Source organism: Gammaproteobacteria bacterium (assembly GCA_029882975.1).
Lineage (GTDB): Bacteria > Pseudomonadota > Gammaproteobacteria > SZUA-152 > SZUA-152 > JAJDNG01.
Window position 1 is genome coordinate 115,343 of record JAOUJW010000005.1, and the last position, 57,671, is coordinate 173,013.

Genomic DNA, 57,671 nt, shown 5'->3' on the forward strand with positions numbered 1-57,671 from the left:
CTCTCGGCTGTTTCCAGCATCTGTCGACTGACATCAGAGGCCAGAATTTCCCAACGCGTATCGTTGAATACGCTATCCAATAACATAGCCAATGAATATGCTTCTTCACCGCTGGAACAGGCGGCGCTCCATACTCTAACCCTTGGATGCCGTTTAAGTCCAGGTAGAACACTGGTTTCCAGAACTTCAAAATGCTTTGGTTCCCGAAAAAAACAGGTTTCATTGGTGGTTAACAAATCTATAACAACCTGCTCTTCACTGGCATGTCCCTGTTTTAGGTATTTGATATAATCTGAATAGCTGTTCATTTGAAGTTGATTTAGACGCTTGTTTAGCCTTCCGGACACCATAGCTTGTTTGTTTTCCGCCAGTGCAATACCTACCTGTTTCCCAATGAATTCCTTGAAGAAACAATACTCCTTTTCGTTCATTGGATGTGCGGTATAGCTATTGGAATCGCTGGTAGTCATAAGTTATTCAATCGAATGCCAACATGGATAGTTCGTCGACATTCAGCGCTTCATAGATGTTAATCAAAGTAGCGAAACCCTGGTCAACTCTACCCATTCCTTGAATATATTTTACTGAAATGCTTGCCCCAAATGCCGGGGCCGGTTTTATATCCTGGGGGTTCACTGACAAAACTTCATTCACGGAATCTACAATAAATCCAACATCCAATTTGTCATCTTCTTGCTTGATTTCGACAACAACAATACAGGTTCTGGGTCCAATGGTCTCAGGTGACTTATGGAATCGAGATGCCAAATCAATGACGGGTACCACATTCCCGCGAAGATTAATCACACCCCTGATGTAATCGGGAACCATCGGTACACGTGCAACGTTTATGTATTCGATTATTTCCTTGATATGCAGTATTTCAACTCCAAACTGTTCCTTTCCAAGTAAAAATAACAAATACTGAGTATTCCGTTCCAATACTTCTGATTCTCCGGAATGTTTTACATCAGTGTATAGCCTATGATTGTCCATGCTGTTTACCATAAAACTTTCGTGCCCCTCATGACACCTTGCGTTCTAAGTTCTCAGAGAAACTGTAGTCCGAAACATTTTCGTTTAAGCCGGTGTAAAATTCACGAATATCTTCCATCGATATAATAGTGTCAACATTTAGCAGCATTACCAGTTCGTTTTTTACCCTGCCAATCCCTTCGATGAATTCATTAATAAATTTTCCTCCAAAATCGGGAACCGGATCGGTACAGTCACTATTTATATCGGTTACTTCAGACACGGAATCTGCAATCAGCCCGGTGCAGATAGTCTTGTTCCCCGCAGGAACTTCAACTATCAAAAAACAGGTGCGTTTTCCTAATGTAGAATGTTTTAACCCGATTCGGGCTGACAAGTCCAATATTGGGATAACTGAGCCTCTTAGGTTGAGGGCCCCCCAGACAAATTGCGGCATCATGGGGATAGGGGTGATTTCTGAATATTCTGCTATTTCCCGAATGTATTCTATAGGTACTGCAAACTTTCTATCGTCCAGATAGAAACACAGAAACTTTTTCTGGAAAATAGTAGTGGTGTTGGCTTGATTTCTCTGGTTCATTAATATCACTTAGTTGCCGGTTTTGACATCACTGAATGGCTCAAAGTCACTCAGATCAATCGCCGAAGTTGCCGCATCGGTTCCGTGATTACCAAATATTTTCACCACATCCGGTATGTATAATTCTTCGGTGCTTTCCCCTAATTTAAAATATCCGATAGATGTTTTTAAATTCGAGGCGTGATTATGCAAGGAATTGGCTGTTTCCGCGAGTTGGTCTGACGCCATAGCCGTACTTTGTGCAATATCGTCAAGTTGTTCTATGGCAGTGCTGACTTGTTGTACCCCAGTGGCCTGTTCTTCTGACGCAGCACTGATTTCCATGACAAGATCCGCTGTTTTTTGAATATTGGGTACCATTTGATGTAACAGCAGTCCGGCGCGATCCGCTATTTTTAAGCTGTTTGACGCTTCGCTACTTATTTCCTTTGCGGACTGTTGACTTCGTTCAGCCAATTTTCTAACCTCGTCTGCAACCACCGCAAACCCCTTTCCATGATCTCCGGCTCTAGCCGCTTCTATTGCTGCGTTCAGGGCTAAGAGGTTGGTTTTATAAGCGATATCTTCTATTAGCGATATTTTTTCAGCGATAAGCCGCATGGCGACAACGGTGTCGTTAACCACCTCACCACTTTCAGATGCCTCCACGGATGCATTAATGGCTATAGATTCCGTTTGTTTGGCGTTTTCTGCATTTTGGTTGATCGATGCGTTCATCTCTTCCATGGATGCGCTGGTCTCCTGAACGCTAACCGCTTGTTTTGTTGATCCTGCATTGAGAAACTGGGCAGCCGATTGAACCTGATTGGCGATACCGCTAATCAACTCCACATAGTTATTGACGTCTAACAATACCATTTGGATTTTTTCAACAAATCCGTTTACAGCGCGCGCCGTATCACCTATTTCGTCATTACTTTGTATGGGAATACGAAAAGTTAGATCGCCTTCTCCACGCCTTAAATTATTGACCGCGTTAACCATATCATTTAGCGGTCTCGTTATGCTAAACCGGCTGAAGAAAGTGGCAAATGCGATGGTCCCGGCCAGAACAACCAGTGTACCAACGATAAGGATGTACCTGAGAAAATATACGTCAGCGAAGGCTTCGTCCACGTCCATTTCACTCAATACCGCCCATTTGAATTCATCAATAGTTATCGGGCTATAGGACGACAAAACCTGATTACCTAAGTATCCTCGAATTATTTCCGTTTTGTTGTTACCCCGAAGCGCCGCTTCGGTAGCATCGGTACGTACTTTTTGTATACCAATTGCACTGCCTACGCGGTCTATTTCATTAGCGTCAATTGTCGGGTCATAATTCGTTAGTCTATTTATGTAGTTGGATTTGTTTACATGTAAGGGCCTGGGATCGCTCCTAAGGGTGAAATCATTTGCGACTATATAGGATTGTCCACTATGGCCAAGCCCGATGGTTTCCCCTTTGTCACGATAGTGCATTATGTCGTTAATTTTGTTGGTTGGTATCTGAAACACCAATGTACCAATGTTTTTTCCGTTTCTGACTATGGGAGTTCCAACAAAAGCAGCAGGTGCATCATAGGAAGGATGATATGGAGAAAACTCTGATAATTTCGACAAATCAGAGTTGAAAGAAGATTGCACGGCAGAAAATACAGAAGCCAGACTGGAGTTTCTACTTATATTTGAACCTACAGAGGAAGCAAAATCGATTTCTTTGTATACGGAATACAAAATGTCTCCGGTTGATGAATCGATGATAAACAAGTCATAGTATCCGAATTTCGCCAGGTATTTTACAAAGATTGGGTGATATTTCGCATGTACACTGCTGTAAACACTGCCATCTCCGGCGTCCACCAATAACTGCTTTTTGCCTACCGGATATGGGTTGCCGGCCAGGTACAAGTCTTGAAGATATCTGGCCCTGTGGGTGCCGGGTAGATATTGATCCAAGAGAATATTTTGTTGACTGTTTTGCCCAAGTCGGGGAACAAATTCATTCCTATAATAGTTCATTAGTCGCTGGTCTGTTTCGCTGGAATAGGATAAAGATTGCGAATTATCCAAGGCACGGAACGCTGCCGAAAATTCCTCGGCAGCCTCAATGATCGTCAGACTTTTTGATTCAGAAACAATGTGATTTTTTATTGTTTCCACATAATCTACCAGGGCTGACGCGGTGTTGTCCCTAATCGCAGTTAATTTTTCAAATTGTGTACGCTGCAATGCGTTTGCGGATACAATATAACTGACTAAAGATACGGTGAGTATGGAGATAACACACACCGCTATAAAAGACAGGGTAACTTTTGTTCCAAGATTGAGTCTGGATCCACTTTTTTCAATTGTTTCCATTATTAATACCAGTTAATGTAATGTTCCGTTAGTTGGCGCTAACGGATAATCATTGCTACCTGCCACATTATCCGTAACTTTGGACAATAGAGCCGGTATGTCCAATATTACAGCAACTTCGCCTGTACCCAGTATGGTTGCCCCACTCACGCCCTTTAGGTGGTTAAAGATTTTCCCCAATGGCTTGATGACGGTCTGAAATTCTCCCAATAACTTTTCCACAATTATTCCGGCTTTCACGCTACCAAACTGTATTACAACAATATTGCTTCTACTGTTGGTGTCTGTGGGTATTTTCATTTGTTTTCCAAGATCAAACAAAGGCAATACATCACCTCGAAGATTGATATAAGAAGGCAATTCTTTATGGATTGCATCCGATTCAATGCATTCGTTAATTAGATCCAGCGGAATGACGAAGGATGAGTCACCAACGCTAACAAGAAACCCATCGATAATAGCCAGGGTAAGGGGCAATCGTATGCGTGTGATGCTACCGGTACCGGGGTAGCTATCGATATCAACACTCCCGCGCAGGGATTCAATATTCTTTCTTACTACATCCATGCCCACACCCCTGCCGGAAAAGTGGGTGACTTCGTCAACAGTGGAGAAGCCAGGTTCAAACACTAAGTTATAAATCTCAGAATCGCTTAATATATGTGTATGAGACACCAATCCTTGATTCATAGCCTTTTCCAATATTTTTGTCTTATCCAGACCGCGACCGTCATCGCTAACCTCAATAACGATGCTACCCGCTTCATGATAGGCTGTTAAACGGATTATTCCGGTCTCTGATTTTCCCAATCTTATGCGTTCTTCCTTGCTTTCCAATCCATGGTCTATGGAGTTCCTTATGAGGTGAATCAGGGGATCGGATATCCTTTCTATAACGGTTTTATCTAACTCCGTATCCCCTCCGTATATTTCAAGCTTGATTGTTTTCCCCAACTCCTGGCTGACGTCCCTTACGATTCTATGATAGCGATTGAATGTTTCACCAACCTGAACCATTCTAAGATTGAGGGCATTGTCCCTAATTTCTTCCAATAGTCTGGATAGAACAGACATGGATTCGGTTAATCTATCATTGTTTAACGCTTGGGCAATCAAATTGGTACTGGCACCAGCGATAACCATTTCTCCTACCAAGTTAATCAGTTGGTCCAATTTGTCCGCGTCAACCCGCAGGCTTTTAGACTTAGGATTATTACTATTAGTACTATGAGGAGGTTTAGACGATTGAGGACCTTTCGTTACCGGCTTTCTCACAGGGGCCATGACTGTGCTTTCTATTTGGTGGTCCTCTACAGCTTCATTTAGTGATACCGACCGGGCGACAGGCTCTACCATGTGTTCGCCAATGTGCTCATGCAGTACCCCCAGATGCACCATTATGGTTTCTATATTCGGTGTTTCCCTTCGCAATTCTTCAATGAGATCTTTAAAGTCTGATTGAGTGGCATTAGGAGGTAGGATGCGTAATTGACAATCATTCCTGACAAACAAAAATACCTGTTCAATTTCTTCTTGCGTAACCGCAGTCTGAAAGACGATTTCCAATCCGGTATAACAAGAAAGGACATCCATATGCTCCAATTCGCCCTCGTAATGTAGAATACTTGAAATTCCAACGATGTCACCAATTCGGTGCATATACCGCAGAAATGACAAAGGGTCCATTCCATTTTGTAGGACCTCGGTGGAAAATCTCAATGAAATGTACCAAATTCTGTTCTCTTGAACACACTCCTTAGCTCGGGTAACTTCTTGTAGTGAGTCCTCATGTGTAAAAGTAGCGTCAATTCCCGCATATTCGCTTAGAGCAAAAGACAGATCTCTCCCACTCTGCATTAATTCTTCGGATACTGGTTCCTTGTTTCCGATATTGACGATTAGATTCCAGAGGTGATCTTTGCTTTTCAGCATCAATGCGGACAACTTCGCGTCCATAGCCAATTCATGATTCCGAATTAGATCAAACACATTTTCCAATACGTGAGTAAAGGTCTCAGTCTCTGTGAAACCAAAAATCCCACTGGCACCCTTTATGGTGTGGGCTACCCGAAAAATGGATGCGATTAAATCAGAGTCATTGGGGCTGTTTTCTAGTTGCAACAGAGCATCCTCCATGTCCTGCAGGAGTTCCTTGGATTCATTAATATAGGCCTGTAGCCCTGACTCTTCCGGTTCCATCTAATGTCCGTCGCTGTTAGCTATGCAAGCCAATCCTGCGTACCGTGCAATTTGTAAAGTTTGAATGCTTCCAATGTCGCTGCGCTATGATTCACTACGTTTAATTGTATACCCTGCTTAGCAAGATCCTTGTGCGCAACACGTAATATCTGAATTCCAGCCGTATCCAAATCACTTACCTTGGACAAATCCAATTCTAAAGAAACGAGGTTTTTGAAATGTTTCAACAAAGCAGTCTTAAACTCGTTTGCTGTGTAAATAGTTAGCTCTCCCGATATCTCCAGTTGTTTGTTTTTACCTCTTTTTAATACTTTGATCATATCGAGCACCCATTCACACGCTGTCGTGGCAAACCGTTTTTAGAACATTATTGGTTGTGAACTTAAAGAACGTACAAACTCATAAATTTCTTCGGCATTCGTTAAACAGTGCTTAACCTTTCATTGTAAAAACTGTGATAATTCCTTGTTTATTATTATGTGATCACATAATGGTGTCACTGAGTTTTACATATATATAAACTTTGTGAATCAGATTTTACATACCATGGAATACGGTGTTCTTAGAAAACAGTATTGGCAAAGACAGTTTAGACAAATACTATGAGGATGGCGTGAAAGCCGGTACCGAGATCAGAATTGCATTAGCGGGGATGGGGTGCATTATCTAATGATTCTACTAAAGGAACAAATGCAACATCCAAAACCGGATCGACGGTTGTATGGTTGCACGTATCCTTGATGACTAACATCAACTTCTGTGGCGTATGGGGCAATCCAATGGGAATCACCATGCGACCCCCAGGTTCCAATTGTTGCAGAAGTTTTTCGGGTAAGCGCGTGGCTGCGGCTGTAACGATAATACCACCATAAGGTCCATTGTCTTCCCAGCCGTCGTATCCATTACCACAACGAAATTCAATGTTATCGTAACCCATTTTTTGTAATCTTTTTACCGCTGAATGATGCAAAGCGTCCAATCGTTCTACTGTATAAACCGTTTTCGCCAGTTCAGCGAGGATCGCCGTCTGGTAACCCGAACCGGTACCAATCTCCAGGACAATAGAACAATCATCCAGATCGAGTAAATCCGTCATCAGCGCAACCATATAGGGTTGAGAAATGGTCTGACCATGGCCGATAGAAAGGGGTGCGTTATCCAGAGCAAAACTGTGTAGCTCTAGCGGTACAAACCGTTTTCTATCCACTGAGCGAATCGCCTGCAAGACATCGTCGCTAAACTTTGCCCTACCAGTAAAACGCGCAGTGTATTTCGCCTCTAGTTCGATTTCTTCGATAAGAGATTGAATCGTTTTAACCATGGTACAGATTCACCTTTTATCGTTATATAAACCTGTTTAGCGAGTTCCTCGTCCGCTACGCCATATGGAGAATAGCAACCACACACCACCAATTCCTGAAAACAGAAACCCGAGAAATCCGAATAGGGGTAAGCCAAACATGGTAGGACCACCTTCCACTGTCATGACGATGGATGTGCCTATAATCAGAGCCGAGGTGACCAGGCCAATGGTCAGTCGATTGGCCGCCTTATCCAACTCCCGGCCGAACTGCTCCAAACGGGTAATATCCACGTGAACTTGCAACGCTCCTTTACGTGCAGATTGCAACAATCGACGTAAATCTCGGGGTAAATCTCCGAGTAGATCCGCAATATTATTTATATGTCGCCAGGTACGTTTTGCCAATTGCTCCGGTTTATACCGCGACAACATCTCGCTTCGTATAAAGGGCATGGCTTCGGATACCATATCGAAATCCGGGTCCAATTGTCGCCCCAAGCCTTCCAGGGTGATAAACACTTTGAGCAACAATGCCAGATCAGCAGGCATAGTTAAGGCATGCTCACGCATAATGACCGTAAGATCAGTCAACATTGTCGCCAGATTAAGTTCCTTTAGCGCCACACTGTGGTAGTTGTCCATGAAATTGTCTATTTCCATGGCCAAACTCTCGGTATTCACGGATTTACTCGAATCAATGTCGTTTTCACTGTCATCTGACCAGCACTGAATGACATCCACAACCAGTGCTGTATCTTTACTGATTAGACCACGCACCAGGTCTATCACTTGTTCCTTTCGCCTTTCCGATAGGCGTCCCACCATGCCGGTGTCTATAAAGACAATACAGTTTTCCGGCACGTAGAAAATATTGCCGGGATGAGGGTCGGCGTGAAAAAATCCGTGCTTGAGTACCATGTTTAGAACCGCGGCGGCACCGCGTTGGGCTAACAGCTGCCGATCAAAACCGGCTTTTTGTAGGGAGTGTAGATCACGCCCGGGAATTCCGCGTATGCGCTCTTGAACATTGACACGCTCCCCGGTCCAATCCCAAAAAACCTTGGGTAGCGATATGTGTGGATCTTGCGAAAATATCTCAGCTAAGCGTTCGGCATTGCGGCATTCCACTGCAAGATCCAACTCACGTCGCAAAGATAATTTCACTTGTCGTATTACCTCAACCGGGTGGAACCGTCTCGCTTCGGGTATTTCTTTTTCCAATAACTCTGCTAACTTGCTTAACAAGCGCAAATCCGCTTCGACTATTGCGCGTATTCCCGGTCGGCGAATTTTAAGTACCACATCCTCGCCACCGGGTAATTGTGCTTCATATACCTGGGCGATAGAACCGGCGGCCAAAGCCTCAGTATTGAGGTTTGTAAAAATGTTTTCGGGTTTATCCCCCAGGTCTTCTTCGATTTGGGGGCGGATTAGCTCGAAATCCTGTGCCGGTACCGTATCTTGTAGTTTTTCAAACTCCCGGATCCAGTCCTGAGGAAAAATATCTACCCGAGTAGCTAATATCTGCCCCATTTTGATAAATGTAGGTCCCATTTCTTCACAGGCATGGCGAATCCTTTCCGCTGAGTGCATGCGGGCAATATTTTCCGCGTCTTTCCAACGCAGAACTTTACCTGCCTGTTCCAACATACGCCCCATCCCCAGTCTTTGCACAACATCCCCGAATCCATATCGGATAAGTACCGAAGCGATTTCGTGCAAGCGACCTATATCTCGAGCGACTTTTAGCGTTTCCCACAACATAGCGGAATATCAGTGCCCAGGTCAGGACTTTGGTTGATCGTCGTTGGATTTCAATTTATCCGATAGTGCTTGTAGAAAACCGCTGGCTGCCTGGGCCACGTCTGCTGAAAAGGATTTGGCTGCGTCACTTACTGCAGTGACTCCGGCTTCACTGACATTGAGAATTTTTTGTTTAAGCTCAGCAATGTCGTCACTGGTTCGTTTCCCCACTGCGGTTCCCGTATTTTTTGCATGAGTTGCCAAGTCCTGAATGGTTTCTTGTAATAACGATTTACCCGTTTTGGCGGCCTCCTCCAGTGTCTCTATAAACATTTCCTCAAGACTGTGTAATTGATCCAGTGTGTGTTTAAAATCTTCTTCTTTATAGTCCTTTACCCGGGCTACGGTTTCCTCTATAGCCAACTTGGTGGCCTGAGCGCTTTTTTCCAAAGCCGCATCCAAGCCTGCAGCCACATCGTCCATGGATTTCTTAACGTCAGCGGTATCAACATCCAAACCGGTTTTTGCACCATCCACCACCGCCTTGGCTACAGCTTTGACTCTGTCCATATCCAGGGTGCGGTTGCTTAAAGCTTCCAGGGTAATATCCCGGATTTCATCTCGAACGTTCCCGCCTTTTTTCACTGCCTCTTCTGCGGCGGCTTTTACGGATTCGGTGTTTTCATCATTCATAACAACTCCTTACAAGGCCCGTTTTTTCTGTTCTTCATGTCAATTCTAGTCTTTCTATTACCATATGCATTATTTCAGCGAAGAAAAAGCTTTTTTTGTCGAGGTATAGCCTAACTGGATCAATTCGTTTGCGCGGTCAAATTCGTAAAATGAACAGGTATTGGCGGGAATGGTGACAGTAATATCCGGTGTGTACGCTGCTAATTGCAACCGGGTGATTCTTGCCTGCATAGTTTCCATGGAGCGGAGCATAATTCCATAAAACGACAAACTGGTGTCTGAACGGGCAATACCAACTGATGTTTTGGGCCAGAATTGACGGACGAATTCCTGATATCCGTTTCTGCTTTCGTTGATCGCAGGTGTAATGTGTCGGTGGTACCTGCCGTTCAAGTCCACCGCCACCGTTAAGTCGGTAGTATCTTTGAGCGTAGGCGCTATTGGCACCGGGTTTACCAAGCTACCATCCAGGAATTGTTGGCCCAAATAGTTATGTGGTGCAAATATCGTGGGGATAGAGATGGATGCTCGAATGGCATCAAACAACGGTCCGCTATTTAACCAAACTTCCTTTTGTGATTGCAGATTTGTCGCAACCGCAGTGAACGATAAGGGTAAAGATTCTATGTTTCGATCCCCGATCATTTCTTTGAGCAAGCTAATTATCTTTTCCCCCTTGAAGAGACCCTGTCGCCGAAATGACAAGTCGAGTAATCGCAGAATGTCGATTTTTTCAAGGTTGGTGACCCATTGAGCATAGACATCCAGCGCTCCGGCCGCGTAAATCCCTCCTACAAGAGCGCCAATAGAGGTGCCCGAAATGGACCGGATCACATATCCTTGCTCGATGAGCCATTGAATGACTCCTATATGGGCCAGTCCCCGAGCCCCTCCACTACCTAATACCAGCGAGATTGTTTTTGGTGACGCCACTGAAGCCCGCCCTCCTCCTTATAAGTATAACGTGCCCTTGGGAGGATGTTAGAATAAGTAAATATTACATATTTATCTATATGATATGTTATATAGTTAAAGTGATATGTTCTCATGGAAACGGGCTTCGGTGCCCGTTTCCACTACTGTGTTTCAATTAATGTGTTTCAATTACTGTGTTTCAATTAAAAACGATGATGTCTTTCTTTGTGCTCCTGAATTTTTTCCCGCAACGATTGCTGCTGTTTCGGATTGAGGCTGTCATAGAAGTTACCCAGAGCCGTTATGACAGCCGGAGCATTGTCGTTCACATAGCGGGTTTTTTGATTGACCAAATCCAGAGCTGTTCCTTGATTGAAGGTCGGTTCCTTTATCAAAGACATTACTTTATCCATGTGCGCCACTTTATCTCCATGTAGATCATAATGTACACGTAGTATTTCGTCCTTTAGCTGGTTTAACTGGATCTGCTGTTGCTGATTCAGTTCCAGTTTGTCATTAAGCTTTTCCACTACCGCATTGGCGTGTTGCTCTGGTGTTTGTCCATGTTTATGCATGACGCCGGCTACGACTGCGCCTGATAATGATACAAAAGCGACAAGGCCTAATATGAGTTTATGAGATCGTTGCATAGCTATTCTCCTGTTTAGTTTTAGCCAAAATGGCATAGATGTAGAATAGCTATTTATCGGTTGCATAGCCTTTCAGGGCAGTAACGTTGTGTAACGACATGTAACAGTGATTTTCAATGTTTAAGGGGTTTACAAAAGACTATGCAAACCCAACACCCGCTTTGAGCAGTTTCTCCAAAACGGCAATAGCTTGACTGGTTTTTTTTATGGTGTCCGCAATTTTTTCCACGTCTTTCTTGGATTTCTTGGCGGAATTTGCCGCCCCTTCCAGTGCTATAATGGCTGTTTCAAAATTCCGGTTGATTATTTCCCGTTCTTTCTCTACCACGGTCTCCAGCATATCATACAGTATTTGGGCTTTTTCCCGAATTTGGTTTTTTTCGTGTTCGGGAATATTTGTATTCAACAGTGGATGCAACTGATCTATGGCGTCAATAAGGGACTGTCTCAATGCGTTCATTGCAAAAGCCTCAAATGGATATTACTAATCACGGTTGTTACCGGTAAATTAGTCGTGGATCTCACGGGTCATAATTCAAACCTTTATAGTGAATGCGTAAATGATCTCCCAAACTTCTCATTGTCCCCACTTCCTGGGCCAGACGAGCACTGGAAAACTGATCCTGTAACACCGTATCAGCCATGACTTGATGGGCGGTTTTAACTTTTTCAGTTGCAGTTTTGGCATCTTGGAATAAACTCGGCAACTTTTCTATATCAACGGAATAAAGACTGATGGTTTTTAGTGCCGCCACCTTTTTATCCAAACTATAACGTTGATAGGATTTTTTATAAGCCTCTATGCGTTCGCGCATCATTCGGTCCAGGTTAATCCTGACCAAATCCATATCATTGCCGATATTGGCAATGATTGCATCGCACAATTTCTGCACGTGGGGATTGGCTTCAAGTATAATGGCTTTCATTGCCTCACGTCGTTTGGCTTCAATTAGAGATAATCCGATAGCATCGAATAAGGTAGCGATGGCCGCATAATTTTCCTGTTTTATTCCCAAGTCTTTACCTGTTATTTCGTTATACTGCGTCGACATGCGATTCAATGCGCTGTACAGTTTTTGGCTCGCCAAGTCCACTTGGGGACGATAGTCTGCGCTACTCAACATTCCCAAGGCTTCCATATATGTTTGTACCGCATGGATGGCCTTTAGTAGCGGGGATTTTTCTTTATCAATATAGATGCCACGCACGTTTGAAAATTGTTCGACGGACAGGGTATTAACACGATCCGGTGGCAAGGTCGCAAGCGCATACAATTTTCGATTAATGGTGGACTCATTTACCGAGTTCAACACCTTTTGAGTCATTTCGATTAAGCGGGCGCTGGAATCTGAAAATGCCTTTATGTGGTTGGCGGAAGGCGTGGCACATGCGTTGAGGAGCATGGGCAACAAGCACAGCAGATATACTCGCATGGCGTTTCCTTGTTCCTTATCCTTTTGTTTTATATAGTTTAATTACAGATAGATAAATGTAAAATTGTGAAAAGGAGTGGCTGTTACCTTAGCATAGTGTAAGCTACAAAACACCATCGTCTTATATCTTATAGTGGCCCTGGAGGTAGACTTTGGTAACTGTAGATGGGTTGGCATCCTCTCATTCCTCCTCCCGGGATTTTCCCCAACTGCGGTTTGAATTTGTAACAGGTAAATATTTCACATGAATCCCAATCGTACATCGGGTAAAATTTGTACTCTTTGCATCAAAAATAACAATGACGTATGAGTAATTCAGAGCCAAAATTGGCAATAACGGCAATGGGCATGGCCACTTCCCTAGGTAGTGCAGATATGGGAAGTCGTGCTGCTCGAGCCGGCTTAAGCTTAATTCAGGAATTGCCAATTGCGGTGGAAAACCACGGTGTTTTGGCGAAAGCTTATCCAAACAGCGCGACAAAGGGTCACCCTTACCATAACTACACGAACGGTAAAACCGGCCTGGACCGACTGCTCTGCCTGGGACAAGCCGCTTTTGAAGATATGCTGGAATCAGCAAAAGGGCTCCGGGACCTGAGCAAAACCGCCTTGATTATCAATCTCAGTGATGGATTTCATAGTACGATTTGTGAACTCTTGGCTGTGGAGAATCAAGAAAACCCTACAATTGACCCGAAACAGTCTAAACTGGCGCAGCAGCAAGCAAGTTGCCAACAAGAATTAATAGCTCAATTATTATCCAATTTTCCCGGCGCCTCGCCGTTTTTCAGCACCATCGGTTTTGGTGGTAAACCCGGTATAGTGAATTCCCTGATGCTGGCTCAAAATCTATTGCAACAGGGCCAAGTGGATTCGTGCATTATCGGAGCAATTGAATCCTGTTTGGAACCCGATTATTTACAGGACTGTAATCAGCTGGAAATTCTAAAAACCGATTTGTTTTCTGACGGTTTTATTCCCGGTGAAGCCGCCGCCTTTTTGTTGTTGGAAAATAATTCATCCCTTACCCAACGACCGGTTTTAGCAACGGTAGACAGTTATCAACTATCCCAGTGTGCTTCACAACGTTTTGTACAAGAAGACAGCGCCGTGGATCAGGCTCAGGCACTGACAGATTCCTTGAGTGCTTGTCTAACGGAATCCCTTCCAGCCGATATGGTTCTGTATTGCGATTTCAGCGGTGAAAAAGACCGAGCAAAAACTTGGTCCTATAGCCAAACCCGCATGAGCCAACTGCTGCAGCAACACCCCATCAGGAAATCCTTGTATCCGGCAATAAATTTTGGTGAAGTGGGTGCCCCATTTGCGTATGTGGCAACTATAATGGCTTGCCATGCTTTTGACAAAGGCTACGCAGACAGCGACACTGCTGTAATTTGGACATTATCGGATAATGGTGTCAGTGGCTCGCTGGTATTGAAAAAACCCTGACAAGCGTGCAAACCGGTTTAGTTGAGTAACAACACCGCTACGACTAGAAGTGTGGACGTGAGTAAACCCACCCCCATCCCTGCTGCCAGTCCCAATGCGGTGTCGCGTAAAATACAATATGTTGCCAATTGCCTCTTCATTGTTTTCTCCTGGATGGTGTTCCAGCGTGCCATCCGTGGCTTCCCGTTTTCCTTGTTTGCGCCGGATAAAGGGACAGAAAACCAAAGAAGTCCGCTGGAATCCGTTTCAGTTCGGTTTTTCTGTCCTTTGAGTCTATTAAAGCTGTTAAAAATGACACTACAAGGGGACCGTGCTGACCAATCCCGGCTCAATTCTGACGAAATCTGATAATTTTATAATTGGGCTATAATTCAAAAGCTTATATGCTATTGTTAGTACGGGTGGCAGGCCCGTTTGTAATGCCCGTTTTGGATTGTTTTGAAGGAGATTAATATGGCCAAACGCATTGCCATTGTAGAAGACGAACCGGCGATTCGCGAAAACTACGCCGATGCCTTGCGCAAACAGGGGTACGAAGTGGAAATGCTGGGCAACCGGGAGCAAGCCTTAAAGGCCTTCAAGCGTCAATTACCGGATTTGGTGCTCTTGGACATCGGTCTGGAAGATGAAATTGATGGCGGTTTCGAGGTATGCCGGGTGCTACGAAGCATTTCCAAAACCTTGCCCATTATTTTTCTCACCGCCAGAGACAGTGATTTAGACGCTATTTCGGGATTACGTTTGGGGGCGGATGATTATTTAACCAAAGATATAAGTATCCCCAATTTGTGTGCTCGTATCTCAGCTTTTTTTCGACGGGTGGCGGCTTCTCAAGAACCGCCGGAGAGCGAAAACATCCTTGAACGGGGACCTTTGTCTCTGGATATGAACCGTTTTGCAGTGACTTGGAATAAAAGTCCCATCGATTTAACTTTAACCGAGTTCTGGTTGGTACATACTTTAGCTTTACGTCCCGGGCATGTGAAAAATCGCGAGCAATTAATGCAGGACGCTAAGATTGTAGTAGATGATGCCACGATCACTTCGCACATTAAACGCATTCGCAACAAATTCATTGCCGTGGATAAATCCTTCGACTGTATCGATACGGTATACGGTATGGGTTATCGTTGGGTTGAATAAACGTCAATGGGAAATGTGTGGCGCCTATTTAAAGAATTGCTTGAATCCACAATTAACCGGGTCTATATCAGTATCCGCGTTAAACTGGTATTGGTTTCTCTAAGTTTATTGGCCATCCCGTTTATTGGTTATCAATATGTCCAGGAAATGGAGCGCTATTTGCGCACCGACCTGGAAACGGCCTTGCTGGAGAACGCTCGGATTATTGGGACCGTTTTGGAGGATTATCCCAATATATTCGAGCATTCCAAGCCTGCAATATCCAACGAAACACCTGCTTCTGCGGATGAAGCGGATACCAATGTTAGTGCTGTAGCGCCGGCTGGTCGTAATCATTTATTCATCCGCTCATTGCGCTCCCCTATTCTACTGGATGGTTATGCTGAAGACTGGATCAGTTACAACGACCGTGTTCAACGTTACCAAGACTCCAGCGGCAATAATGATCCTTTAAGCTATCGATTTTCCGTAGGTACGTATCAGCGCTATTTGTATGCCTTGCTACAAGTGAAAGACAGTCACGTCATATACCGTAAAGCCAATAGCAGCGCCATAGACGCCAATGATCATATACAAATTGCCTTATTGGACCAAAAAGGCCGCCCTAAACGTTACATTCTATCCTCATATACCCAAGGAAATATGTCGGTGCATAGAGTTGTGCAACACAGAAGGGATACCAATTTGTTTTTGGAATCTCGCATAGGAGCCTATTGGTTAAAAACCCGGTCCGGATATAATGTGGAAATACGTATTCCATTATCCATGCTCGGTGATCGTTTAAGCTTTGGTGTTGCTGACGTGGACGATCCTCATTCCCGGGAAATCATCAGCCTGGTCGGTACCAACCATCAGAGTACCCTGGAGCAGATAAGTACTATTAGTATCGCCTCGGCAGAGGTGGAAAACCTGCTGTCCCGCATCAAACGCAGTAACACTCGAATTTGGGTAGTGGACGGTGATAGCAATATATTGGCGCTATCAGGTCATTTAACCGACGATGATGCTGCCGATTCAATGGAAGAGTTCGATGAAATCAGTGTGGGAGACGCGGTACTGGGAATTGTCCGCTTGTTTTATCGTCTGATATTGCGCCAACCGGCGCGAGAATTTCAAGACGATTTATCCGCTGTTTCTCACCTGGATAGTCGTGAAGTAGGCTTTGCCTTAAACGGCAAGAGCACCACGCAATGGCGCTTAACTCCTGATGAGAGAGTAAATATATTAATGGCAACCGCTCCGGTGAGCATCAAAGGTAAAATTGTAGGGGCTGTCGCTATTGAAGAAACCAGTAATAGTATTTTGTTATTGCAAAACCGCGCAATTGAAATCCTTACAAATCTAAGCATAGTCACCTTATTTGTCGCCATTGTTATCTTGTTGGGTTTCGCTACACGTCTATCCATACGAATTCGACAACTGCGCGACCAAACGGAAAACGCAATTGGGGAAGACGGACGGATTCTGGGAAAATTGAAAGCCACAAAAGCAGCCGATGAGTTAGGTGATCTTGGCCGAAGTTTTTATGACATGCTCAACCGGCTCGCCCAATACAATCGATATTTGGAAACCATGGCAGGTAAACTGTCGCATGAGTTTCGTACGCCAATCACGGTAGTTAAATCTTCTCTGGACAATCTTGAACTGGGTAACCTGGATAAACAGTCCTTGGCATATACCGAACGTGCCCGCGAAGGCATAGAACGTTTGAACAATATCCTTACCCGAATGAGCGAAGCCACTCGCTTGGAACAAACTCTACAAAGCGAGGATTGCAGTCATTTTGACTTGGAAAAAGTCGTTTCCGGTTGTGTCAAAGGGTACAGTTTGGCCAAACCATCTCAGCAATACAAGTTTAGACTGGACAAAATAAACGACAAACCCTTACAAATTTATGGTTCGCCGGATCTAATTGCCCAACTGTTGGATAAACTGGTGTCCAATGCCACCAGTTTTGCGTTACCTGACAGCACGATTGAAATTGCGTTGCAGCAATACGAACAAGGTATCGAACTAAGCGTCACCAACGCCGGCCCCTCTCTGCCCGAGGAAATGCAACATACTTTGTTTGAATCGATGGTTTCCATTCGAGACAAAAAAGGCGATGAACCTCATTTAGGTTTGGGTCTTTACATTGTCAGGCTCATTGCCGAATTTCATAACGCCGGACTCCAAGCCCAAAATCTCAGTGATGGTACCGGCGTTTGCTTTAGTGTGCTGTTTACGCCGTCAGCATCATAATCCCGAATCCGATACCGTGATGGACAATCGAATCGTTCGTCCTGCAGCGGGATTTCCAATAGTTTCCTGATAGTCCCGGTCCAATAAATTTTGAATTTTAAATATAAAACGCAGGTGCTTGTCTCTGCGCCAAGTCAATGCGGTATCCCATCGCGTGTACGATGACAACCAGAGGTCATTGGTGGCGATAGAGGAATCCAGAATTTGTCCCACATATAACATCGTCCCATGAGCCGTCAGGGACCGGGAAAACTGATATTCCAAATCCCAATTCGCCTTGTGCTTAGGCCGCTGTAGTAGTGGCTCTTGGGAATTTTGGTCAACAGTCTTATTGTACGTAGCATTGAAGCGGTTTTTTATTTTAGTGTTGTAAACGTGGTTCACTGTCAACTCCAGACCTTCCGACACCACGGAACTGCGATTTACCATGGTTCCAGCATCAAAATCCACCAAATCCCTGTAGTCGGTTTTAAAGAGACTGAGTTCCATTTGCCCCTTTCCTTGCCCTTCTCCGTGAGAAAAAGGCCGTGACAAGCGCAATTCCCAATAGTGACTTCGTTCCGGCCGCAATGAAGTGTTACCGACTATGGGATGATAAAGTGCGTAGAAACTGGGCAGCTTGTATCCTTTACCCCAGTTGAAAAACAAGCGGGTTTTGTCGCCCAGCCCAAATCCCAGATTGGGACTAAACACTGTGCCCCCCTTATCGGGATCATCCAGGCGTAACCCTGCTTGAAGTTTGAGTGTTTCATAGGGATTTAACTGTAGTTCGGAAAACACTCCGGTATTATGGCGATTTTCAGCGTAGCTGCCGGAAAAAGCAAAGGCACCGAAAAAGGCACTTTGACCTTCGGCCTTCTCCCTTACATAATCCAGCCCTCCGCTCATTGCCAAGTGTGGCGATTTGAAACTGCTGAACCACGTAAGATATTCGCGTTGTATAGTGTCATCACTGGTGTTGGCGGGAATGCCAAAAGGATTTCGAATGCCTGGTGCGATCCCGGGAGAATCCACCTGCGATTGTTGTTTCATCCAGCTGCTTTGAAATTGATGTACCCAGAGATTTGAGATCTGTTTCACATTTACCGACAAAGCGTATTCTTCGGAATCGTTTTGTTCCAGATCCCGTAGAACGGCATAGTCCAGTCCGCCACTGTCGTCCGGAAAGGCTTGCGCGCTGGAATTGCGATGATGAGCTTGTAACTGCAACAATCCTGAACCAAAACGCCAAGCACTATCTAAGTGTTGATTGTAGCCTTGGTAATTACCTCCCGTACGCGTCGTTTCGTTCACAAAAGCCATTTTTAGTGATGAACGTATCGTCGCAGTGCTAAGCGAGTACTGCCCTGAGGCTTCCGAGTAATCCGGGGAACCGAAACTCACTACGGCTCCATTGCCCCCCGAGGAACTGCGCGTGATGATGTTAATAACACCGCTTAAAGCATCGGAGCCATAGATCGCCGATGAACTGCCTTTGAGAATTTCAATACGTTCGACAGCGTCAAGGCTGAGACGAGAAAGATCGTAGGATCCCCCTCGATTATTGGTCGGGTCGTTCATTCTGACGCCGTTGATCATTATCATCACATAGTTGGGGTCGCCATTGCGCATGAACAAAGAACCGTGCCCCCCGCGAGAACTTTGTGTCACATGAAGTCCGGCTTCGGAGCGCAACAGTTCCAAAACATTGGTAGCCTGGCGTGATTCTATTTGTTCCCGGGTTATGACTGTGACATTGGTCACGGTTTGTGCACTGGGAATACGCGTAGCCAACACCGTCACATTGGGCAACTGGAGGGAATTGTCTATTTCAGTGTCAGCATACACCGGAGTAACAACGAGAGGCAGACCCAAGAGAAACGCTTTTTTCATAGAACGCGTATTTGTATTGTTGTAAAAATGTGCAGTCTATCAAAAAAATGGAGCACCGTCCCAACATAGCTTACCTCGGTCACACTACAAACCGGTCAAGCATCACAGATCAAAACGACCGCCCTAAGCTGTTTAGCTATTGTATCGATAATAAAGTTGATAGTTTTTTGTACAATTTTTCTGGAACGTTTACCCTTAGTGGTATGTGTCATGGTTGAAGGTCGTACTAAGGTTCAGCCAGGGTTGCGTTCAAAGGGGTTTGATCATGTCGCACCACATCGATTTAGAGCTGAACCGGCAACTTTCAGCGATTAAGCGGAAAAAACATTTTGGTGAATTATTAACACCGGAAGACCGTAAGTTTTTGATCGACCACGGATTGGTATACCAGGCCAAAAGCGGGACTATATTGTGCCAGCAGGATAAAGTCGGAGACGATTTATTTATTATTCTTCACGGGGAAGTCGAAGTCTCGGAAAACGCCGGCGAAATCCGAAAAGTGCTGGGAAAACTCAGCACCGGGGAACTGTTTGGAGAAATATCGGCTCTGTTTGCCGTGCCAAGAATAGCAACGGTTTCCGCGCATAAGCCCTCGGTCATCCTGGAAGTCGCCCGGGATGATTTTGTGGAATTGTTGGATCATACCCCTAATTTGAAAGATCTGGTGTATGAGCGATTGTATGAGCGATCCCTGGAAACAGCGCTGCGTACATGGCCTTCCAATAACATCGCTCTTTCGCAAATCCCCATGGACGACTTATCCATGTTATTAAGTTGTTGGAAGCCTGAGAATATCAACTGATGACTGCGCAATTACGCAGATAAAGTAGTGCCGTGTCACTCCGCGTACTCTTTTTGTCATAGGGTACGCGGACATTTCAATTTAAGTTACTAAACCACTATTTGTTATTGCGTTTAAAATCGTAGGCCAGTTGATCCAGAGATTGCGCCAGTTCCACCACCAATTTCGTGGGTTTGCCATGAACATCGGCGATCAACAAGGTATAGCCTTCTTTACGATTTTTAGGATAGTCCAACTTGGGGAAATTGGCTTTTATTTCCCGATCTTTTTCATCGATGCCGTAAACATTAACAATCCTTTCTTTGTCTCCGTAGATGCGAATATAGTGCGCTTCCGGGCCGAACCCTTCGTAGACCAATTTTAGACCGGATTTTGTATATACCACTTGGCCGATGTTGTTGGTATCCAGGGTTGCCTGTTCCAGTTTCTTTACCAAATTCACCAACAGTCTGCCCTTAACCGCCTTAACCGCCATTTCTGCCGGCTTCACCCCCTCCGGTGCGGGGAAAATGATTTGCGGTGAACTTTTGTTACCCGTACCGGATAAGGTAAAATTAGATACTTGTTTACCCATTATTTCATGAGTTTTCACTTCCCCTTGGGCATCACTCAAAGCCACCGAGTTCAGCACAAAAGTCACCGCGGATAGATTGTTGCTAATTTCCGGCGTTATTGGTCCCAACAGTTCGAACACCCCTGAATAGCTGGTTTCATCCCAGGCCTGGAACGGATACTTGATGCACAAAAGAAATGGTTTCATTTCTCCCTTACTGAGTTCAATCTCGGTTTCGCTGCATTTATCCGAGCTTACCGGATTGAATTTATTTTTACTAAAATCCTTTGCATTTGATAGAGTAATATCGTTTTTCACATAAGAAGGAATTAACTCATGACGATTGAGACTATTAATTTCAAATGTGTAAGATTCCGATATTTTCTTGCCCGCAACAACCAATTCGATACTCTTAGGTACACCGGCAAAATCCCAGGCGCCAATTTCACCTCCATCAAATAAACGTTGCATGGAAATTGCGCCAATGCGTTTTAAATACTCATCATTTGCGTTTTTTCCGCGAACATCAACCAGAAGGCTTTTATCACCGCCAACTTCGTAGTTCACACTGCTGCCGTTAAACTCCGTGAGTTTTAGACGGAAAGCACCATTGCTGTAGGTGGCACTATCGCCCTCCGGTAACATTTGCACCACATCGACTTGATCCGGGACGTGCAAATCCAACACTCCCTTAATAGCACTGATTTCATTGGCTTTGACACCTTGTTTCAAGGGAACCGATACCGAGGACTGAGCCACTTCCAGGGTTGCATTGTTTCTACCGAATTCCACATCCAGACTGATATTGCGGAAGGTCGGACGAAATTTGGCGTGATTGTCAGTGTTTTTCACCGCGCAATCTTTATTTTCCAACAGGGTTTTACCCTCTTTGTCCATCACATCTTCAAAGCGGATACTACCTACACCTTTTGGGTTAACATCTTCAAAAAACAGATTAGGAATCGGTGCGCTGATCATGCCGACGTTTACTTCTGCAGAGCCACTCTCCGAAATACGGACACCATTTAGATAAGCGGCAAATGGACCGGTAATTACCGCATGACTCAATTTTTCCTTAGATTCCTTTTTAAAAATAGGAATGCTATCGATCTCAACCTTCGCCAGATATTTTTTAATCTCCGACTTTTCCAACGTCTCTTCTTTCACTTCACCCGGGTTCCGGCTGGTAATTTTAGGTACATAAACGCTAAAGAACTGCTTTGGTATGTTCTCCAGTGAGTTCACCTGTTCTAAATTAAGATTTGTACTGACGGTCAACTGACCTGCATTTGGGGAAACGGTCACTATGTCCATCAGGGTCTTTAAATCCGCATGCTTGTTAATTTCTGCTGCATGACTGGCTTTCCAACTATTGTATCCATTGACAACACCATTGGCCCATTGATCATTTTTATGCCTTGCCACTGACACCAGTTGCATAGACGGCGGTGATACGGCCAACTGTACTTCCAGATCTATGGAGCTTAAAGGATCTGCGTGCTTGGCAGCTTGATCCAACATAATGGCTAAGGCTCCGTCAAATCCTTTGCTGAGTTTTTTCGGTTGAGTAATACTGCCAACCGCCAGCTTGTAACGGTGAATCGCTGATCCTGCTGCACCTTTATTGTTTAATGCAGCATCCAATAGCTTGGGGAAATACCACTTGGACCCGATAAGAAGCAATTGGTTGTTCCAAAAATAGCTGACGGGTTGCTCGTAGCGGCAGGTTTCCTCATTGTATGCCGTTACCTCCCAGTAAGTTCTGTTATTGTGTTTCTGTTCCTTAATCTTGTATTTATTTGATTCCAGCCGCTTATTCATATTTGCCAAATTAAACTGACCAAACATTGCAATCGCGTATTCCGGGGTGTCATCCGCGATCACCCCGGCTACCACATAATCCAATTGATCGTTCAAGTTTAAACCGGAGTTCTTTAATTGGTAGAAAAACAAACCGTAGTCTTTTTGCAGATTTTCCGTAATTACCTTTTTGGGTTCCTGAAACAATAGATACTTTTCCAGCTTTTTGGCAAATTCCAGGTTGAGAAACCCAACAGCAGCCGAATCCAGTCTCAATTGAGATTCAACCGCTTTTACCGCTACCGGTAGATGTTTTGGTGCCATGTTATTTTCATACCACCAGTACCCTCCTGCGGCGGCGGCAACTAACAATAGTATAAAGAGAACGAGAGCTTTCACGGTTTTGCCTCAAATGATCGTTGTTTAACCAAAACTGAAATAGAATTTATTTCATTGTAATAACGGCTGCTTACAGACACTTTTTGGGTGGGCTATACTGTAACTGAGCCCAAAATATTGTTTAACAATGCACATATTGTTCCTGCAAAACCTGTTACTGCTTATGGAATGATGGACCATGACCTCAATGTTAATCCGGTCGTTTTTGTTTGTTTTCTCTATCACACTGCTCGGTATCCTGATCACTATAGGCTCTGCCTACACTCATTTTCCGCGGTTATATTCTCTGAACTCACAACAGAATCCGCACCAGAGGTACGCATTTTGGATTGGCGATACCGGTCCCACCGGACCGTTGTTTTCCGGTGCCTGGCAATACCCGTTTATCTGTACCGGCATGCTCAATGGTTTGGGGCAAGCATTGGTGGATAATGAATCCCGAGGCACCGCGATTTATCCGCAATTGGGTCCCATCCCCTTGACTATGCTCAAGCCCATTGGGTATAGCGAAGCATGTAATATCCCTACACGCGTGGAATATTTTTACTTTAATAAGAAAGAGCAGCGTTTCCTGCCATTACCAGGCAAAACCCGACAGCCTCCGCATTTGGATCACATGAACCTGAACGGAAAAAAATACCCGTTTATTATCCGAGTGGAGCGTGGAACCATAAATCGGTTTTTATACAGTATTGCGATGCCGGCCCCTTTTCAGGAGTCATTGCATTCCCCTGCTGGTTTAAATAATTCTGCATGGAACGGCCGACTGATTTATAAGTTTCAAGGGGGTATCGGTATCGGACGGTTCCAGGGAAAAATGAGTTTTAATAAAAAGCACGCCTTATATTTGGCCGCATTGCAAAGAGGTTACGCTGTGGCCTATTCCACGGGGACAAAAACCGGAACTCACTACAATCTGAAGTTGGCGGAAGAAACTGCAGTAATGTTAAAAGAACACTTTGTGGCAACCTATGGTAAACCTGAGTACACCATCGGTTTGGGGGCATCCGGTGGCGGGATACAGCAATACATCATGGCCCAAAATCGTCCCGGCCTGCTGGACGCTGCCATACCACAAGCTTCCTATCCCGATATGATCACCCAAACTATATTTGTGGGGGACTGTGAATTGTTGGAACGCTATTTCGATGCACAATTTCGCAACAACCCCGATAGCCCCTGGAAAGATTGGCACCAACGCCACCGGGTGGAGGGGCTCAATTTCAGTGAAACCGCAGTTCAAGGGAAATGGAACAACCGTTTCAGTCCCCGTCCCGGAAACAACGGATGTATCCAAGGTTGGCGCGGTTCTATTCCTCTCATTTTCAACCCTAAATGGGCCCCTGGCCCCTATGCCCAAGGTTTGAAACAATCCGGATTCCCACAGAATCTGGAGATAAACTGGAGTCATTGGGGAGATTTAAGCAATATCTATTCTGAGGGTAAGAACGACATTGTAAACAACAGTTGGGATAACGTCGGCGTTCAATACGGTTTAAGTGCCTTGCGTTCTAAAACAATTTCAATCTCCGCGTTTTTGGATCTAAACGCCTGTGTGGGTGGTTGGAAATCTCCCAAGGATATGGTTTTAGGTGATTTTCCTTGGGATCCCTCTAAAACTCGGGAAGATCCCTGGGATCAACGAAACATGAGTTTAACCTCCGATTGCCTCGCTGGAAAACCCGCCCCGCGTTCCCATGCCTCCATTGATTCAATAAAAAGGGCTTTTAACTCCGGACAGGTTTTTACCGGCCGGCTTACCATTCCCACCATCGACGTACGCTGGTATCTTGAACCGGTGTTGGACAAACACCACAGCCTGGCCTCTTTTTCTGCCCGTGCCCGAATCACTAATCCGGAGCAGCGAAAACTGCATAGCATTTGGATAGTCGAATGTTCTCAAATTGATGGCCGGTCCCTGCAATTTAAATGCGATTTCGATCCGGTGAGTAAGGCTTTGGATGTGTTAGAACAATGGTTTATCAACAAGCAAAAAAATCCTCTGTCCACGGTGCCTGAGCTGGCTCCCGAGCAAGCAGTGGACAGTTGCTTTGACAGTCGAGGGGATGTGATCTATTCAGGTAATAATGCGTGGGGAGATATTTTTTCCAAAACATCCCCTTCACCTTGCAGTGCCCGCTTCCCTATTTACACCACGCCGCGATTGGAGGCCGGAGATGAGCTGTCCGGAATTCGATTCAAATGCGCCCTCAAACCCGTCGACACTGCCTTGCAGGACAACACCTATGCTCAAGTGCGGTTTTCTCCCGAGCAGATCATTCGCCTGAAGAAAATATTTCCAGAGGGTGTTTGTGACTATACCAAACCCGGTTTGGGTAATCCTTTGGATTTTGCCGAGCTAAGCAACTTGCGTCTATAGCTCAACCCGACACGCTAATTTACTGATGCAGCGATCCTTAGAAATCACCTCGGTATTGATCTCGAACCCGAAACAGCACGGAGATATTGATAAACGAACTGATGCTGTTCGTTTCGACATCATTGGTATTACGGGTTAGCCCGGATGGATTCCAAGCGACGTAGTCTCCAAAATATTCCATCGCAAGAAATCCTGTAGTAATGGAGAAAGTGGCCACCCTGGGCAGATTAAAATTAAACCCAACTACCGGACCTATGCCAAAACCCGTTACTGAACCGTAGGTATCCACGCCATTGGGAGAACCTACTCGCTCCAGATCGTCGTATACCGCCAGTTTGACCCTGGGCCCCACCCACATGCGAAAAGCACGTTTACGCACCACAGCGAAGCCAAAATCGTTATTTAAAGCCATTCCGCTCATATATAAGCCATCGCCATCGTCGACTACGTTATTGTCTTCCGACACAATGGAGAGCCGATAATTGAAAATTGTAGTTTTGGCAACGGCACTGTCAATAACAAAACCAAAATGTGACAGTTCGCGATCACCGCTATGATTGTAGTCATTTCCCAGACCCCATGTGTCTTCCCAATCCTCTGTCCCCGAACCCACGGTCATACCCAGACCTAAGGAGAAGCCGGACACGGGGATTAGTAACAGAATCGTCGAGATCACAATGGCTTTGAGTTTCATATCTACAACCTTTTTCATGTTGTTGGGTTATCAGACTATATACATGTAGTGTAGTGGATAGAGATAAGCTTGGAAATAACACCATCGGGTTAGTTCCAATGGTGGTAGGGCTGATGGGTGGATCCGGGTTTGGCCGAATTTTAAAAAAAAGGGCACTTACGTGCCCTGGAGTCAACAAATGGAGAACTATTGAAGATAAACTATTTTAGGGTCGGACTCTCTATGAGGTACGGTTATTTGGAAATATGCTCCTGCCGCTATTTTCTGTGGAATGCAGGCGATGTTGCCACTCAGATTTCGGTCAATTAAGTTACGAACAAAATACATACCCAAACCACTGCCGCCATGCTTACGCCGGGTAGTGTAAAATGGCTCGAACAAACGGGTAACATCGGCCTTGGATATTCCCTTACCGTTGTCTCGGTATGTAAAGGTTAATTCCTTACCAATTTTCTCAACAACAATATTGATATTGCCTACGATGCGTCCTTCAAATCCGTGTATAACGGAATTCATAATTAAGTTCTTGAAAACCTGCTCGTAACTGTCTTTTGCGCCAAATTGATATATATCATCGGGACACTGAATATCGATAGCGTAATGCCTGCCTTCCAGCTCTGGTTTGAGATTATCAACTATGTTCTGCAAATGGGTTTGTAAATGAAATCGTTGTGGTAGTTCCTGGGATGAACTTTTTTCTGTGCGACGTAAAAATTCTGATGCACGGTTCAAATTTTTCAGGATCAAGTCGGTAAATTCCTCCACATATTCGCTAAGTAGCACCAGTTCCTCTTGGGCATGTTCTGTATCAGCATAATCTATGTGCCGGGACTTATTCCTCAGATGCGACGTCGCCGTTATTGCCACCCCAATGGGTGCATTGACTTCACTGGAAACAGACTCAACCAACTGATTTAATGTAGTATTTTTCTCCGATTGGACAAATCGATACTGCGCAAACTGAATTTGTTCCAAGGACTTTCGCAATTTAAAATTTTCCAATTCCAACTCAGATGTTCTTTGTTGTACCAACAGTTCCAATTCCTGTTTTACCAATTCCAGTTCCATATGGGCTTTTTTAAAAGCGCTGATATCTTGCATATATCCCACCATGCGGATCGGGTGTTCGTCCTTGTCAAAAACTGTTTCACCCCACTCTCGCATCGTTTTGATTTCACCGGATTTGAGAACCAACCGATACTCGATATTGTAGGAGACGGCCTTCCTCATGCTCAACTCGATGGAGTTCATCAAAGCAGATCGGTCATCAGGATGAACCATAGATATGAACACCTCGGCGTCTGGCTTAACTGTTTCACCATCCAGCCCCAATAACCGGAAGTACTCATCAGACCAGAACAATGTATTTTCCTCAATATTCCAATCCCACATGCCCATTTTGGCAACCGACTGAATCTTGTTTACCAAAATCTCCGGATCGTAAGTTTGGCTGGGTGTTGATTGGCATAGATGTTTTATGTCAGCAGTTGCCATATTTCCTCACTTGGTTTGTCTTCCCAAGTAGTTACGGCGTGCGGGGAAAAAACACGATGGTGGATTGCAGGTATTTTTCAGGAACCCAGCTACGTAAAAATACGTAGAAGTTCTTTTATCTTATTGATTATTGACGAATTATACTTTGTGTCTGATATTTATAAAAAAAACGCAGAATTTGGGAAAAACTACTGACTTCCATTTTTTTTAGGATATTAGCACGGTGTGTTTCCACAGTTCGAACACTTAAACTCATGTTTTTTGCCAGATCCTTATTGGACTGTCCCCCAATTAACGACTCCAATATTTGTTTTTCACGTTTGGTCAGGCACTCCAGCCGCGTGTTGAAGGATTCCTTTTCCTGCTCCCGCAGTTGTTGTTCGGAAGCTAATGCCAGGGCTTTACGCACTATGCTGATGAGTTCCAGTGTGGCGACGGGTTTCTCCAGTAAATCCAATGCTCCCTTTTTAAGGGCGGTTTTGGCCATGGAAACATCGGCATGTGCCGTCATAAAAACCAAGGGCATATGGATATTTCGATCCTGCATGATTTCCTGCAGTTCCAACCCGCTTTTATCGGGCAACACAACATCAGAGAGTACACAAGCAGGACGAATATGATCGTGGTTATTCAGAAAATCCGTTGCCGATTTAAAGCAAACCACATCAAAATCCGCGGACTTCAAAATAGCCGTCACATACTCTGCTTGCAAACGATCGTCCTCTATCACAAACACCAGTGGAGATGTTTGCAACGGCGGGGATTTTACAACGGGTTGGTATAACATAGCAGTGCCTTATACTTTGACCGGTAGTACTTACATCGACCGCGGTACAACGCTCTTGAATGGGAACTCATATAGAGTTGTGAACAATTACCCTAAGAGTATAAATTTAACAATTTAGTCACAGTCTATTATCCAGTCATTGAATCCGGAAAAATCACCGACTTTAACCAATGCAACTGCTCTGAATGAATGTCATCCGCCCCATACTGCATGCGCTGTAAAGCTGACATGGCCGTGTAAAATACAGATTTGTCTTTAGCTTTGTCGATTGCGTATTGTTGCCACTGCAATAACGTCAGGTTCTTAGGCCAGTGGTGGGCGTCGGCATAGGTTCGCATGGCGGTGCGTACCTCTATTAGAGAGTGGGCTTGTTCGAGTTGCCGCCGCGCTTTATCAATAAGTAAACGATATTCTTTGCGAGTTGATCTTGCATGTAACAACACCACAACAAATTTAAAAGAAAAAACCAAGAAAACACAGCCTAAGAGGATAGAACTGACAACCAGAGTTATAGAATTTAAAACAAATATGGTAACAGAATCCACCCTGGTTCCTGCCAATTCTCCGCTGGCGGCATCAAAATAGTTGAGATCGAGTTTTGGCAGTTGATAAAATCCCATGCCGTCACTAGAGAAATTCAACGTATAATGACGAGAGCCCTGTAAACCAAATATATCGAGTTGATTTTGCTCTCTAATGTTTGGCTCATATAAACGGATATCGGAACGTAAGCGCTCTTGCATATGGTTAAACAAGGGAGGTAACCACTGAGCGGGAACGCCAAAGGCAGTCAATTGTATTGACAATGACACGATTTCTTCAGGCTGATAAAAAAGCCTGTCCCCTAATTCGTAATTTGCATTCAATTTACCTTTTCGAATAACAGGAACCGAAGGATTTACGTACACAGGTAGTTTTTGCACACGCAGAACAACAGGTAATGGGTAAAACAGATATTCGTCCCGGCCGCCCTGTTGATACACCACAGGTGGTAATTTTAGTTCCATTTCCCCTTCTTCAAGTGGAAACAAAATTAAGCCTACGTCATGACGAATACTATTTTTGCCGTTGTAAACGGTTGGCTCTTTGGTATGGGCAATTTTGTGAAACACATAACCCGCTGAATTGGGCCTGTCCCATTTCAAGCTGATGTATTTATCCGAGCTTATGACTGAATAGCGTAAAACCAGTTGTTCTCTTTGCCAAAGTTGAATGTCTTTAGTATCCGGCTCCAGAAAAGTGATATTTGTAGGATTGGCAGTCTGTTCTATGTTCAACGTGTTGTAGTTAACAGAGGCCAGGTGGGCAACGCCTTGAGCATCAACCCAAACCAATTTCGGAACCGTCAGTTTACCAATACGATATGGATACAAACTCAGTTTCCACTTGTGAATCTGTTGAGTTCCATTTCGCAGCAATTCCTTTTCCAGTTCCAACACTCTGAAATGTTGCTGCAGAGGCTTTAGAAAATCCACGAACTCCGGCAAAGACAGGGTCGGGTCTGATGGGGCAGTTAGAGCAGGAAGAACTACTGTCATAGTCGTGCCAATGGGTTTACCCAACATGACTTGGTTCGTTGAAAAATCCAGCGTAATTTCATTTGCCACGCCGTTAACTTGCCACAGCATCATTAAGCAGGCCCACCATCGAATCACCATGGTCTCACCCCTTCAAGTACAACAGGTTTCTCCAATGGAGCTTGAAAATCTTGCTCAAGTTCAAACAGTCTCTTCCAAAGAGAGAAATCATGAGTGGTCTCGCTGTTTAGTATTCCCATTAATTGTTGCGTATCACTGATTCGAAAGTGCTGTTGGGTACTGTTTAAGTCCTTATTCTGTGCCGCCAGTTTCGCGTATTGAATACCTCTGTTCACCCAATTAGCGGGTAACACTGAGAGTTTTTGCACTTTTTTTTCCGGTGGAGGTTCAGTATCATCCAGCCGGATTCGACCTCGTGGTTCAGTTCCGTCGGCAACAGCCGCAGCCCGAGGGCCTCGTGACCCAAACAACATTTGCTGTTTTTCCATTTCACGTCGTACTTGTTTGAACAACTCGACAGCAAAACCCAGATTAATTCTTGCGCTTTTATCTTCCGGTCTGTATTTCAACACATCATTGTAAAGTCGTACGGATTCTTCATAGTTTCCAATACTGAAATAGCTGTTAGCAAGATTAAAAACCGCGTCGGCCCGTCTATTGCTGTCTTTTGCAGCCAAAACGGCACCGGAATAGTATCTTGCCGCTTGACTATAATTCTTCCTGATATAAGCGACGTTACCCAAGCCAAATAATCTGCTGTACCCGTCGAGCTTGGAAAATAGCTGCTCAGCGTTTTTGTAGTCTTTTGCAGCGTATGCTTTCCAGGCATGACGATAAGTAACCGTTACGTCCTCTGCATAACTGCTTGGTGTATAAAATACGTGACCCAAGCCAACTAATATCAATATGCCTAATAACTGCCCACTTTTTCCGGTACCATACTCATTACGTCGTCTGCTTTGGACACGACGGCTGACACCTAAGAAATAGAGAACTAAGGCAGGAACCAGCGCCCATGGATACAATTCTTTCCAAACGGTAATTTTTCCGGAGAGGCTGTCGTCGTCACCGGGATCCACCCACTGACGTAAGCTTGTGTGCATCCAATCTAAACGGGATTGATCCGGCTTACTGTAACTACCCTTGCCGATACCGGCTAACATTTTTAATGTCGATTCATTCAGTTGTGTCAGTACCGGTTCATGTTTATGGCTAAGCCAAGGCTCATCGATACCCGGAATGGCACTACCCTCTGATCGCCCTACCCCCCAAGTATGCAACACAATATCACTTCGATTGAACAGTAGCGTAATCCGATCTTCAGGAACGTCTTCACTGCTAAAATCTCCATCACTAAGCATTATCACATGTTTCGTTACTGCCGTTCTATTATGAAAACTGCTAATTGCCTGCTCTAGAGCAGGAATGACTCTTGAACCCTTGCTGGGCAGGACATTTACATCCATTTGCTGCAAGGCGAGTAACACGGCTTCTTTATCAGACGTTGGAGGTACGACTATATGAGCCTGAGCAGAAAAAACCACGAGCCCGTAGGCTATTCCAGCGCTGTTTTGTATAAAATCTTTGATCGCTATTTTCGCCCGCCCCACTCTGTTCGGACTTATATCAATAGCCCCCATAGAATGAGATACATCCAACACAAATACAAATTCTGACTGTATTACAGCACTTCCCTGGTATTGGTGATCTATTTGACGGGGGCCGGCCAAGGCGACGCAAAAAAAACACCACGATAGTGTTAGGATAGTATTTCTGAGGAGTATATTTCTGTTAATGAGTGACGCGGGGTATAGAATCCAGGGACGCAGCGATTTATCCGCAAATGTATCGTCATCCTGAGTCGAGAATTGCGACACCAACAGCGTCATGAAAGGCAATAAACATAATAACAACCACAACGGTTCTCGAAATGTCAGATTAACTACGCTATTAAGCATAAAATCCCCGCAGTAGTATCTGACATTGCGGTATTATCAGAAGTATCAGCAGTAGAGACAAGGGCCATTGATACAAAGGGTCTTTTACAAACTGTTGTTGTTCACCACCCGTATGTGTCTCTGCTTTTTGAATTTCCAGTATTGCTTCAGATAGCGAGTCGGCGTTTTTTGCCCACACAAAACGACCGCCCGTGGTTTTAGCCATGTTTTGCAAAAGTTCAAAATCGGCTGGTTGATACACAAGCGTGTTTAATTCTTTTTCCTCTGCCTCTAGTGTAGCTGCACCTATTGCTATGGTATGCAATGTTAAAGACTGTTGTTTCAGAAGTGTCGCCGCTGCAACCGGGTCTATATCAGTCACCGGTCGCCCAACGCCGGAGAGTAAAACCAAAATGGGTTTGGGAAGTGGTGACGTTGGGCTATTTTTCGGATAACTATGTTGCTGTAGCAGCAAATTTTGTTTCAAACTTTTCAGGGTTTGTAACAAGGCATTACCCGGGTCGCTCATACGTCCGGTAACTCCTACTTGAATTCGCTTAATCATAGCTTGAATCAATTGATGATCCTGGGTCAGTGGCACTAAAGGGCCGCTTTGTTCAGAAAACAAAACGATACTCATCCGGTTGCCTTTTAGGTTTTTTGCTAAGTGACTGAGTACGCCTTTAACCATGGACATTCTATCCACACGATTGCCATCGACAATATAATCCCGCAACAACATATTGACTTCCGTGTCCACAATAAATACTACATCACGAAACTCAGGCGGTGCCGGTAGTTGTTGTCCATTCCGGTAGGGATGAGCTAATGCAAGAAACCCCAACACAGTGACTCCGATCACAATGAATAGATTCTTTTTACCGGTATTTCTTATGTTGGAATCCGCTGCTTTCAATTGTCTGAGTTCCTCAAGGCGCGGATGAAAATAAACATAACGCCGTTCTAAGTTCAGTACAAATGGAGAAGCTATCAATAGCTTTTTAGAAATCCAGGCCAAAACAATAAGTACAACGACAAACGGCAAGATTAGCAACCATTGAGGATACATAAAGTAAATCGTACTCATGGTCTGGTTCTACGCTCGAAATTGATCATACTTTGTTGATGCCAAGCTAAAAACAGCCAATAGATGGCTTTGGCGATCAGTTTGCTATTATGTGCATTGCTCGTAATGGGGCCATAACTGAAAGCATATACCTGCTGCAGAAATACGCCCCAACCTTGGTTTCTTTGAAAGAGCGAATAATTTTGCAGATTATGACACTGCAATCCTCTGCGTAATTGTGAGCCAATAATTCTGGCCAGGTTTCGATTGTCTTTTCTCGAAAAAATCACCAGACATCTCAGACTTAACAAACGCAATATGGCTCGAAATTGCGTGTTATAAATCAGCACATAAACAAGTACCAGGAATAGGACGAGCGGAATGGACAGAACGGTATACTCCACCCCAATGTCTTCTATAGGGGGGCTGATAATATCAACCCATTGCGGTATAACGCCGGCGGCGTTTTCGTTAGCGTCCAGCATGGAATTATACCCGAAGAAACTGTCTCATAAAAACAGGCGGTCGTTGGTGAATATTTGTTGGAACTGAATACAACCATCGTCACAATGTTGCTTCAATACAGCAATCTTTTCCCGCATCATTTCATGATAACCGGTATAAAGCTCCTCATTGGAACAGTCCAATTCCAGCTCGCTGCTTTGAGGCTCACTGCGAAAACAATATATTCCCGATTTGGGTAAATGTAACTCAGCAGAATCCAACACCTGAATGATTGACAAACCGAATTTTTGTTTTAGTTGCAGCAGAAGTTCATTGTGCGATTCCGTATAGTCGCAAAAATCACTAATGATGATCAAATCGTTACCTCTGGGCAGCGTCGTTAAAGCATATTTAAATACATCCTCAATAGAAGCAGACACTTGGGAATGTGCCCGACTTGGTACGCTCTCGCTGGTACGATTTAATGCCATCATTAGGGGAGCCAGAGCGGATTCTTGCAGGCCGGGTGAAAAGCCATGAATACCTCCATCAAACAGAATACCGGCAACCGGTTTTTGCTGTTGTAACGATTGAAATAGAGAGTAAAAAGCAATGCTCACTGCTTGTTTTATCTTTAGTTGATGACGAGTGCCAAACCACATACCGGATCTGCGATCTACCATCACAGTGGAGACAGACCGTTTCTCTTCAATATACAGTTTGGTGTACATATCACCCGTTTTAGCGGCCGCCCGCCAATTAATCCGTCTTAAATCATCGCCAGGTTGATATAATCGCTGCTCGTCATAGTCCATTCCCGAGCCTTTTTTTATAGAATCATTATTTCCCAGGTATGGTAGGTCGCATTCTTTATGGTCCACAAACGGACCTGGATTCAATCGGGAATAGGTTTTTATGGAAAGTATTTCTTCAGGATCCAGCAGATAGGTTGAAATAGCATGTACGGCTAAGGACCTGCCGCCCAGTCGCTGTCCAGGGGAAAATAAGGATAACAGTTTATCCATTGTATTCATCAAGGCACGGGAACCTCAGCCAATATGCCTTGCAACAGTGCTTCCCTATCGATGTTATCCGCCTGTGCTTTAAAACCGGGAATGACACGATGCCGTAATACGTCCACCGCCACTTCCATAACATCGTCCGGCGTTACAAAATCTCGTCCGTTAATATAGGCCAAAGCACAGGCCGACCGGAGCAAGGCAATACTGGCTCTGGGAGAGGCACCGGTTTGTATATACCCGTCCCATTTTGGTATGAGACTGCCAATATTCCGGGTTGCGCTAACAAGAGATACTACATAGCGCTCCACGTCAGGTTCAGCATGTGTTTCAGCTGCCTCGCGACGTGCTTGCAGAACTAAAGCAGGAGATAAGGGGGTTTCTTCTTGTTTTTGATCGGTTCCGAAATGCGTATTTCGATCGCGTTGGAGTATGAGAAGCTCCTCGTCATACGAAGGGTAATCTATACAGACATGAAACAAAAATCGGTCCAGTTGCGCTTCCGGCAAAGGATATGTTCCCGCTTGTTCCAATGGATTTTGGGTTGCCAATACCATAAACAACTCCGGTAACACATGTGTTTTACCCCCAACGGTTACTTGACGTTCTTCCATGGCTTCCAGTAAGGCAGCTTGCACTTTGGGTGGCGCACGGTTTATTTCATCCGCCAGAATGATTTCATGAAATAACGGGCCGGGGTCAAAACGAAAATGGGTGGATTTGGGATCAAATACGTCACTACCGGTGATGTCCGATGGCATAAGATCCGGGGTGAACTGCACGCGTTGAAAACCCGCTGCCACGCCTGCCGCCAACGCTTTCACCGCGGTGGTTTTAGCCAGGCCGGGAGCACCCTCTAACAGTACGTGACCTCCTGTTAACAGGCCAAGCATTAAGCGATCCATAAGCCGAGTCTGGCCAACAATAGCTTGTTGCAAATGCTTGCGTAAGGAAAGAAATTCCGCCTGTGTTTGCATGAAAGCTCATCCGGTTGCTCAAACGATATTAAAGTATACCGGAAAGCAGCATAGCGTTAAAACAGATAAAACATGCCTTCATAAGTACAACAGTAAAAAGACCACGCACAAACTTAGGGTGCTGAAGGTTCTCCAAAGTAGGAACAGGCACTGTTTTAATTGAGTAAAATCCATCAGGGATGCTCCTTCTCGAAACTATTTTTTACACAGAGATTTACAACATAGCATCCCAACATGACAAAACCGGGATTGGATTATGATAATAAAATGACAAAGTAGTGATAGAATATGGCTCGAAGAATAAGCCGGTCCGGGGTGGACGTTCGGGTTCTATGATAACACAAACTCATAACGCCAGGGAGAGATTTAATAATTATTAAAACCGTTTATTATCCAGGAATATAAATGCCGGCGGCCCGTATGGCTCGAACAATTTGTGCTGTGGAATGCTCCAGGGTTTTTAAAGCGGATTCGTAGTCGCCTTTATCAGCAAGTTGTTGTGCCTCTTGTTTTAATTGTTCAGACATCTGCAACGGTTTTTCCATCAGTTTGACAAATTTGGGATCCTTGAGTTTTTCTGTTAATAAAATGTCCACTAAGACCCGATGCGTCTTATTTCTATTCACTTCATAGCGATACTCTTCTTCTACATTGGCGAAATGAAGTTCCCGCACCAAAGTTTCACCGTCACGCAGGCCTTTGATCGTTAGCTTTATCGACAAATAGGCTTTTTCTATAGTAGAAATGGCTTCATCCATGCGCCCTGATTTCACCAGATCCTGAGACTGTTTCAGGCTGTCCTTGGCGCGTTGTTCCACATCACGAGTGTGTTTTTGAGATTTCTTTTGAGTACTTACTTCATGTAAAGCACCAAGCAAGGCATTAACGCTTTTGTGTAGATGGTCGTATTTCCTTTGCTTCCCGTTTTTAACCACACCGTTACCCACCAAGCGTATCGCGGCAAAAAACTGTCGCTTGGCCTGAGTTAACTTTTCTTTGGCGGTATTGCTGTCACCCTTTTGATGTGCCGCTTTCGCCTGTTGCAACAAGTCCAGGGCTTTTTTCTGTTCTTCTTTAGCTTCTGCACTATGACTGGAATTGACTTTTTTTGCAGATACTGAGTCTACAAGCAAACGCTCAGTGGCTTCAATGGAGTTACCCAAATTGTCTGCTGCAACATTGGTTACGCCCACCAGTAACACAAGCAGAATAAAACCTTTTAAGCAATCATATGCCTGCATCCAGGCCGGTTTTTGCATCAGCGTTTCTTGTTAGGTTTTTTTGTCGATTTTTTTACGGCCTTTTTATTTACCGAATGACAACGTCGGCACTCGGTTACCGGAAATGCCACAGAACCGTGACACACCCCGCATTTTTGCCCCAGCATAATCTCCGCCATACTCATGGGATTAGCGCCTTTCTTTGGGATAAAAATATCGGTATGGCAGTTGGCACATTCCAATAATTGCGTGTGGGTTTTGTGCGGAAATGATACGTCCGGCATCGTACCTTTGACTTGCATTTCTATATGTAAGTCCATAGGTAGAGCTTGTTCGGATTCGTCCAAATGATTATATTTAGGTGTAAATTTTTTCTTATCCTGGGACTTTACCCAATCCACGGCATTCCCGGACCTGCCTTTGACTAAAGGTTTGAATGCATCTTTTGGCTCCTGCAACATGGATAATCCGGGGTTTTCCTTATCATGAATACCATCATTTTTCAGGCTGTCGATGTTTTTTCCGGGTGGCTTGAAAATTCGATTGAATTGGTTGGGGTCATCCGCAGCCCACGCAGTACTACAAAATAGTACACCCAAACCAATACCGTATGTGATTGCTAACGTCCGCTTCTTCATTGACATAGTCATACTCTTGTGTGGAGTTTTAGAGTTCTTTTCAGTTATTTTTTGGTTTTGTTTTCCAGCGGTGACATGAGTAACTCTAAAGTACTCTTATGCGCCTTCGTAGGAGTGCCGGGTTTGGCTGAGTGACACAAATCACAGTTTTCAGTCGCCCAGGCAATTTCGCCGTTATGGCACGCGCCGCATTGTTCGCCGTTCACGATATTCAGCATATTGATATCACTGCCGCCGGCTTTGAATTTGAAACCCAGATTGCTGTGGCAAGCTTTACATGCGTAGCGAATTCTATGAAACCAGTGTGGAAAAATCACCGGCCTGACTCCGGTTTGGTCTGAATAGTTATTGAGCACAATATCTCCGTACTCTGCATATGCCACATTTTGTGTAGAAGATGCGGCCATGACTACTAAACCGGCAAATAGCATAAAAAACAAACGAGCCTGCTTCATCTTGTTTCCTTTTATTGTGCAGTACACTGTCAAGAAAGATCAGCTTTGAAGTGGCATTTTCCTCTTTTGAACAAAAGAATCAAGCACAGCAGCACAACAAGATACCTCAAGTTTGCTCTACGTCAATTACTCTGCGGAACAATTTGCCAAACGGTATTAAATGCGTTCTTATTTTCAGGCCACATAATTAACCCACGCTTTACATTGTTTTTACAGATGGCAGAAAAAAACCTCTAATATTTTTTGTTTCGTGGACGAAAAGCAATTCAGCAGCAGCAATAAATTCAGGTAGAAGCAGTAATGAATTCGAGTCACTTAGAAGTGGATGAGCAACACCACCACTTAATCAGTATGCTAGATGGGGTAAAATACGCCATTGAAGAACATATCTCTGCCAGTGAACTGGAGCAGTTAACTGCAACACTTCAGGATTTGTTTATAACTCATTTTTCCGCGGAAGAGCGTGTTTATGCGCACCACCACTATCCCGACAGTGCCGCATTGAAACGGGATCACAAGAGCATTCTCAATGACCTTGCACGTTTGAAATCCTCCTTGTCCTGTAGCAGTTGGCAGGCTGCACTGGAATTATTGGATACCATTAAATTTACATTTTTGTCCCATGTTACAGAATTTGATGATCGCTTCGCACCCGATATATACGGTTGATACATAAACGATTAATTAACCCCTATTACTACTGAGGGATTCTTCCTCACCTTTCAAGCCCCCTGCCGCCATTCACTTCGCTTATTACCGTCAGGATTTTATCTCGGCTTGTATATTATTTAATCATATATACATAATATTTAAGTGGATAATCTTCCACGATACAATTATTCTGAAACCACGTCCTATAAACGTCAGCATTTGGGGGTAAGCAATGGACGAACGTTTCGTCAGTATATTAATGGTCAAGTGTAATGAAACAGCGTTAGACGCGGCAAAAAATATTTGTCGCCATTCCCGCCAAAAAGGTGTGGATTTCGCCACCATCACACAGCAGTTTCAATCTCTACTTCCTAAGGTTAAGTTTAAACCGGTTTACAATTGGGTCGAAGCCGAACAGGTGATTGCCAAGGCATATTACGTCATTCAATTAAAGTTGCTTGCCCGTAAATATTTTTTGGAAAAGGAATTGGATGCGATGTTTTCCTAAAAAAGCCTCCTCCTTAAGCAATGCGCGAGGAGGACGGATAAAGAAACCTACAACGCTTCCCGGTTTAATTTACTTATTTACACCCAGTCTCTATTGAGTCCTGGTTACTTCTACGGCTGGATCATCTGGAACGGCCATAGGGTGTTATGGCGGTTTTCGCATACATCATTCACGGGTGCAGAGCAGATTCTGCATCCGGTCATATAATCGCAATCCGCGACCATACCGGCACCCGTATCTCTAGCAAGCAGATGAAAGCTTGCCATCATGGGCCCAATCGATATCCAGCTTGGGGTCAACTCAAACTAACCAAGAAATACCTGTTTGCGACCGTGACACTCATAACTCTGTACCAAGTAATTGGCTGTGACGGTGGAATGTCAAAGTTGTGTAAAATCTCTACTCATGTAGTGTGAATGTAAGGTGAGAATGATTTATTCTATTTACTGTAGCCTCAATTGTATAAGTTTAATGGATATAAGACAGTGGTTTGTACTAGCTTTTTGTGCGTCAACTGCACTTGGATGTAGCGATAAAGACGCCTCCATCAATATTACCCATCACGCTCAACAAAACGACGACAAACCGGTATTTTATTTCGGATTCGATCTACGCTCCGCACCTCAGGAAGACGCCAAACAATACATTCCTTTTCTGAAGTACCTGAACAAAACCACCGAGCACCGTTTTGAACTACGGTTTACCGGAAAGGGAAAAAACATTGTGGACCAATTGGGTAAGGGTGAACACCATTTTGCCGCTCTCGGCGCCACTAGTTATATTCTTGCCAGAGAAAAATATGATGTAAGGGCCATCGTACGCGGAAAGAACTCACAAAACAAAGCAGAATATCGCTCTTATCTGGTGGTTAAATCAGATAGTCCGATTACTCAGTTAAAAGACATCATTGGTAAACGCTTTGCGTTTGGAAGTGAAACCTCAACACAGGGACATTTGATTCCTAGAATCATTTTACAACAGCAGGAAATTAAACTAAGCCAACTGTCGGGATACGATTACTACGGTTCACATTTGAAATGTGTTGAAGCCGTTATTTCAAACAAAGCAGATGTCTGTGGTATGCAGGATACCATGGCAGAAGAACTGAGTAAAAAGGGTTATGTTCGCATTATTTACAAATCGGATTACTTTCCTTCAAGTGGTATTGCAGCCAATGGCAAAGTACCTGAAGAAGTTATACAGCGGGTCAAAACTTCCTTGCTGCAATTTGACCCCACCGGCAGAGAAAAACCGGATTTGTATAATTGGCACAAAACCGAGATGCCCTTGGGGTTCGTTGCGGCCAATGAGTCTGACTATGATAGTTTACGAGATTGGATGAAGATGTTAAGTTTTCTGAAGGGTATCTAGATGTTTAAGCTGTTACAAAAAAAAGACTCACTCTCTAAAAAAGTTATAGCAATACTTTTTGTCAACGGTCTGCTCATCGCATTATTCAGCGTAGTCATTATTCATTACAACTTACGTCAACAGTTCCAGCCATACGATATTCAATGGGTTAAAACGTTCAGCACCACCATGGCAGAGACTCTGAGTGAGTATACGATTAGTGGTGAAAAAATACGTACACAAAACATACTTACCAATATCGTTACACAAAACAAAAATGTCAGTTACGCGTATATTGTCGATTTCAACGGAGAGATTTTTACCCATACTTTTTCAGGTGCATTCCCATCGGCCTTTCGACCCGTTATCGACAAAATCAGCACCGAAGAATTATCTATTTCGCAGGTCAATCTCAATCAACAGTTGATTCAGGATGTGGCTTACCCTTTGATCAAGGGTTTACCCGCAAGTATACACCTGGGACTTAATCAGAATAGCATTGATGCACTATACACTAAAATATACGAGGGGCAATTGATCATATTTTTGATTTCTTGCCTGATAGCATTTGTGTTGGCTTTTGTATTTACTGACAAGATATTAAAACCGCTTTTAGTGCTAGTGCATTATATGAGTGAGTATGCCAAGGGAAATAGAAAAGACACTGTTCCAAGTAGCAATAAAGGCGAACTGAAACAAGCCATAGAAGCGTTCAATAATGTAGTGGAATCTCGTAATCACATAGAGCTCCAACTGGAGCAACATCGTTCCCAGTTAGAAGAAATCGTAAACCAACGTACCTTTGAGTTACAATCCGCATTAGAAGCGGCAGAAAAAGCCAGCAGGGCGAAAACCGATTTTCTCTCCCGAATGAGCCACGAATTACGCACTCCCATGAATGCAATTCTAGGGTTTAGTCAGCTTTTGGCCGGCGGCTACGGTGGAAGTCTCTCTGAAGAACAAGAAGATTACCTTAAAGATATCAACAATGCCGGGAATCATTTATTGAATCTCATCAATGAAGTATTAGAACTATCTCGCATAGAATCCGGGAAAATCCAGATATCCATCGAAACAGTTACTATACATCAACTCATTCGCGAAACCTGTGATTTAGTACAGCCGCTTATGGATTCCCGCGAACTCAGCCTGGGAATAGACTGCCCTGCCACATTAGCTGTTAAGGCCGACCGAGTACGTTTAAAACAATCCCTGCTGAATCTGCTATCCAACGCAATCAAGTACAACAAAGTTGGAGGACAGGTTCTTGTAAAGTCGGAGGAACTAACCACTATGGTTCGATTAACAGTAAGCGATACCGGGCACGGCATTGCCGAAGATAATCTACATAAACTATTTTTGCCCTTTGAACGTTTAAACGCAGAAGGAACCGATATCGAAGGTACCGGCATTGGCTTGGCTTTAACTCAACGCTTCGTGAATCTTATGGGGGGAAACATCAGCGTGGAAAGTCAATTGGGTTCAGGAAGTCACTTCCACATTGAATTACCCAAAGATTGTAATGCGGTTTTGGAAAATATAGATATAGATGTTGAAAAACCTTTTAACGATAAAGGCTTAACCATTCTGTATGTCGAAGACAATCCAACAAATTTACGTTTAGTCAAAAAAGTACTAAGTAAAATTTCCGGAACGAATTTTATATCCGCTCATACTGCCGAACTTGGTCTGCAACTGGCAATCGCCCATAAACCCAAGCTTATCCTCTCGGATATTAATTTACCCGGATGGGATGGATATGAGTTGCTACACAGACTGCAACATACCCCGGAGTTGGCTCGTATTCCGGTAATTGCCATCAGCGCCAACGCCATGCCGTATGATATAAAAAAAGGACTGGATGCCGGATTCAAAGAATATTTGCCTAAACCTATCAATATTCAGAGATTGGAACAACTGGTGCTGCAATATGTTCCAGATACCGCCTCTATTCGAATCGACGATAATCGTCCTTCCTTACATTAGGTCCCTCTATTTATATATGGTAATGACACGACTCCTTGACGGGGTGTCTATCCAGGTAAGTTTGGGTTTATTTGCGATACTATCAAGGAAAAGATGGTGCCCGGGGCCGGAGTCGACAATTCTGTCTGGAACAGAATTGGACGCACGCAGTGCGCCCGAAGGGTGCAAACCAGGGATGGTTTGCATCCACCGGCACGAATCCGTGACGGTTCGTTTTTCCAAGTAAGACTAAGTTGGGTTTGTGTTCGGTCTATAAGGGGAAAGATGGTGCCCGGGGCCGGAGTCGACAATTCTGTCTGGAACAGAATTGGACGCACGCAGTGCGCCCGAAGGGTTCAAACCAGGGATGGTTTGCATCCACCGGCACGAATCCGTGACGGTTCGTCTTTCCAGGTAAGACTAAGTTGGGTTTGTGTTCGGTCTATAAGGGGAAAGATGGTGCCCGGGGCCGGAGTCGACAATTCTGTCTGGAACAGAATTGGACGCACGCAGTGCGCCCGAAGGGTGCAAACCAGGGATGGTTTGCATCCACCGGCACGAATCCGTGACGGTTCGTCTTTCCAGGTAAGACTAAGTTGGGTTTGTGTTCGGTCTATAAGGGGAAAGATGGTGCCCGGGGCCGGAGTCGAACCGGCACGGATTATTCATCCGAGGGATTTTAAGTCCCTTGCGTCTACCAATTTCGCCACCCGGGCTACGAAGGAGTGGCATTATAACCACTTTGATTTTATTTTGGAAATGGGGAATTTTGCAAAAGCTTCACTGACGCCCGTGTGAACCACAAAACCAAACCAAGTCGCCGGTATTTTCCACAGGGGGTAACAGGGTGGGAAGAATTTGGAGGCCGGTGGCGGAGTCGAACCGCCCTCCAAGGATTTGCAATCCTCTGCCTAACCGCTTGGCTAACCGGCCGTAGTAACAAAATCCTGACTTTGCAGGCCGCTGCATAGTCACTCGGCCGTTATAGGTCGTCGGACAGGGATATGGTAAGTCCCAACTGCTGCATTCCGCTTTAACCGCTTGAATGAGCAAGGAAAATTGGAGCGGGAAACGAGACTCGAACTCGCGACCCCAACCTTGGCAAGGTTGTGCTCTACCAACTGAGCTATTCCCGCTGCGTTCCAAGGCCACGTATTCTACTGGTAAGGACTTGGCTGTCAAGCTAATTTTACATCGATTTTACTTTTACTTGCTCAGGACGGGCCAGGATGCTTTTAAATAGATAAACATGGACCAAATGGTCAGAATTGCCGATAAATAAATGAGCACCAAACCGGTCATGGTAATGGGCATACCATAAATTGGTTGAGCATATAGCAAAAATGGGATGGCGAACATTTGCGCCATGGTCTTCACCTTGCCGATAATGGACACTGCCACATGGGCGCGATGGCCCAGCTCAGCCATCCATTCCCTTAAGGCGGATATGACTATTTCCCTGCCGATGATGACGCCGGCGGGAATGGCCATAACATATCCGGGGTAATGAGTGGGATTTCGGTCCACCAGCAAAACCAACGCACAGGTAACCATGAGTTTGTCCGCCACCGGGTCCAGAAAAGCGCCGAAAGCTGAAGTTTGCTGCCATTTACGCGCTAAATATCCATCAAGCCAATCCGTAATGGCTGCAACGCAAAAAATGACAGTGACGATCAGGTTGGACCACCACACGGGTATGTAAAACACCACTACGAAAACCGGTATGGCGACAATGCGCAACAGAGTCAGAAAAATAGGTATGTTGAAATGCATAGTTGTTGTTATCTTCCTTTATCCCTCAGGGTGTAGGGTATCATATACTCGCTGTGCCAACTCAGTACTTATACCCTGAATTTTAGCAATATCTTCCACGCCCGCCCGTTTGAGTTCCTGGATACCGCCAAACTGCTTCAGTAACTTCTGGCTGCGTTTTGGACCCAGGCCGGGAATATCGGCCAACACTGACCGGGAGCGGGTTTTCGCCCGCCGCTGCTGGTGCGAAGTGACCGCAAACCGGTGTGCCTCATCCCTGACTTGTTGAATCAAATGCAGGGCTGGGGAATGGGCAGCTAAATGCACCGCCTGTTCACGACCACTGATAAACAGGGTTTCCAAACCAGGTTTGCGTTTTTCTCCCTTGGCAATGCCGATGAGAATTACATCCTCGATTTGCAGTTCTTCCAACACTTTTTCCGCTTCCCCCAACTGGCCTTTGCCGCCGTCAATAAACAAAATATCGGGAATCTTACCCTCCCCCTTCTTCAAGCGGGTATAACGCCGGGTCAGGGCCTGACGCATCGCTGCATAATCATCCCCGGGCGTAATCCCTTCAATGTTAAAACGACGATAATCGGATTTACCGGCACCATTGCTGTCCAATACCACACAGGATGCCACAGTGGCCTCTCCCGAGGTATGGCTGATGTCAAAGCATTCCAAACGTTGCGGCAGGTTTTCCAGCTGTAGAGCGTCCTGTAGCGCCTCAAACCGCTTGAGCAAATTGGTTTTACTGGAGAGTTGAAAATCCAGTGACACCAGGGCATTGGATTCGGCCATTTGCAGCCAGCGGGCCCTCTCTCCTTTAATGCGGCATTTGATTTCCACTTTGTGACCGGCGTTTTCGCTCAACCCCTGCGCCAACAAGCCCCGGTCAGGAAAATCCACATTACTGAGTAATAACGGCGGAATAAACCCCCCTCGCTGTGGTGAGAGGTAAAACTGCGGTATAAAAGCATTAAGCACCTGCTCCGCCGACTCGTCTTTGGCCTGCTTGGGAAAGTAGGATTTGTTGCCCAGATTGAGTCCCGAGCGCACAAAAAACACTTGCACACAGGCTAAGCCGTTTTTGATCACTACGGCCAGAATATCCATATCCCCGGCTTTGCTGCTCACTCGTTGAGTGTCCTGAATACGACGCAAATTGGCAATTTGATCGCGGTAATAGGCGGCTTTCTCAAAATTCAAGGCTTCGGAGCAGGTCTCCATTTGCTGTACCAGTTCATCAACCAATTGGGTGCTTTTGCCCTGCAGGAACATACGCGCGTGACGCACATCCTCGGCGTAAGGCGCTTTATCTACCAGACCGACGCAAGGTGCCGCGCAGCGTTTGATTTGGTATTGCAAACAAGCACGGGTACGGTTGCGGTAAAAGCTGTTTTCACATTGGCGTACCAGAAAAATCTTTTGTAGCAGATTAAGCGTCTCTCGCACCGCGCCCGCACTGGGGTAAGGACCGAAATACTCGCCCTTGCCTTTCTTGGCACCCCGATGAAAAGCCAAACGGGGAAAATCCTCATGGGAGGTCAAATAGATATAGGGATAGCTTTTGTCATCTCGCAACAGGATGTTGTAGCGGGGTTTGAGCTGTTTGATAAGGTTGTTTTCAAGCAGCAGGGCTTCCACTTCATTGGCCGTGGTGGTGATCTGAATATCGGCAATTTGTGCCACCATGGATCGGGTTTTGGCATTGCCCTCATGACTTTTAAAATAGCTGGCTACTCTTTTTTTTAAATCCCGGGCTTTTCCCACATAGATCACCTCCCCGGCGGGGTTGAGCATACGGTAAACCCCAGGCTTGTGGGTGAGTTGCTTTAAAAAGGCTTTGGAATCAAAAGAGCCGGCTTGGAACATGGCCTATACGCTGACAGCCTCGATTCTCTCCCGTGCCAGGGCAAATACCTGATGAAACATGGCCTCAGTGAGTCGGCGTGTTTGAGTGTTGTAACGACTACAGTGGTATGAATCGATGATCCAGGGGCCGGCTTCCGGTTGGTGTACTCGAGCGTGGCCAAAAGGATAATCCTTGGCTTTGAGGTTCAGTGCCTTGATGATGGCGCTATGAGCGACGCTGCCTAAAGCGAGCAGCCCTGCCTGTTGGGGTAATGAGGCGATTTCGGCCTGCAGAAATGTGTTACAGGTAGTGACTTCCCCGCCAGTGGGTTTATTCTGCGGTGGCAGACATTTAACCGCGTTGGTTATCCGGCAATGCTTAAGCTTTAATCCATCGTTCAAGGATTCTGATATGGATTTGCTGGAAAACCCATATTTGAATAGGGTTTCGTATAAAAGTACACCGGCGTAATCACCGGTAAAAGGCCGACCTGTTGCGTTGGCGCCATGCATACCCGGAGCCAGTCCCACAATGAGCAATTTGGGGGTTTTCACCCCAAAAGGCTCTACCGGGCGGGCGTGATAGTCGGGATATTCCCGCCCCACCTCATCCAGGAATTGACTCAATCTGGGACAGCGGCGGCAATTCAGGTCAAATAATGGATTTTTACTCATTAGAAAAAATTATCCCTGTTTAAACAAAACCAGTGCATGGCAAGCTTGTGTAATTATCCTGGTTGAGCGATCATATATTAATAGTTCCTTATAAACCAATGCGGTTATATCCTTTTGGCTCTATAACATCACAAAAAATAATTATTTGATTTATAAGTTGTAATTATTGCATTAAATATATTCAAGGTATTGACGATAAATAAGCTAGAACCTATACTTGACTAAGTTGGTTGGTTAATTGTAACGAAATTGCCGAATTAATGTATTTCAAAGGCTATTAATTTCGTATATGAACCAGTATTATTCCGACATTCTATACTAAGTCAGTAAAGCATTATACGCATTCAAGTTAGATCGGAGATTCTAAACAATGGCATACAGCGACAAAGTTCTCGACCACTATGAGAATCCTCGGAACGTTGGCAGTTTCGAGAAAGGAGACCCCACTGTAGGAACAGGAATGGTCGGAGCCCCCGCATGCGGTGATGTGATGCGTTTACAGATCAAAGTGGGTGAAAACGGTATTATCGAAGATGCCAAGTTCAAGACCTACGGTTGCGGTTCAGCCATCGCATCCAGTTCCCTGTTGACCGAATGGGTACGGGGAAAGACCTTGGATGAAGCCCGAGCCATTAAAAACACCGACATCGCTGAAGAGCTGGCACTGCCGCCGGTTAAAATCCACTGCTCGGTTTTGGCCGAAGACGCGATCAAAGCTGCCATTGAAGATTACCAAAGCCATCAGGTAGCCAAAGACGAGACCCGCAAAGCGAACGCTTAAATCTGATTTAAAACACTATCAAAAAAAGTGCCCTCCCAGTGAGGGCATTTTTTTGCCTTGCTGAGGCGATGTAGAACCCTTCCACCAACGTTCAAACCTGAAAATGAGACACTAAGCCCGGAAAAATTCTGGTCAAGTACTACAATTTTATTGGATAATGAATTTTTTCAATCGTTTGGGTCGGTTCATGTTTGCCAGTTTGATGCCACACACAAAATGCGAAATGGGCAACTTTCGCTCGATCGTCTTGCTGGTTTTGCTAGTTATGGGGTTGAGTGCTTGCGAAGGCCTGTTTGGCGATATTGATCAAAACAAGGGACGCTTTAACCGCAGCACGGACTATTTGGTTTTATATGGCGATGGCGACTGGGTCGAATACTCCGTAGAAGTTTTTGATAACAACACCCCCACCGCTCCCTCCTTGCTGGGCACTTTGAGGGTGGCATGGCATAACGATACGATCAAACAACCCGAATTTGCCGGTGGGCAAAACATTAGCGTTTTGCGCGAAGTGAGCACTCTGGATGTGGAAGGCAGTGTCCATACCCGTGTGCGCTATATCACCCAAAATAACGATGACCTCGCTCTGCCCAATGCACAAACGGGGACGGTATCAGTCCACGCTTACCAGGACCCCACTAACACCGATATTAATACCCTTAATCGTACCTATTATTGGGTAAGCACCAGCGCGGATCCGAGTACGATCAACAGTCAGGTAAGCTTGATCTCCCCAATGAATCAAATTGAAACCAGTGATAATCATATTGGTGATTTCAATCTATTTGCAGCTTGTGACGGCAACGGTAAAACAGTTTGCGGCAATATGAGTCAGACCGTATCCCATACCCAGTTCTTTTCCGGCGTCTCATTGGATCAAGTGGAAACCGAATTGGGCATTTTTCAACAACTCTCCAAAATCGTCTACAATTTTTCCGAATCCGGAATTAATGCCGGTATCGTACCACCGACACTCGCCAATATATGGGAATTCTGTGATCCGTCCTTAACAAATTTTCCGGCGCTTAACGGCATAACCGCGTGGTATCACCCACTCATCGGCATGATAAAAACGGAAGGGGTGTGTCAAAGTACGACCAGTAACATGAGGTTTAGAGCGGTGGTTCGAGCGACGAATCTGACCTTGCCGGACGTGATTTAGATTTACAAATAGTTAAACAAACTGAGATTTTGTACTTTAGTAAACGCTTGCTGGGACGCTTGCAGACCCACCAATTGCAAATTGAGCCGACTCACCGCTTCCGCTATGTCCAAATCTTGAATCTCCGATAGAGATTTTTCACCCTGAAATTTCAACTCCTCGTTGATGACATTTTGTGTATCAATTGAGTTTAAACGTGATCCGACACGGGCTCGAATGGTGGACACGTTGTCAATGGCGGCATCAATATTTGCCAGTGAATCTTGGTCAATGTTATTGGCTTCAAACGTGGCGGCCAGCGTATCCAGGGTCGAAAATATATCTTGAAGTCCACCGCCCACTGCCGGTATGTCCATAAACACATCGTTACCCGGATCACCCACAGCGATTTGCCGGGTTTCGCCGATTTGCAAAAACCGTTGTCCTGTATCTCCGAAATAGGAATAGCTTCCGGGAGGACTCTCAACAAACGGTTCGGTACGTACGGCGTGACCGGCAAACAAGTAATCACCGTTGGTGTCTTTAGTGTTGGCCAGGCCTTTAAGAGTTTCAATGCCTTGACGAATCTCCATAGCCACCGCAGTACGGTCGGGTTGCGACAGAGTGTCGTTGTTTCCCCGAATAGCGAGTTCCTTCATGCGAATGAGGACGTCGTTAACGCCATCCAGGGTTCGGTCTTCCAGATCCAGACGCGCTTCCCCTACTTGAGCATTTTTAACGTATTGCTGATTCTTCTCAATAATTTCCTTCAACGGCATAATTTGAACTGTGCCTACAGGATCATCAGAGGGATTCAATATCGCACGTCCGGTGGCAATTTGTTGTTGTGTATTGGACAAGTCGGCCTGTCGGTCCAGCATTATATTGATGGCGCGAAATTGCATTAATTTGTTAGTGACACGCATAAAGATGACCTCTATATAACTTCTGCTTCCGTGCTAGCGGTTGACCGAATTCAATAATGTTTGAAATAGGGAATCCACCACAGAAATCACCTGCGCAGCAGCTTGGTAGGCCTGCTGGTAGCGTAACAGGTTAACGGCTTCTTCATCCAAATTAACTCCGGATACGGATTCTTTGGCATCATAGGCCTGATCCATTAATGCCTTTTGTGCCGATGCATTGATCTTGGCCTGACCGGTTTTAACCCCAATACGGGCTACGGAGTTACCATAGGCATCCATCACAGTAGACGTACCATTATCCATGAATGTCGACGTACGAACACCGGCCATTAACAAGGCATTGCTGTTGTCTCCTACATTATTACCCACTTGCGCAGCTGCGATACTGGCAGGATCCGTTACTGCCATCCCTATTTGTTCCGCCGCATAACGCGTCGGCCGAACCAGAAAACTGTCACCTGAGTTGATACCGCCGGCCATATCCAGTGTAAACCCCTCACCGCTTACGGCTCTGGGTAAATCCGCTGAGGTAAAACTATCGACCAAGGTGTCATCCGACAATCGCAGAACCGAATAGTTGGTACCGTCAAAATTGACTCGATAATCACTGGCTTTCAGTTCACCTATTGCATTAATGGTTACGGTCATATTGCCGCTGGCAGGATTATTGTCCGAACTGGGTAAGGCAGCTACAGCTGTCTGATCCACCGGTGTGAAAAAGTTTAAACCGGTACTGCCATTCAAACCTTCACCCAAAACATGTTGACTGTTAAACACATTGGCCAGTGAGGCTGCGATACGACCCAGCTCCATTTGCGCCGGCTCCAGTAAATCGTCTTTTACACTAAGTAACCCCCCCAGCTTGCCACCGGTTAGCTGTTCGGTAATGGGTACTGAACCTGAAGGTGTAACCAAAGAGATACGTTTGTTTAATGGATCAAATTCGCCGTTACTCACTTGCAGACGCCCCGCGGACACATTCAATACGAGGGATTGCCCTGTACCCACATACACATTAACAGCGCCGTTTTCCTGGGCTACAGTGGTCACGTTGGTAATTTCAGATAATTCATGAATTAACAGATCCCGTTTGTCCAGCAGGTCATTGGGCGGTTGGCCGCCGGCCGCACCCGTTTGCAATACGATTTGTTCATTTAATGAGGCGATAGAAGCCGCAAGGTCATTCACCTGCGTCACCACGACACCAACCTGGGAATTCACACCGCTCTTTATTTGTTCCACCTGACGGTTAAGAGTGTGAAATGTCTCAACCAGATTTTCCGCTTCGGAAATCATTACCTGACGTGCCGGCGTGGAAGTGGGGTCGTTGGATACTCCATGAATGGAGTTAAAGAATCGGTCCAGAGCCGGGCTTAAACCGATACTGGGATCGGCAAATACCGACTCCACTTGAGATGCAATCTGCGCATAGGTATCGGATTGACCATAGTTCGCGGTACGTGTATTGAGTTGGTTCAACAGGAATTGGTCATATACCCGGTCAACTCCGGTGACCTGTACACCCTTACCGATAAAACCATTGGCGGCACGCTCGGGTTCACGCGTTGCCAAATTGACGCGTTGACGTGAATACCCTTCAGTGGTGGCATTGGAGATATTGTGACTGGTTACATCCAATGCCCTTTGAAAGGCCAGTAATCCGGAAACTGCTGTATTTAACATATGACTTTTTCACCTCAAAGTGGAAGAACCGCTGCTTAATCCACTGCGTCTAGTTTGCTTATCGTCGAGCCTTTAGATAGCTTTATAGCCTGCTGCATTTCCTCCAGAGCCTGCTGCATGGAGGAACTGTCCTTAATCTTCATGATCTTATGAGCGTATTGTGGATCTGTAGCATAACCGGCGCTTTGCAAATTGTTTGTGAACTCCTGCGCGCTTGCGGATTGTCCCACGTGTTTGTAACGAGGATTGCTTTGCAACAGGCGCACATAGTCATCAAAGCTTTCATCATAGGAATGATAACTTTTGAACCGGCTATGTTGTTGCTGTAATCCGGCTTCAGTATATTCCAAGGCGTGCAGGTTCACCGTGTCACCGTCCCAGTCCGAACCGGCTTTTATGTTAAACAAATTGTAACTGCCGGTACCGTTTGCGTGCCGCAAAATGTGCTTACCCCAGCCGGTTTCCAGAGCCGCTTGCGCCATTAAAGTATCGGGTGTGATGCCCAGGGATTTAGCCGCTCGCTGCGCCATTGGCCACAACCGGGTTACGAATGCCGTCGGGTTTTCAAACCTGTGGGAGTTGTTCTCCTGCCGTTCGGAACGCTCTTGGAAACGGGTTTCGATTGCAGTAGTATCGGACTCCGGTGTCGTGACCGTTGCCGCTTCGCTATTCACTGATGAGGAGTTTGGATTTGTCGGGAACTCCCCTGTTAAGTTCAATGGGTCTTTCTCTACGTTGCTTTCCGGGACGCGGTTCGATGGCACCAACCCGTTTTGTTGCAATTGCCGGGTAATCATTTCCGCCAAACCCAAACTATTGGTTTGCGCCAAATTGATAGACAACTGCTTATCGAGAAGATCTTTATAAAAATCCCCTTCGTCACTGTCGAACAAGCCTTCGCCCAATTGCGCCTCACGCATGCTTTTAAATATTTGTTGCAGGAACAATGCTTCAAACTGGCGTGCGACCGCATGTAACGCCTCGTTTGAATCTGTATCTGCTTGTCTTTTCAGGTCAGCAAACCCTTTGAAATCGGTGTAAACACCTGCCTGATCCAGTTTGATACTCATAGACGTTCCTGTTGGTGACTTATCCTGCTCACGATTGTTCAGTTTTTGCTAAATACTACCCGTATAAACACGACCCAGCTAAAACGGCAAAATACCGCGCGGGTAACCATCGGTCCAAGAAAACCCTCTCGGCGGATGAATTCGGCTACGCCCCAGTAACACTCGCTCACGATCCTTGTGAGCCGATTCCACAATCTATCCGTGATTGTGAAAATTCTTGGATTCATCCTTGCGATCCCTCAGGAGATAAACTGTCCTTAGTCTCTCCACTGCCAAGAGGGCTTACTTCGACAAACGGTTCTATTTCTACCCCTTTAATCCATACTTGCCCAACATTAAATTACGATCAAATTTGCTCTTAAGGCTCCGGCTTCTTTCAATGCCTCCAGTATGGCGACCAAATCACCCGGAGCTGCACCCACTTGGTTAATGGCTTTAACGATCTCATCCAACGAGATACCGGGTGCAAATTTAAACATGCGTTTGTTTTCCTGTTGCACTTCCAGTTGTGATTGCGGTACCACCACGGTTTCACCTTCAGATAAGGCGTTAGGCTGACTCACCTGCGCGCGTTCTGTTATAGTGACGGTTAAACTGCCATGGGTAACAGCCGCCGGAGCCACTGTAACGTGTTTTCCAATGATGATGGTCCCGGTACGGGAATTCACAATAATCTTCGCTGCACTATCCGCTGGTGAGACTTCGAGATTTTCCAACTCAGACAGATAAGCCACTTTTTGCGATACATCTATTGGCGCCCGTACTCGTATGGAAGTGGAATCCAGTGCGTAAGCCGTGTCGGCCCCAAACTTATTGTTAATTGCCTGTAATACGCGGTGAGCCGTTGTAAAGTCACCTTGATTCAAGCGAAATTCTATAAAATTGCTGTCGGTAAACGTGGTGGGTACGATACGCTCTACCGACGCGCCGCCGGGTATTCGACCGACGCTGGGTACATTAACCGTAATACTGGAACCGTCTGTTCCGGTGACACCAAACCCTCCCACAATAACGTTACCCTGAGCGATGGCATACACATTTCCGTCAGCTCCTTTTAGAGGCGACATGAGCAAAGTTCCTCCACGTAGACTTTTGGCCTCACCGATGGAAGACACGGTAACATCGATGGTTTGGCCCGGTTTAGAGAACGGCGGTAAAGTGGCATGTAGTGATACGGCAGCCACGTTTTTCGATTTCAAATCCACATTACTGGGTACGGTAACTCCTAATTTGCCCAGCATGGAACGCAGGCTCTGAATAGTAAAGGCGGTTTTATCTCCGGTCCCGTCCAAACCCACCACAAGCCCATAACCGATGAGCGGGTTATCGCGAATACCCGCTACAGAACTAATATCTTTTAATCGTTCCGCTTGCGTTGTGCCGGTCATGGCAAGACAAAGCAGTAAACCGGGTAATGTGATATTAATTTTATTCATAATCGCTGACATCCTCAAAACGGCCACCAGGCGCTGTCGGTGATACGTTGCAGCCAACCCTTTTTGTTACTCTCAGCTATTACACCTTCTCCACCATAAATGATTTTGGCATTGGCCAATTGACTGGAGCGAACGGTGTTATCCGGAGTGATATCGCCCGGTCTGACAATACCGGACAAACGAATATGTTCCTTACCCTGATTCAGGGATAACATCTTTTCACCACGCACTACCAGATTACCATTTGCCAATACTTCCGATATGGTGACCGATATGGTCCCGCTGAGGCTGTTGCTTTGACTGCTATCACCCTGACCGGCAAAAGCTCTTTGAGCATCCAGTTGAGTATCCAGAATATTGACTCCGCCTTTGGTGATACCCCGTCCCAAAAAAGTAGGGATACCGACATCCACCTCACCATCTTTAGACGTGGTCGTGGAGGCAGATTTAGATGCATTGGTGTTTTCCTGTAAAATGACGGTCAGTATGTCACCCACATGCTTTGCTTTAGTATCTTCGAACAGCTTGATCTCATAACCGCTCTTATAAATGGAACCGGTTTTCATGGGCAGCGGTTTGCTATACGTCGGTCGCACCGTGGCGAATTGAATATCGGCATCGTTGTTCAACGATGCACAACCGGTCAGTAGTGACGACATGACCAACCACGCTAAAAGCACAAAACGCATTTCAATCCCTCGCTACACGTTGTTATTCAGATACTGCAACATTTGATCAGCAGTACTGATAGCTTTGGTATTGACTTCATAGGCTCGCTGGGTCTCTATCATGTCCACCATTTCCTTGACTACATTTACGTTGGACGACTCCAACTCACCCTGCAATAAGCTGCCAATACCGTTCAAACCGGGTGTGCCCACCTGAGGAGCACCACTGGAACCGGTTTCCAGATACATATTTTCACCGATGGGCTGCAAACCACTGGCGTTGATAAACTCCGCGATTTGGATATTACCCACTACGGTAGGCGAAGTACTGCCTGCGGTGACAACACTGACTGTACCGTCCGCGCCAATGGATGTGGTCAGGGTATTCGCCGGCAAGGTAATGGCGGGCTGTAAAGGCAAGCCACCGGAGGTAACCATTTGTCCGCTGGAATTGACTTGAAACCCGCCGTCACGGGTATACCCAATCCCTCCATCCGGACGCAGTATTTGAAAAAACCCCCGACCGGAAATAGCGATATCCAACGGTTTGTCGGTTTGAATCAAATTACCTTGGGAATGTATTTTCTCCGTCGCCACGGTTCGAACTCCTGTGCCCAAGGAGAATCCGGACGGCAGTTCGTTCACATCGTCCACCTGGGCACCGGCTTGGCGTACGTTTTGATACAGAAGATCTTCAAATACCGCTCTGGATTTTTTGTAACCGATAGTGTTCACGTTGGCCAGATTGTTGGATATCACTGACAACTTGGTCTGTTGTGCATCCAAACCGGTTTTTGCTACCCATAATGCTGAAGTCATAATAAGTTCCTTTTAATAGCCAATCCGTGAAACCGCAGTAACAAAGCCGATAAATGATTACGATAATTTCAACAACTGATCCGTTGCTGCATCCATCTCCTGGGCTTCTTTCATAACTTTTACCTGAGTCTCGTAAGAGCGAGCCAGGCTGATCATATTCACCATCGCTTCAACCACGTTTACATTGCTGCTCTCCAGCGTACCGCTGGCCACCCTGATAGAGGCATCCGCTTGTAAGGCAATACCATCTTTATGCCGAATCAGGCCGTCCAAGCCTTTTACCAAATCCTTGGGCTCCCCTTTCACCAAACGAATTCTATCCACTACGGCCAAAGTATTACTGCCGGGGGGACGAATGCTGATACTTCCGTCATTACCAATAGTGATGGATTCGCCGGGAGGAAGAATGATTGGACCGCCGTTACCCAATACCGGCAAACCGGTGCCGGTCACCAGCAGGCCACCCTGCTCCAGTCTGAGATCTCCGGCGCGGGTGTAAGCTTCGCTACCTTCTTTGGATTGAACGCTGATCCAGCCGTCGTTGGATACGGCAATATCCAACTCCCGGCCTGTGCTTATCAGCGCCCCTTTCTGGAAATCCACACCGGGTTTTTCGGTAATGGCAAATACCCGGCTGGGATAACCTTCGCCAAAGGCTTGCATGGAGCGAAACGCATTGAGATCACTCAAAAACCCCGTGGTACTGACGTTTGCGAGGTTATTGTTGTTAGCCTGTTGTGCCAGCAGGGTCTGCTTGGCACCAGACATGGCTACATAAAGAACTCTATCCATACTTTTTCACTCCAGCCTTTCCAATGACACTAAACCGCTTACTAAATATTTATGATGGTTTGAGTGATGGTGTCAGCAGTGCTTATCACCTGGGCATTAGCCTGGAAGTTTCTCTGTGAGGTGATCAACGACACCAGAGATGCGGCGATATCCACGTTGGATGCTTCTAAGGCACCCGATTGTAACAAACCCAAACTGCCGGTCCCCGGTTCCCCGAGTATCACAGAACCCGAATCAAAAGTTTCCGCCCAATTGGTTTGACCCAGTTCACGCAAACCTTCCGGATTGGCAAAGTTGGCCAGGGCCATTTTACCCAAGGCAGAAGATTGACCATTGGTATAACGGGCAAAAATCACACCTTCGTCGTCTATATCCAAGCCACTTAATCGTCCTGAAGCATAGCCATTCTGATTCAGGGTGTTAATGGCAAATTGACCGCCGTACTGGGTGGTAGATGCGTAGTTGATATTAAGCGACATGGGTGCAGCTCCCGTCCCCAATGCGGCCGAGGATATGGGCGCGTATTGCATGGAAATCGGAGTTGCTAAAGTGCCATCGGTATTAAATGTCAGGGTAATGGGCGAAGCCGCAGGCGGGACGGCTGCCGCATCAGTGGCTATCTCATTACCGTCCACGTACATGTAGGATTCCCACTGGTTGGGAACTGCGGTTTTCACATAGTACAACGAAGCCGTGTGCTGAGATCCAAGAGAATCATAAACCACTAAGGAGGTTGAACTGTTGTAAGTTGTTGGATCCGTGGCATCAAAGGGCACAATGACCGGCGGAGTTGCCGACGCATCCAGGTTAAACCCTGCGGTAATGTCCTGGGTCGCATTTGGCGGCCCATTGGTTGTAGCCAATTGTAAATCCGTTAACATACCGGTGTTGAAAATGGCCGGGATGTTGTTACCTACCACAGGGAACACTTGCAAACGCTGGTTATGATTGTTGATTACTGTACCGTCGGAAGAAACATGAAAACTACCGTTACGGGTATAAGCCCGGCCACTGGCATCGTCTACGACAAAAAACCCCTGGCCGCTAATGGCTACATCCAAGGAACGATCGGTAAAATCAATGCTTCCTTGGGAAAACTGTTGATTCACTGTACTGACTCGAACACCGTTACCGGTAGAGGCATCGGTGGTACCACCGAAGGAAACCGCATAGACATCAGCAAACTCGGCACGGGATCGTTTGAATCCCACCGTTGCCGCATTGGCAATATTGTTTCCGGTAACCTTTAGTTCGGTTGAAGCGGCGTTTAAACCGCTAAGCGCTATACGAAATGGCATGACGACTTCTCCCTGCAAAAACGACTGAACATACTTCTAACTCTCTATCGAATTTCTCTGACATCGGAGAAATTGATGGACCCCATATCTTTTAAATTCAGAACAATACCCTGGCCTGCGCCGCCCATGAGGACACTCTCCACGGAGGCATTAACCAACGTGCCCGCGCGATATTGGCCGTTGTCACCCTGGACTTCCGCTACTATTTCATAGTAATCCGGGGGAACACGATTGTTCTCCGAATCCAGGCCATTCCAAGTGAAAGGTGCATCTCCGGCCTGCCGCGGTCCCAGCTCCATGCGTTTAATTAACTCCCCGCGACTGTTTTGAATAGTGATGGATACATTCATGGTATTTTCCGCCACATCTATTACGCCGTTGACCTCACCGTTTTCGTTCAGTGGGGCCACACTGGCGGGAACCAAGACCGAACGGCCAACCAAAGTGGACGCTTGCAAAGCCTGATTGGACTGTAAAGACGTGGCCAGTTCATTGAAGGAATCTTTCAGTTCCGTCAGACCGGTTACGGCACT

51 protein-coding genes and 3 tRNA genes (2 of these 54 running past the window's edge) are annotated in these 57,671 nt (G+C 45.5%); 12 read left to right on the forward strand and 42 right to left on the reverse strand.

Annotation, left to right across the window (positions count from 1 at the left end; translation table 11 throughout):
* From OEY58_05555 to OEY58_05615, 13 genes are all read right to left on the reverse strand, one after another.
* Positions 1-470, reverse strand: the 5' portion of a protein-coding gene (locus tag OEY58_05555) for a protein-glutamate O-methyltransferase CheR (protein MDH5324911.1). It extends 367 nt beyond the left edge of the window; 470 of the gene's 837 nt are visible here — the first part of the coding sequence; its start codon is at positions 468-470; the stop codon falls past the left edge of the window.
* 7 nt (positions 471-477) lie between these two features.
* Complete coding sequence (locus tag OEY58_05560; GenBank protein MDH5324912.1) at positions 478-996, reverse strand: chemotaxis protein CheW; 519 nt, start codon at positions 994-996, stop codon at positions 478-480.
* Between the two features lie 28 nt (positions 997-1,024).
* Positions 1,025-1,576 carry a chemotaxis protein CheW gene (locus OEY58_05565; protein ID MDH5324913.1) on the reverse strand — a complete coding sequence of 184 codons (552 nt, stop codon included), beginning with the start codon at positions 1,574-1,576 and terminating at the stop codon, positions 1,025-1,027.
* Positions 1,577-1,585: 9 nt separating this feature from the next.
* On the reverse strand, positions 1,586-3,919 hold the full coding sequence (locus OEY58_05570) for a methyl-accepting chemotaxis protein (protein MDH5324914.1): 2,334 nt from the start codon (positions 3,917-3,919) through the stop codon (positions 1,586-1,588).
* A 12-nt stretch (positions 3,920-3,931) separates the two neighbouring features.
* Complete coding sequence (locus OEY58_05575; GenBank protein ID MDH5324915.1) at positions 3,932-6,118, reverse strand: chemotaxis protein CheA; 2,187 nt, start codon at positions 6,116-6,118, stop codon at positions 3,932-3,934.
* A 20-nt stretch (positions 6,119-6,138) separates the two neighbouring features.
* Positions 6,139-6,438 (reverse strand): STAS domain-containing protein, encoded by a 300-nt coding sequence (locus OEY58_05580; protein ID MDH5324916.1) that lies wholly within the window; start codon positions 6,436-6,438, stop codon positions 6,139-6,141.
* Positions 6,439-6,761: 323 nt separating this feature from the next.
* Positions 6,762-7,439: a protein-L-isoaspartate(D-aspartate) O-methyltransferase gene (locus tag OEY58_05585; protein ID MDH5324917.1), complete on the reverse strand. Its 678-nt coding sequence runs from the start codon at positions 7,437-7,439 to the stop codon at positions 6,762-6,764.
* A 36-nt stretch (positions 7,440-7,475) separates the two neighbouring features.
* A complete protein-coding gene (locus tag OEY58_05590) occupies positions 7,476-9,185 on the reverse strand; it encodes an AarF/UbiB family protein (GenBank protein MDH5324918.1) in 1,710 nt (569 codons plus the stop codon).
* A gap of 21 nt (positions 9,186-9,206) precedes the next feature.
* Positions 9,207-9,857, reverse strand: coding sequence for a hypothetical protein (locus OEY58_05595; protein MDH5324919.1), 651 nt, complete (start codon positions 9,855-9,857; stop codon positions 9,207-9,209).
* 69 nt (positions 9,858-9,926) lie between these two features.
* A complete protein-coding gene (locus OEY58_05600; protein MDH5324920.1) occupies positions 9,927-10,790 on the reverse strand; it encodes a patatin-like phospholipase family protein in 864 nt (287 codons plus the stop codon).
* A gap of 185 nt (positions 10,791-10,975) precedes the next feature.
* Complete coding sequence (locus OEY58_05605; GenBank protein ID MDH5324921.1) at positions 10,976-11,422, reverse strand: Spy/CpxP family protein refolding chaperone; 447 nt, start codon at positions 11,420-11,422, stop codon at positions 10,976-10,978.
* 139 nt (positions 11,423-11,561) lie between these two features.
* Positions 11,562-11,882: a hypothetical protein gene (locus OEY58_05610; protein ID MDH5324922.1), complete on the reverse strand. Its 321-nt coding sequence runs from the start codon at positions 11,880-11,882 to the stop codon at positions 11,562-11,564.
* Between the two features lie 61 nt (positions 11,883-11,943).
* A complete protein-coding gene (locus OEY58_05615; GenBank protein MDH5324923.1) occupies positions 11,944-12,855 on the reverse strand; it encodes a hypothetical protein in 912 nt (303 codons plus the stop codon).
* A gap of 306 nt (positions 12,856-13,161) precedes the next feature.
* On the opposite strand from OEY58_05615, the gene OEY58_05620 reads away from it, so the two are divergent.
* From OEY58_05620 to pdsS, 4 genes are all read left to right on the forward strand, one after another.
* Positions 13,162-14,307 (forward strand): hypothetical protein, encoded by a 1,146-nt coding sequence (locus OEY58_05620; GenBank protein MDH5324924.1) that lies wholly within the window; start codon positions 13,162-13,164, stop codon positions 14,305-14,307.
* 57 nt (positions 14,308-14,364) lie between these two features.
* Positions 14,365-14,655 (forward strand): hypothetical protein, encoded by a 291-nt coding sequence (locus OEY58_05625; protein MDH5324925.1) that lies wholly within the window; start codon positions 14,365-14,367, stop codon positions 14,653-14,655.
* 105 nt (positions 14,656-14,760) lie between these two features.
* Positions 14,761-15,450, forward strand: a complete 690-nt coding sequence (gene pdsR, locus OEY58_05630; protein MDH5324926.1) for a proteobacterial dedicated sortase system response regulator — start codon at positions 14,761-14,763, stop codon at positions 15,448-15,450.
* Positions 15,451-15,456: 6 nt separating this feature from the next.
* Positions 15,457-17,691, forward strand: coding sequence for a proteobacterial dedicated sortase system histidine kinase (pdsS, locus tag OEY58_05635; GenBank protein ID MDH5324927.1), 2,235 nt, complete (start codon positions 15,457-15,459; stop codon positions 17,689-17,691).
* Here pdsS and OEY58_05640 read toward each other — a convergent pair.
* Positions 17,686-19,563, reverse strand: a complete 1,878-nt coding sequence (locus OEY58_05640) for a TonB-dependent receptor (GenBank protein ID MDH5324928.1) — start codon at positions 19,561-19,563, stop codon at positions 17,686-17,688. The two genes, pdsS and OEY58_05640, sit on opposite strands and share 6 nt — an antisense overlap.
* A 265-nt stretch (positions 19,564-19,828) precedes the next feature.
* On the opposite strand from OEY58_05640, the gene OEY58_05645 reads away from it, so the two are divergent.
* A complete protein-coding gene (locus OEY58_05645; protein MDH5324929.1) occupies positions 19,829-20,365 on the forward strand; it encodes a cyclic nucleotide-binding domain-containing protein in 537 nt (178 codons plus the stop codon).
* Positions 20,366-20,462: 97 nt separating this feature from the next.
* Here OEY58_05645 and OEY58_05650 read toward each other — a convergent pair whose 3' ends face one another.
* Positions 20,463-23,042, reverse strand: coding sequence for a hypothetical protein (locus OEY58_05650; protein MDH5324930.1), 2,580 nt, complete (start codon positions 23,040-23,042; stop codon positions 20,463-20,465).
* A gap of 253 nt (positions 23,043-23,295) precedes the next feature.
* Between OEY58_05650 and OEY58_05655 the strand changes: the two genes are divergently transcribed.
* Positions 23,296-25,497 carry a tannase/feruloyl esterase family alpha/beta hydrolase gene (locus OEY58_05655; protein ID MDH5324931.1) on the forward strand — a complete coding sequence of 734 codons (2,202 nt, stop codon included), beginning with the start codon at positions 23,296-23,298 and terminating at the stop codon, positions 25,495-25,497.
* 37 nt (positions 25,498-25,534) lie between these two features.
* Here the strand turns inward: OEY58_05655 and OEY58_05660 are convergent, their stop codons facing one another.
* The 12 genes from OEY58_05660 to OEY58_05715 form a co-directional block, all read right to left on the reverse strand.
* Positions 25,535-26,191: a hypothetical protein gene (locus tag OEY58_05660; GenBank protein ID MDH5324932.1), complete on the reverse strand. Its 657-nt coding sequence runs from the start codon at positions 26,189-26,191 to the stop codon at positions 25,535-25,537.
* Positions 26,192-26,377: 186 nt separating this feature from the next.
* On the reverse strand, positions 26,378-27,685 hold the full coding sequence (locus OEY58_05665) for a PAS domain-containing sensor histidine kinase (protein MDH5324933.1): 1,308 nt from the start codon (positions 27,683-27,685) through the stop codon (positions 26,378-26,380).
* A gap of 127 nt (positions 27,686-27,812) precedes the next feature.
* Positions 27,813-28,472, reverse strand: coding sequence for a response regulator (locus tag OEY58_05670; protein MDH5324934.1), 660 nt, complete (start codon positions 28,470-28,472; stop codon positions 27,813-27,815).
* Positions 28,473-28,600: 128 nt separating this feature from the next.
* Complete coding sequence (locus OEY58_05675; protein MDH5324935.1) at positions 28,601-30,130, reverse strand: hypothetical protein; 1,530 nt, start codon at positions 30,128-30,130, stop codon at positions 28,601-28,603.
* Positions 30,124-31,968, reverse strand: coding sequence for a VWA domain-containing protein (locus OEY58_05680; GenBank protein MDH5324936.1), 1,845 nt, complete (start codon positions 31,966-31,968; stop codon positions 30,124-30,126). The genes OEY58_05675 and OEY58_05680 overlap by 7 nt, the downstream gene beginning before the upstream one ends.
* Positions 31,961-33,034, reverse strand: a complete 1,074-nt coding sequence (locus tag OEY58_05685) for a VWA domain-containing protein (GenBank protein ID MDH5324937.1) — start codon at positions 33,032-33,034, stop codon at positions 31,961-31,963. Before OEY58_05685 ends, OEY58_05680 begins: the two co-directional genes overlap by 8 nt.
* A complete protein-coding gene (locus tag OEY58_05690; GenBank protein ID MDH5324938.1) occupies positions 33,031-33,498 on the reverse strand; it encodes a hypothetical protein in 468 nt (155 codons plus the stop codon). Before OEY58_05690 ends, OEY58_05685 begins: the two co-directional genes overlap by 4 nt.
* 24 nt (positions 33,499-33,522) lie before the next feature.
* Positions 33,523-34,482 (reverse strand): DUF58 domain-containing protein, encoded by a 960-nt coding sequence (locus tag OEY58_05695; protein ID MDH5324939.1) that lies wholly within the window; start codon positions 34,480-34,482, stop codon positions 33,523-33,525.
* A gap of 8 nt (positions 34,483-34,490) precedes the next feature.
* Complete coding sequence (locus OEY58_05700) at positions 34,491-35,453, reverse strand: MoxR family ATPase (GenBank protein ID MDH5324940.1); 963 nt, start codon at positions 35,451-35,453, stop codon at positions 34,491-34,493.
* Positions 35,454-35,842: 389 nt separating this feature from the next.
* Entirely contained in the window at positions 35,843-36,712 is an 870-nt protein-coding gene (locus OEY58_05705; GenBank protein ID MDH5324941.1) for a hypothetical protein, read from the reverse strand.
* Positions 36,712-37,317 (reverse strand): multiheme c-type cytochrome, encoded by a 606-nt coding sequence (locus tag OEY58_05710; GenBank protein ID MDH5324942.1) that lies wholly within the window; start codon positions 37,315-37,317, stop codon positions 36,712-36,714. Before OEY58_05710 ends, OEY58_05705 begins: the two co-directional genes overlap by 1 nt.
* Positions 37,318-37,355: 38 nt before the next feature.
* Entirely contained in the window at positions 37,356-37,766 is a 411-nt protein-coding gene (locus OEY58_05715) for a hypothetical protein (protein MDH5324943.1), read from the reverse strand.
* Between the two features lie 300 nt (positions 37,767-38,066).
* Between OEY58_05715 and OEY58_05720 the strand changes: the two genes are divergently transcribed.
* The 4 genes from OEY58_05720 to OEY58_05735 all read left to right on the forward strand — a co-directional run bounded on the left by OEY58_05720 (position 38,067) and on the right by OEY58_05735 (position 42,261).
* The gene (locus tag OEY58_05720) at positions 38,067-38,435 is read left to right on the forward strand and encodes a hemerythrin family protein (GenBank protein ID MDH5324944.1); all 369 of its coding nucleotides are present in this window, start codon (positions 38,067-38,069) and stop codon (positions 38,433-38,435) included.
* 214 nt (positions 38,436-38,649) lie between these two features.
* Positions 38,650-38,925 (forward strand): hypothetical protein, encoded by a 276-nt coding sequence (locus OEY58_05725; GenBank protein MDH5324945.1) that lies wholly within the window; start codon positions 38,650-38,652, stop codon positions 38,923-38,925.
* Positions 38,926-39,396: 471 nt separating this feature from the next.
* Positions 39,397-40,296, forward strand: coding sequence for a phosphate/phosphite/phosphonate ABC transporter substrate-binding protein (gene phnD / locus OEY58_05730; GenBank protein MDH5324946.1), 900 nt, complete (start codon positions 39,397-39,399; stop codon positions 40,294-40,296).
* Positions 40,297-42,261 (forward strand): ATP-binding protein, encoded by a 1,965-nt coding sequence (locus tag OEY58_05735; protein ID MDH5324947.1) that lies wholly within the window; start codon positions 40,297-40,299, stop codon positions 42,259-42,261.
* Between the two features lie 607 nt (positions 42,262-42,868).
* Here OEY58_05735 and OEY58_05740 read toward each other — a convergent pair.
* From OEY58_05740 to OEY58_05765, 6 genes are all read right to left on the reverse strand, one after another.
* Positions 42,869-42,956 (reverse strand) — tRNA-Leu (locus OEY58_05740).
* 143 nt (positions 42,957-43,099) lie between these two features.
* Positions 43,100-43,173, reverse strand: a tRNA-Cys gene (locus OEY58_05745).
* A gap of 127 nt (positions 43,174-43,300) precedes the next feature.
* Positions 43,301-43,376, reverse strand: a tRNA-Gly gene (locus tag OEY58_05750).
* 70 nt (positions 43,377-43,446) lie between these two features.
* Positions 43,447-44,013, reverse strand: coding sequence for a CDP-diacylglycerol--glycerol-3-phosphate 3-phosphatidyltransferase (gene pgsA, locus OEY58_05755; protein MDH5324948.1), 567 nt, complete (start codon positions 44,011-44,013; stop codon positions 43,447-43,449).
* 18 nt (positions 44,014-44,031) lie between these two features.
* A complete protein-coding gene (uvrC, locus tag OEY58_05760; protein ID MDH5324949.1) occupies positions 44,032-45,870 on the reverse strand; it encodes an excinuclease ABC subunit UvrC in 1,839 nt (612 codons plus the stop codon).
* A 3-nt stretch (positions 45,871-45,873) separates the two neighbouring features.
* Complete coding sequence (locus OEY58_05765; GenBank protein MDH5324950.1) at positions 45,874-46,524, reverse strand: uracil-DNA glycosylase; 651 nt, start codon at positions 46,522-46,524, stop codon at positions 45,874-45,876.
* Positions 46,525-46,894: 370 nt separating this feature from the next.
* On the opposite strand from OEY58_05765, the gene iscU reads away from it, so the two are divergent.
* Both iscU and OEY58_05775 read left to right on the forward strand, forming a co-directional pair.
* A complete protein-coding gene (iscU, locus tag OEY58_05770) occupies positions 46,895-47,305 on the forward strand; it encodes a Fe-S cluster assembly scaffold IscU (protein ID MDH5324951.1) in 411 nt (136 codons plus the stop codon).
* Between the two features lie 265 nt (positions 47,306-47,570).
* The gene (locus tag OEY58_05775; protein ID MDH5324952.1) at positions 47,571-48,467 is read left to right on the forward strand and encodes a hypothetical protein; all 897 of its coding nucleotides are present in this window, start codon (positions 47,571-47,573) and stop codon (positions 48,465-48,467) included.
* A 2-nt stretch (positions 48,468-48,469) separates the two neighbouring features.
* Here the strand turns inward: OEY58_05775 and flgL are convergent, their stop codons facing one another.
* The 9 genes from flgL to OEY58_05820 all read right to left on the reverse strand — a co-directional run.
* The gene (gene flgL, locus OEY58_05780) at positions 48,470-49,372 is read right to left on the reverse strand and encodes a flagellar hook-associated protein FlgL (protein MDH5324953.1); all 903 of its coding nucleotides are present in this window, start codon (positions 49,370-49,372) and stop codon (positions 48,470-48,472) included.
* A 33-nt stretch (positions 49,373-49,405) separates the two neighbouring features.
* The gene (gene flgK, locus OEY58_05785; GenBank protein MDH5324954.1) at positions 49,406-51,055 is read right to left on the reverse strand and encodes a flagellar hook-associated protein FlgK; all 1,650 of its coding nucleotides are present in this window, start codon (positions 51,053-51,055) and stop codon (positions 49,406-49,408) included.
* 35 nt (positions 51,056-51,090) lie between these two features.
* Positions 51,091-52,125, reverse strand: a complete 1,035-nt coding sequence (gene flgJ, locus OEY58_05790; protein ID MDH5324955.1) for a flagellar assembly peptidoglycan hydrolase FlgJ — start codon at positions 52,123-52,125, stop codon at positions 51,091-51,093.
* Between the two features lie 335 nt (positions 52,126-52,460).
* On the reverse strand, positions 52,461-53,561 hold the full coding sequence (locus OEY58_05795; GenBank protein MDH5324956.1) for a flagellar basal body P-ring protein FlgI: 1,101 nt from the start codon (positions 53,559-53,561) through the stop codon (positions 52,461-52,463).
* A 14-nt stretch (positions 53,562-53,575) separates the two neighbouring features.
* The gene (flgH, locus tag OEY58_05800) at positions 53,576-54,250 is read right to left on the reverse strand and encodes a flagellar basal body L-ring protein FlgH (GenBank protein MDH5324957.1); all 675 of its coding nucleotides are present in this window, start codon (positions 54,248-54,250) and stop codon (positions 53,576-53,578) included.
* Between the two features lie 12 nt (positions 54,251-54,262).
* Positions 54,263-55,048 (reverse strand): flagellar basal-body rod protein FlgG, encoded by a 786-nt coding sequence (flgG, locus tag OEY58_05805; protein MDH5324958.1) that lies wholly within the window; start codon positions 55,046-55,048, stop codon positions 54,263-54,265.
* Between the two features lie 57 nt (positions 55,049-55,105).
* A complete protein-coding gene (locus OEY58_05810; GenBank protein ID MDH5324959.1) occupies positions 55,106-55,840 on the reverse strand; it encodes a flagellar basal body rod protein FlgF in 735 nt (244 codons plus the stop codon).
* Positions 55,841-55,881: 41 nt separating this feature from the next.
* Complete coding sequence (gene flgE, locus OEY58_05815; GenBank protein ID MDH5324960.1) at positions 55,882-57,138, reverse strand: flagellar hook protein FlgE; 1,257 nt, start codon at positions 57,136-57,138, stop codon at positions 55,882-55,884.
* Positions 57,139-57,182: 44 nt separating this feature from the next.
* Positions 57,183-57,671 carry the 3' portion of a flagellar hook assembly protein FlgD gene (locus OEY58_05820; GenBank protein MDH5324961.1) on the reverse strand. 186 nt of this gene lie beyond the right edge of the window, so 489 of the gene's 675 nt are visible here — the last part of the coding sequence; its start codon lies off the right edge, out of view — the gene reads right to left on this strand; its stop codon occupies positions 57,183-57,185.

Excerpts from the sequence above, each read along its gene's own strand:
- OEY58_05560 (MDH5324912.1), bottom strand. The coding sequence starts at position 996 with ATGGACAATCATAGGCTATACACTGATGTAAAACATTCCGGAGAATCA.
- OEY58_05565 (MDH5324913.1), bottom strand. The coding sequence starts at position 1,576 with ATGAACCAGAGAAATCAAGCCAACACCACTACTATTTTCCAGAAAAAG.
- OEY58_05570 (MDH5324914.1), bottom strand. The coding sequence starts at position 3,919 with ATGGAAACAATTGAAAAAAGTGGATCCAGACTCAATCTTGGAACAAAA.
- OEY58_05575 (MDH5324915.1), bottom strand. The coding sequence starts at position 6,118 with ATGGAACCGGAAGAGTCAGGGCTACAGGCCTATATTAATGAATCCAAG.
- OEY58_05580 (MDH5324916.1), bottom strand. The coding sequence starts at position 6,438 with ATGATCAAAGTATTAAAAAGAGGTAAAAACAAACAACTGGAGATATCG.
- OEY58_05585 (MDH5324917.1), bottom strand. The coding sequence starts at position 7,439 with ATGGTTAAAACGATTCAATCTCTTATCGAAGAAATCGAACTAGAGGCG.
- OEY58_05590 (MDH5324918.1), bottom strand. The coding sequence starts at position 9,185 with ATGTTGTGGGAAACGCTAAAAGTCGCTCGAGATATAGGTCGCTTGCAC.
- OEY58_05595 (MDH5324919.1), bottom strand. The coding sequence starts at position 9,857 with ATGAATGATGAAAACACCGAATCCGTAAAAGCCGCCGCAGAAGAGGCA.
- OEY58_05605 (MDH5324921.1), bottom strand. The coding sequence starts at position 11,422 with ATGCAACGATCTCATAAACTCATATTAGGCCTTGTCGCTTTTGTATCA.
- OEY58_05610 (MDH5324922.1), bottom strand. The coding sequence starts at position 11,882 with ATGAACGCATTGAGACAGTCCCTTATTGACGCCATAGATCAGTTGCAT.
- OEY58_05615 (MDH5324923.1), bottom strand. The coding sequence starts at position 12,855 with ATGCGAGTATATCTGCTGTGCTTGTTGCCCATGCTCCTCAACGCATGT.
- OEY58_05620 (MDH5324924.1), top strand. The coding sequence starts at position 13,162 with ATGAGTAATTCAGAGCCAAAATTGGCAATAACGGCAATGGGCATGGCC.
- pdsR (MDH5324926.1), top strand. The coding sequence starts at position 14,761 with ATGGCCAAACGCATTGCCATTGTAGAAGACGAACCGGCGATTCGCGAA.
- pdsS (MDH5324927.1), top strand. The coding sequence starts at position 15,457 with ATGGGAAATGTGTGGCGCCTATTTAAAGAATTGCTTGAATCCACAATT.
- OEY58_05640 (MDH5324928.1), bottom strand. The coding sequence starts at position 19,563 with ATGAAAAAAGCGTTTCTCTTGGGTCTGCCTCTCGTTGTTACTCCGGTG.
- OEY58_05645 (MDH5324929.1), top strand. The coding sequence starts at position 19,829 with ATGTCGCACCACATCGATTTAGAGCTGAACCGGCAACTTTCAGCGATT.
- OEY58_05650 (MDH5324930.1), bottom strand. The coding sequence starts at position 23,042 with ATGGCACCAAAACATCTACCGGTAGCGGTAAAAGCGGTTGAATCTCAA.
- OEY58_05655 (MDH5324931.1), top strand. The coding sequence starts at position 23,296 with ATGACCTCAATGTTAATCCGGTCGTTTTTGTTTGTTTTCTCTATCACA.
- OEY58_05660 (MDH5324932.1), bottom strand. The coding sequence starts at position 26,191 with ATGAAACTCAAAGCCATTGTGATCTCGACGATTCTGTTACTAATCCCC.
- OEY58_05665 (MDH5324933.1), bottom strand. The coding sequence starts at position 27,685 with ATGGCAACTGCTGACATAAAACATCTATGCCAATCAACACCCAGCCAA.
- OEY58_05670 (MDH5324934.1), bottom strand. The coding sequence starts at position 28,472 with ATGTTATACCAACCCGTTGTAAAATCCCCGCCGTTGCAAACATCTCCA.
- OEY58_05675 (MDH5324935.1), bottom strand. The coding sequence starts at position 30,130 with ATGGTGATTCGATGGTGGGCCTGCTTAATGATGCTGTGGCAAGTTAAC.
- OEY58_05680 (MDH5324936.1), bottom strand. The coding sequence starts at position 31,968 with ATGCTTAATAGCGTAGTTAATCTGACATTTCGAGAACCGTTGTGGTTG.
- OEY58_05685 (MDH5324937.1), bottom strand. The coding sequence starts at position 33,034 with ATGAGTACGATTTACTTTATGTATCCTCAATGGTTGCTAATCTTGCCG.
- OEY58_05690 (MDH5324938.1), bottom strand. The coding sequence starts at position 33,498 with ATGCTGGACGCTAACGAAAACGCCGCCGGCGTTATACCGCAATGGGTT.
- OEY58_05695 (MDH5324939.1), bottom strand. The coding sequence starts at position 34,482 with ATGGATAAACTGTTATCCTTATTTTCCCCTGGACAGCGACTGGGCGGC.
- OEY58_05700 (MDH5324940.1), bottom strand. The coding sequence starts at position 35,453 with ATGCAAACACAGGCGGAATTTCTTTCCTTACGCAAGCATTTGCAACAA.
- OEY58_05705 (MDH5324941.1), bottom strand. The coding sequence starts at position 36,712 with ATGCAAAAACCGGCCTGGATGCAGGCATATGATTGCTTAAAAGGTTTT.
- OEY58_05710 (MDH5324942.1), bottom strand. The coding sequence starts at position 37,317 with ATGTCAATGAAGAAGCGGACGTTAGCAATCACATACGGTATTGGTTTG.
- OEY58_05715 (MDH5324943.1), bottom strand. The coding sequence starts at position 37,766 with ATGAAGCAGGCTCGTTTGTTTTTTATGCTATTTGCCGGTTTAGTAGTC.
- OEY58_05720 (MDH5324944.1), top strand. The coding sequence starts at position 38,067 with ATGAATTCGAGTCACTTAGAAGTGGATGAGCAACACCACCACTTAATC.
- OEY58_05725 (MDH5324945.1), top strand. The coding sequence starts at position 38,650 with ATGGACGAACGTTTCGTCAGTATATTAATGGTCAAGTGTAATGAAACA.
- phnD (MDH5324946.1), top strand. The coding sequence starts at position 39,397 with ATGGATATAAGACAGTGGTTTGTACTAGCTTTTTGTGCGTCAACTGCA.
- OEY58_05735 (MDH5324947.1), top strand. The coding sequence starts at position 40,297 with ATGTTTAAGCTGTTACAAAAAAAAGACTCACTCTCTAAAAAAGTTATA.
- pgsA (MDH5324948.1), bottom strand. The coding sequence starts at position 44,013 with ATGCATTTCAACATACCTATTTTTCTGACTCTGTTGCGCATTGTCGCC.
- uvrC (MDH5324949.1), bottom strand. The coding sequence starts at position 45,870 with ATGTTCCAAGCCGGCTCTTTTGATTCCAAAGCCTTTTTAAAGCAACTC.
- OEY58_05765 (MDH5324950.1), bottom strand. The coding sequence starts at position 46,524 with ATGAGTAAAAATCCATTATTTGACCTGAATTGCCGCCGCTGTCCCAGA.
- iscU (MDH5324951.1), top strand. The coding sequence starts at position 46,895 with ATGGCATACAGCGACAAAGTTCTCGACCACTATGAGAATCCTCGGAAC.
- OEY58_05775 (MDH5324952.1), top strand. The coding sequence starts at position 47,571 with ATGGGGTTGAGTGCTTGCGAAGGCCTGTTTGGCGATATTGATCAAAAC.
- flgL (MDH5324953.1), bottom strand. The coding sequence starts at position 49,372 with ATGCGTGTCACTAACAAATTAATGCAATTTCGCGCCATCAATATAATG.
- flgK (MDH5324954.1), bottom strand. The coding sequence starts at position 51,055 with ATGTTAAATACAGCAGTTTCCGGATTACTGGCCTTTCAAAGGGCATTG.
- flgJ (MDH5324955.1), bottom strand. The coding sequence starts at position 52,125 with ATGAGTATCAAACTGGATCAGGCAGGTGTTTACACCGATTTCAAAGGG.
- OEY58_05795 (MDH5324956.1), bottom strand. The coding sequence starts at position 53,561 with ATGAATAAAATTAATATCACATTACCCGGTTTACTGCTTTGTCTTGCC.
- flgH (MDH5324957.1), bottom strand. The coding sequence starts at position 54,250 with ATGCGTTTTGTGCTTTTAGCGTGGTTGGTCATGTCGTCACTACTGACC.
- flgG (MDH5324958.1), bottom strand. The coding sequence starts at position 55,048 with ATGACTTCAGCATTATGGGTAGCAAAAACCGGTTTGGATGCACAACAG.
- OEY58_05810 (MDH5324959.1), bottom strand. The coding sequence starts at position 55,840 with ATGGATAGAGTTCTTTATGTAGCCATGTCTGGTGCCAAGCAGACCCTG.
- flgE (MDH5324960.1), bottom strand. The coding sequence starts at position 57,138 with ATGCCATTTCGTATAGCGCTTAGCGGTTTAAACGCCGCTTCAACCGAA.